The organism is Rhodovulum steppense, from assembly GCF_004339675.1.
Classification (GTDB): domain Bacteria; phylum Pseudomonadota; class Alphaproteobacteria; order Rhodobacterales; family Rhodobacteraceae; genus Rhodovulum; species Rhodovulum steppense.
In genome coordinates this window covers 1-45,912 of record NZ_SLVM01000029.1, presented here as the reverse complement: position 1 = coordinate 45,912, position 45,912 = coordinate 1, and the positions used below count along the sequence as shown (strand labels likewise).

General features: G+C 68.2%; 48 protein-coding genes, 2 pseudogenes and 1 riboswitch. Of the genes and pseudogenes, 28 read left to right on the top strand and 22 right to left on the bottom strand.

Annotation, left to right across the window (positions count from 1 at the left end):
• From EV216_RS15660 to EV216_RS15645, 4 genes and pseudogenes are all read right to left on the bottom strand, one after another.
• Window positions 1-216, bottom strand: a pseudogene (locus EV216_RS15660) (helix-turn-helix domain-containing protein); the annotation flags it as partial.
• On the bottom strand, window positions 213-587 hold the full coding sequence (locus EV216_RS15655) for a hypothetical protein (protein ID WP_132696470.1): 375 nt from the start codon (window positions 585-587) through the stop codon (window positions 213-215). The pseudogene EV216_RS15660 and the gene EV216_RS15655, both read right to left, overlap by 4 nt.
• Entirely contained in the window at window positions 584-898 is a 315-nt protein-coding gene (locus EV216_RS15650) for a hypothetical protein (RefSeq protein WP_132696469.1), read from the bottom strand. Before EV216_RS15650 ends, EV216_RS15655 begins: the two co-directional genes overlap by 4 nt.
• Window positions 898-1,317, bottom strand: a complete 420-nt coding sequence (locus tag EV216_RS15645; protein WP_132696468.1) for a TniB family NTP-binding protein — start codon at window positions 1,315-1,317, stop codon at window positions 898-900. Before EV216_RS15645 ends, EV216_RS15650 begins: the two co-directional genes overlap by 1 nt.
• Window positions 1,318-1,778: 461 nt before the next feature.
• On the opposite strand from EV216_RS15645, the gene EV216_RS15640 reads away from it, so the two are divergent.
• On the top strand, window positions 1,779-2,291 hold the full coding sequence (locus tag EV216_RS15640; RefSeq protein WP_132696467.1) for a helix-turn-helix domain-containing protein: 513 nt from the start codon (window positions 1,779-1,781) through the stop codon (window positions 2,289-2,291).
• A 304-nt stretch (window positions 2,292-2,595) separates the two neighbouring features.
• On the opposite strand, the gene EV216_RS15635 is transcribed toward EV216_RS15640, so the two are convergent.
• Complete coding sequence (locus EV216_RS15635; RefSeq protein ID WP_132696472.1) at window positions 2,596-3,987, bottom strand: MORN repeat-containing protein; 1,392 nt, start codon at window positions 3,985-3,987, stop codon at window positions 2,596-2,598.
• A gap of 177 nt (window positions 3,988-4,164) precedes the next feature.
• Between EV216_RS15635 and EV216_RS15630 the strand changes: the two genes are divergently transcribed.
• On the top strand, window positions 4,165-5,823 hold the full coding sequence (locus tag EV216_RS15630; RefSeq protein WP_132696466.1) for an NAD+ synthase: 1,659 nt from the start codon (window positions 4,165-4,167) through the stop codon (window positions 5,821-5,823).
• On the opposite strand, the gene EV216_RS15625 is transcribed toward EV216_RS15630, so the two are convergent.
• The 4 genes from EV216_RS15625 to EV216_RS15610 form a co-directional block, all read right to left on the bottom strand.
• Window positions 5,787-6,278, bottom strand: coding sequence for a DUF2934 domain-containing protein (locus tag EV216_RS15625; protein WP_132696465.1), 492 nt, complete (start codon window positions 6,276-6,278; stop codon window positions 5,787-5,789). The genes EV216_RS15630 and EV216_RS15625 overlap by 37 nt on opposite strands.
• Window positions 6,279-6,382: 104 nt before the next feature.
• Window positions 6,383-7,360, bottom strand: a complete 978-nt coding sequence (locus tag EV216_RS15620) for a 1-phosphofructokinase family hexose kinase (protein WP_132696464.1) — start codon at window positions 7,358-7,360, stop codon at window positions 6,383-6,385.
• A gap of 79 nt (window positions 7,361-7,439) precedes the next feature.
• Window positions 7,440-8,366, bottom strand: a complete 927-nt coding sequence (locus EV216_RS15615) for an MBL fold metallo-hydrolase (RefSeq protein WP_132696463.1) — start codon at window positions 8,364-8,366, stop codon at window positions 7,440-7,442.
• Window positions 8,367-8,485: 119 nt separating this feature from the next.
• The gene (locus EV216_RS15610; RefSeq protein WP_132696462.1) at window positions 8,486-8,896 is read right to left on the bottom strand and encodes a metallopeptidase family protein; all 411 of its coding nucleotides are present in this window, start codon (window positions 8,894-8,896) and stop codon (window positions 8,486-8,488) included.
• An 80-nt stretch (window positions 8,897-8,976) separates the two neighbouring features.
• Here EV216_RS15610 and gltX point away from each other — a divergent pair, with 80 nt between their 5' ends.
• Window positions 8,977-10,296, top strand: a complete 1,320-nt coding sequence (gene gltX / locus EV216_RS15605) for a glutamate--tRNA ligase (protein ID WP_132696461.1) — start codon at window positions 8,977-8,979, stop codon at window positions 10,294-10,296.
• 118 nt (window positions 10,297-10,414) lie between these two features.
• Here the strand turns inward: gltX and EV216_RS15600 are convergent, their stop codons facing one another.
• The 3 genes from EV216_RS15600 to fabA are packed head-to-tail and all read right to left on the bottom strand — an operon-like array spanning window position 10,415 to window position 12,971.
• Window positions 10,415-11,203 (bottom strand): enoyl-ACP reductase FabI, encoded by a 789-nt coding sequence (locus tag EV216_RS15600; protein ID WP_132696460.1) that lies wholly within the window; start codon window positions 11,201-11,203, stop codon window positions 10,415-10,417.
• A gap of 6 nt (window positions 11,204-11,209) precedes the next feature.
• Window positions 11,210-12,439 (bottom strand): beta-ketoacyl-ACP synthase I, encoded by a 1,230-nt coding sequence (fabB, locus tag EV216_RS15595; protein ID WP_132696459.1) that lies wholly within the window; start codon window positions 12,437-12,439, stop codon window positions 11,210-11,212.
• 22 nt (window positions 12,440-12,461) lie between these two features.
• Window positions 12,462-12,971 carry a bifunctional 3-hydroxydecanoyl-ACP dehydratase/trans-2-decenoyl-ACP isomerase gene (gene fabA, locus EV216_RS15590; RefSeq protein WP_132696458.1) on the bottom strand — a complete coding sequence of 170 codons (510 nt, stop codon included), beginning with the start codon at window positions 12,969-12,971 and terminating at the stop codon, window positions 12,462-12,464.
• Between the two features lie 155 nt (window positions 12,972-13,126).
• Between fabA and irrA the strand changes: the two genes are divergently transcribed.
• Window positions 13,127-13,567, top strand: coding sequence for an iron response transcriptional regulator IrrA (irrA, locus tag EV216_RS15585; RefSeq protein WP_132696457.1), 441 nt, complete (start codon window positions 13,127-13,129; stop codon window positions 13,565-13,567).
• Window positions 13,568-13,570: 3 nt separating this feature from the next.
• Here the strand turns inward: irrA and EV216_RS15580 are convergent, their stop codons facing one another.
• The gene (locus EV216_RS15580) at window positions 13,571-14,167 is read right to left on the bottom strand and encodes a DUF2238 domain-containing protein (protein ID WP_132696456.1); all 597 of its coding nucleotides are present in this window, start codon (window positions 14,165-14,167) and stop codon (window positions 13,571-13,573) included.
• Window positions 14,168-14,315: 148 nt separating this feature from the next.
• Between EV216_RS15580 and miaB the strand changes: the two genes are divergently transcribed.
• From miaB to trpB, 17 genes are all read left to right on the top strand, one after another.
• Complete coding sequence (miaB, locus tag EV216_RS15575; RefSeq protein ID WP_132696455.1) at window positions 14,316-15,644, top strand: tRNA (N6-isopentenyl adenosine(37)-C2)-methylthiotransferase MiaB; 1,329 nt, start codon at window positions 14,316-14,318, stop codon at window positions 15,642-15,644.
• 222 nt (window positions 15,645-15,866) lie between these two features.
• Window positions 15,867-16,295 (top strand): NUDIX hydrolase, encoded by a 429-nt coding sequence (locus EV216_RS15570; protein ID WP_341539366.1) that lies wholly within the window; start codon window positions 15,867-15,869, stop codon window positions 16,293-16,295.
• Window positions 16,296-16,464: 169 nt separating this feature from the next.
• Complete coding sequence (locus EV216_RS15565) at window positions 16,465-17,490, top strand: PhoH family protein (protein ID WP_132696453.1); 1,026 nt, start codon at window positions 16,465-16,467, stop codon at window positions 17,488-17,490.
• A 493-nt stretch (window positions 17,491-17,983) separates the two neighbouring features.
• The gene (locus EV216_RS15560; RefSeq protein WP_132696452.1) at window positions 17,984-18,421 is read left to right on the top strand and encodes a GFA family protein; all 438 of its coding nucleotides are present in this window, start codon (window positions 17,984-17,986) and stop codon (window positions 18,419-18,421) included.
• Window positions 18,422-18,588: 167 nt separating this feature from the next.
• Window positions 18,589-19,089: an rRNA maturation RNase YbeY gene (gene ybeY, locus EV216_RS15555; RefSeq protein WP_132696451.1), complete on the top strand. Its 501-nt coding sequence runs from the start codon at window positions 18,589-18,591 to the stop codon at window positions 19,087-19,089.
• A 37-nt stretch (window positions 19,090-19,126) separates the two neighbouring features.
• On the top strand, window positions 19,127-20,008 hold the full coding sequence (locus EV216_RS15550) for a hemolysin family protein (RefSeq protein WP_132696450.1): 882 nt from the start codon (window positions 19,127-19,129) through the stop codon (window positions 20,006-20,008).
• Between the two features lie 4 nt (window positions 20,009-20,012).
• Window positions 20,013-21,527 (top strand): apolipoprotein N-acyltransferase, encoded by a 1,515-nt coding sequence (lnt, locus tag EV216_RS15545; RefSeq protein WP_132696449.1) that lies wholly within the window; start codon window positions 20,013-20,015, stop codon window positions 21,525-21,527.
• A gap of 39 nt (window positions 21,528-21,566) precedes the next feature.
• A riboswitch (SAM-SAH riboswitch) is annotated at window positions 21,567-21,616 on the top strand.
• A 7-nt stretch (window positions 21,617-21,623) separates the two neighbouring features.
• Window positions 21,624-22,790 (top strand): methionine adenosyltransferase, encoded by a 1,167-nt coding sequence (metK, locus tag EV216_RS15540; protein ID WP_132696448.1) that lies wholly within the window; start codon window positions 21,624-21,626, stop codon window positions 22,788-22,790.
• Window positions 22,791-22,928: 138 nt separating this feature from the next.
• Complete coding sequence (gene trmB / locus EV216_RS15535; protein WP_132696447.1) at window positions 22,929-23,651, top strand: tRNA (guanine(46)-N(7))-methyltransferase TrmB; 723 nt, start codon at window positions 22,929-22,931, stop codon at window positions 23,649-23,651.
• Between the two features lie 148 nt (window positions 23,652-23,799).
• On the top strand, window positions 23,800-25,152 hold the full coding sequence (gene aroA / locus EV216_RS15530; RefSeq protein WP_132696446.1) for a 3-phosphoshikimate 1-carboxyvinyltransferase: 1,353 nt from the start codon (window positions 23,800-23,802) through the stop codon (window positions 25,150-25,152).
• Window positions 25,149-25,760: a (d)CMP kinase gene (locus EV216_RS15525; protein WP_132696445.1), complete on the top strand. Its 612-nt coding sequence runs from the start codon at window positions 25,149-25,151 to the stop codon at window positions 25,758-25,760. The genes aroA and EV216_RS15525 overlap by 4 nt, the downstream gene beginning before the upstream one ends.
• A gap of 220 nt (window positions 25,761-25,980) precedes the next feature.
• A complete protein-coding gene (rpsA, locus tag EV216_RS15520; protein WP_132696444.1) occupies window positions 25,981-27,663 on the top strand; it encodes a 30S ribosomal protein S1 in 1,683 nt (560 codons plus the stop codon).
• 288 nt (window positions 27,664-27,951) lie between these two features.
• Window positions 27,952-28,233: an integration host factor subunit beta gene (gene ihfB, locus EV216_RS15515; RefSeq protein ID WP_132696443.1), complete on the top strand. Its 282-nt coding sequence runs from the start codon at window positions 27,952-27,954 to the stop codon at window positions 28,231-28,233.
• Window positions 28,234-28,246: 13 nt separating this feature from the next.
• Window positions 28,247-28,612 carry a LapA family protein gene (locus EV216_RS15510; protein ID WP_132696442.1) on the top strand — a complete coding sequence of 122 codons (366 nt, stop codon included), beginning with the start codon at window positions 28,247-28,249 and terminating at the stop codon, window positions 28,610-28,612.
• Between the two features lie 8 nt (window positions 28,613-28,620).
• Window positions 28,621-29,277: a phosphoribosylanthranilate isomerase gene (locus EV216_RS15505; protein WP_132696441.1), complete on the top strand. Its 657-nt coding sequence runs from the start codon at window positions 28,621-28,623 to the stop codon at window positions 29,275-29,277.
• Window positions 29,274-29,612 (top strand): hypothetical protein, encoded by a 339-nt coding sequence (locus EV216_RS15500; RefSeq protein WP_132696440.1) that lies wholly within the window; start codon window positions 29,274-29,276, stop codon window positions 29,610-29,612. The genes EV216_RS15505 and EV216_RS15500 overlap by 4 nt, the downstream gene beginning before the upstream one ends.
• 91 nt (window positions 29,613-29,703) lie before the next feature.
• On the top strand, window positions 29,704-30,933 hold the full coding sequence (gene trpB / locus EV216_RS15495; protein WP_132696439.1) for a tryptophan synthase subunit beta: 1,230 nt from the start codon (window positions 29,704-29,706) through the stop codon (window positions 30,931-30,933).
• A 10-nt stretch (window positions 30,934-30,943) separates the two neighbouring features.
• Here trpB and EV216_RS15490 read toward each other — a convergent pair whose 3' ends face one another.
• Together EV216_RS15490 and pth are read right to left on the bottom strand one after the other, a co-directional pair.
• Window positions 30,944-31,321, bottom strand: coding sequence for a DUF2237 family protein (locus EV216_RS15490; RefSeq protein ID WP_132696438.1), 378 nt, complete (start codon window positions 31,319-31,321; stop codon window positions 30,944-30,946).
• Window positions 31,322-31,331: 10 nt separating this feature from the next.
• Window positions 31,332-32,012: an aminoacyl-tRNA hydrolase gene (gene pth, locus EV216_RS15485; protein WP_132696437.1), complete on the bottom strand. Its 681-nt coding sequence runs from the start codon at window positions 32,010-32,012 to the stop codon at window positions 31,332-31,334.
• Between the two features lie 85 nt (window positions 32,013-32,097).
• On the opposite strand from pth, the gene hmuQ reads away from it, so the two are divergent.
• On the top strand, window positions 32,098-32,409 hold the full coding sequence (gene hmuQ, locus EV216_RS15480; RefSeq protein WP_132696436.1) for a heme-degrading protein HmuQ: 312 nt from the start codon (window positions 32,098-32,100) through the stop codon (window positions 32,407-32,409).
• A gap of 226 nt (window positions 32,410-32,635) precedes the next feature.
• On the top strand, window positions 32,636-33,079 hold the full coding sequence (locus tag EV216_RS15475) for a hypothetical protein (RefSeq protein WP_132696435.1): 444 nt from the start codon (window positions 32,636-32,638) through the stop codon (window positions 33,077-33,079).
• Between the two features lie 69 nt (window positions 33,080-33,148).
• Here EV216_RS15475 and EV216_RS15470 read toward each other — a convergent pair whose 3' ends face one another.
• Both EV216_RS15470 and EV216_RS15465 read right to left on the bottom strand, forming a co-directional pair.
• Window positions 33,149-33,772, bottom strand: a complete 624-nt coding sequence (locus EV216_RS15470) for a 50S ribosomal protein L25/general stress protein Ctc (RefSeq protein ID WP_132696434.1) — start codon at window positions 33,770-33,772, stop codon at window positions 33,149-33,151.
• A 103-nt stretch (window positions 33,773-33,875) separates the two neighbouring features.
• Window positions 33,876-35,039: an alpha-hydroxy acid oxidase gene (locus tag EV216_RS15465; RefSeq protein ID WP_132696433.1), complete on the bottom strand. Its 1,164-nt coding sequence runs from the start codon at window positions 35,037-35,039 to the stop codon at window positions 33,876-33,878.
• 104 nt (window positions 35,040-35,143) lie between these two features.
• On the opposite strand from EV216_RS15465, the gene EV216_RS15460 reads away from it, so the two are divergent.
• Window positions 35,144-35,917, top strand: coding sequence for a ZIP family metal transporter (locus EV216_RS15460; protein ID WP_165899289.1), 774 nt, complete (start codon window positions 35,144-35,146; stop codon window positions 35,915-35,917).
• Window positions 35,918-36,094: 177 nt separating this feature from the next.
• A complete protein-coding gene (locus EV216_RS15455) occupies window positions 36,095-36,883 on the top strand; it encodes a glycosyl hydrolase (RefSeq protein WP_243642099.1) in 789 nt (262 codons plus the stop codon).
• Window positions 36,884-36,914: 31 nt separating this feature from the next.
• Here EV216_RS15455 and EV216_RS15450 read toward each other — a convergent pair whose 3' ends face one another.
• A complete protein-coding gene (locus EV216_RS15450; protein ID WP_132696431.1) occupies window positions 36,915-38,036 on the bottom strand; it encodes a THUMP domain-containing class I SAM-dependent RNA methyltransferase in 1,122 nt (373 codons plus the stop codon).
• Window positions 38,037-38,193: 157 nt separating this feature from the next.
• Between EV216_RS15450 and EV216_RS15445 the strand changes: the two genes are divergently transcribed.
• Window positions 38,194-38,775: a beta-class carbonic anhydrase gene (locus EV216_RS15445; RefSeq protein ID WP_132696430.1), complete on the top strand. Its 582-nt coding sequence runs from the start codon at window positions 38,194-38,196 to the stop codon at window positions 38,773-38,775.
• A gap of 2 nt (window positions 38,776-38,777) precedes the next feature.
• Here EV216_RS15445 and EV216_RS15440 read toward each other — a convergent pair whose 3' ends face one another.
• On the bottom strand, window positions 38,778-39,797 hold the full coding sequence (locus tag EV216_RS15440; protein ID WP_132696429.1) for a threonine aldolase family protein: 1,020 nt from the start codon (window positions 39,795-39,797) through the stop codon (window positions 38,778-38,780).
• Window positions 39,798-39,980: 183 nt separating this feature from the next.
• Between EV216_RS15440 and EV216_RS15435 the strand changes: the two genes are divergently transcribed.
• Entirely contained in the window at window positions 39,981-42,161 is a 2,181-nt protein-coding gene (locus tag EV216_RS15435; RefSeq protein ID WP_132696428.1) for a DEAD/DEAH box helicase, read from the top strand.
• A gap of 166 nt (window positions 42,162-42,327) precedes the next feature.
• Window positions 42,328-43,203: a CHAD domain-containing protein gene (locus EV216_RS15430; RefSeq protein WP_165899288.1), complete on the top strand. Its 876-nt coding sequence runs from the start codon at window positions 42,328-42,330 to the stop codon at window positions 43,201-43,203.
• A gap of 25 nt (window positions 43,204-43,228) precedes the next feature.
• On the opposite strand, the gene EV216_RS15425 is transcribed toward EV216_RS15430, so the two are convergent.
• The 3 genes and pseudogenes from EV216_RS15425 to EV216_RS18500 form a co-directional block, all read right to left on the bottom strand.
• On the bottom strand, window positions 43,229-44,206 hold the full coding sequence (locus EV216_RS15425; RefSeq protein ID WP_132696426.1) for a UDP-2,3-diacylglucosamine diphosphatase: 978 nt from the start codon (window positions 44,204-44,206) through the stop codon (window positions 43,229-43,231).
• Entirely contained in the window at window positions 44,203-45,315 is a 1,113-nt protein-coding gene (locus tag EV216_RS15420) for a glycosyltransferase family 4 protein (protein ID WP_207894017.1), read from the bottom strand. The genes EV216_RS15425 and EV216_RS15420 overlap by 4 nt, the downstream gene beginning before the upstream one ends.
• Before the next feature lie 316 nt (window positions 45,316-45,631).
• Window positions 45,632-45,912, bottom strand: a pseudogene (locus EV216_RS18500) (methyl-accepting chemotaxis protein); the annotation flags it as partial.

The following is a 45,912-nucleotide window of genomic DNA, read 5'->3' as shown; positions in this document are numbered from 1 at the left end:
GGCCAGCGGCACGCGGCGGGGAAGTTCGGCCGCGCCCAGCGCGCGGGCGAGGTCCACCCCGACGAGTTGCACCACGCGCGCGCGCTCGGTCGGGTTCGCGGCCATGTAGAGCTCGGCCCCGCCAAAGGTCAGCAGGAAGTGCACCGCCAGCGCCGTGCCGAGGATATCGACATAGGGGGCGATAAGGGCGGGCGCCCTTGGATAACTGTCCGTCACGTCTGTCCCTCCCTCGCGCGCGGGGTGGATGGGGGGCGGACCGGCCGGGACTTCGGGGCGACCGGCCCGCCCATGCCCGCCGTTGGCGCGGCGGGCAGGATGGGCTGGCTGCCCCCTGGTGAAAGGCAACCGGCCCGGGACCGCGGGAAGATCGCCAGATCGGCGGCCAATGCGCGGGGCCAGTCCCAGAACGCGCTGCAATAGTGGTCCAGGTCCCGTTTCGGTACGGTGAAGGTGATGCGAGTGTCCTTTGGGTCGATCATGGCCTCCGCCTTCCGTTCTGCCTCCCTTTCCTCAACCGTCTTCCCGGGAACATCGATCGCCCGGCGCTCGTGCGCGTTCTTGACGCGGTAGTCCTCTTCATGGGTCATTGCGGGCGCTCCCCTTCCTGTCCTTTCGGGTCCACGATCTTCGCGGCTTCGACCATCGGCCGGAGCCCCAGCGCCGCCACATGGGCGCGTTCGGCATCGATCCGGAGCCCATGAACAAGCTGGGCAAGCTCCTGTCCCACGGCCTCGCCCGAGGCATCACCGCTCAGCAGCGCATGAATACGGTCTGCATAGTTCCATGCAATCGTGGGGAATTCAGCCAAGGCACGGCTCATCCCCCGCGCGTCCTCGATCTGCGAAGCCATGAGGGGAACGCACACCAGAACGTTGCGATCTTCGGTCTTGGCGGCCATCACTTCGCCCTCCTGTTCGTGAATTCGAGGTATTCGAGCGCGGCGAGGATGTCTTCGACGGTCGGGACCTTGGCCTTGCCCAGGTCGCGCGCGGTCGCGAAGATGTCCTCCACGTCGCCCAGCCCGCCATTCCGCCGCGCGATGTCGGCCAGCTTGCGGATTGTGGCATCGTCATGCAGCCCGCGTGCCCGGCAGTACTGCGCCACGTCCGCTTCGGTGGCGTGGCTGATGGTCACCCGCGGATGGGTGCGCCGTTTGAGCTGGGGCAGGTCGTTGATCGCCTTGTCGAGGCGCAGATCGCCCATCAGCGCCAGGGCGAAGAAGCCCTCTTCGGCCAGTTGGCGCGCCCATTCCAGGGCGTCTAGGTCATCGCGGCCGTTCGAGTTCCGCTTGATCAGGTATTGCGCCTCGGCGATCACCAGGAAGCCATCAGGCCCGATCCTGTCGGCGATCTCGGCCCGCGCGCCCGCCAGATCGCGACCGTTCGGGGGTTCGAGGCCCAGCAGATTGCAGAGGCCGCAACCGCTTCAGCATCTTGCGGACGCCCATCGGGGTTTTGGGACGGCCGGGAAGCCCTGTTATGTCGGTAACGGAAAGGCTCATCGACGTGTCCCGGCGGCTTCGTTCACACGATCCACAAAGGCCCGCGCTTTCGGACCCTTCCAGTTCCCAAAGAAGGCGTCTCGCACGTTCTGAATGCGCGTCCCGTTATCTGAGCACCAAGCATTCAAGGTCGTGCCTTGAGCCACGAACGCGGCGCGAACACGCCTGTAACGGGCTTTTTCGGCATCCTCTGGTATGTTAGAACCTGACATAGGAACTTAGTCCAAACGAAATCGTCTCCCAAAGGGGGCGTTATGCACCCTTTGGGAAGTTGTCAGTGGCTGACACCGACGAGCCCGATATTCTTGTGGGACGCTTGGCGCATCTGGCCTTCACGCGCGGGTTGAGTATTAGGGAAATGGCCGAGCGGTGCGGCATCCCGAAGAGCTCTATGGAAGGCTACATGCGGGTGAAAGGCGCGAAGCGGCCCGGTGTTGATGCGCTCATCGCAATCGCCAATGGGATGGATGTTTCCATCGACTGGCTCGTTGGGAGGTCGGCCGACAGCTTTTCGCCCACGCTGAGCCAGCGCGACTATGCCCTTCAGTGCTTCCGTGTCGTCGAAAGTCTGCTTGCATGGTTGTGGGCACAGCAGTCGAAGAGCGAGAGCCCAATCCTGGCCGGTGAGCGCATCGCTGGTCTTTCGCGTTCTGAGATAGCCGCGAACGCCATGGCGGCCTTCATGGAGGGCATGAGGGAGTTCGCGCCAAACGAGCGCGATGCACCACATCGGAGCGACTTCCAAAAGCTCATCGAGCAGTCTCTCGCCAAATCGGAAACCGGAAACTGACTAGTTTCCGAGTGGGGAGAGACGCCTCTGATTTTATTGGGTTTTTCCTGACCGCCAGCCGCGGCAACGGAACGTTCGGCCCCTGAAAAGCCCCGAAACTGTCAAAACCCCTGCAACTGGCCTACCGCTAACCCCTTGATTTTCAATGGCGTGAAAATCCTAGGGTGTCAAAATCTCCTGTCGCCGCTCACCGGCGGGGGGCGCTGCCCCCCGCACCCCCCGGGGTATTTCGACCAAGAAGAAGGGCAGGGCGGGTGCCCCGTGCAGCCCGTGCCGGCCAGTCCGTGGCGGCCAGTCCAGGTGGTCAGTCCGTGGCGGCGGCGCCGGGGCCGGTGGTCAGCACGCCGTTGCGCCAGGTGCCCGAGCGGGTCTCGCCATCGGCATAGCGCATCACGCCCTCGCCCTCGTATTTGCCCATCGAGAAGGTGCCTTCATAGACATCGCCATTGGCATAGGTGGCGACACCCTGGCCGTGGAACTTGCCGTCCTTCCAGCCGCCGGAATAGCTGAACCCGTCGGGCATGGTGATCGTGCCCTGGCCGTCGCGCTGGCCGCGCAGGAAGCCGCCGGAATAGACCGAGCCATCGGCATAGCTGGCCGTGCCCTCGCCATGGCGCAGCCCGTTCTGCCATTGCCCCTCATAGGCATAGCCGCCTTCGTGGGTCATCCTGCCCTCGCCGTGATAGGCGGCGTCCCTGAACGCGCCTTCGTAGACCAGACCGTTGGGGAAGGTGGCGCGGCCCTGGCCCTCGATCACGCCGGCCTTCCAGTCGCCCTCATAGGTGGCGCCGTCGGCATAGGTGACCTTGCCGCTGCCCTCGGGCAGATCCTCGCGGAAGGCGCCCTCGTAGACCGAGCCGTCGGGATAGGTCAGCCGGCCCTGGCCCTCGATCCGGCCCGCGACCCAGTCGCCCTCGTAGAGATAGCCGTCCGCGCCGCGGAACAGGCCCTTGCCGTGGCGCTTGTCGGCGCGGTACTCGCCCTCGTAGACGTCGCCATTGGCATAGGTGACCTTGCCGGTCCCATGCCGTTCGCCATTGACGAAGAGCCCCTCGTAGATGTCGCCATTGGGCTGGGTCAGCATGCCCAGCCCGTTCATCTCGCCATCTTTCCAGGCGCCGGAATAGACCAGCCCCTCGGGCGTGGTCAGCGTGCCCTTGCCCTCGCGCTGGTTGCCCTTCATCTCGCCTTCGTAGACCCGGCCGCCGGGATAGGTGATGCGGCCCTTGCCCTCCTTGGCGCCATTGACCCAGGTGCCGTCATAGACATAGCCGTTCGGGCTTTCCATCCGGCCCACGCCATGGTGGACGGCATTGCGGAACTCGCCCTCGTAGCGCACGGAATTGGCATAGACGGCGACCCCGGTGCCGGTGATCTTGCCGTCCTCCCACTCGCCCTCGTAGGTGCCGCCATCGGCAAAGGTGATCCGGCCCAGCCCATGCGGCTTGCCGTCGAGGAACTGCCCCTCGTAGACCGAGCCGTTGACCAGCCGGGCGATGCCCTCGCCCTCGATCCGGCCGTCGATCCATTCGCCGGTATATTCATAGCCGTTCGGCAGCCGGTAGGTGCCGCGCCCATGCTGCTTGCCGTCGCGAAATGTGCCCTCGTAGATGCCGCCATCGTCATATTGCCGGGTGACGACATCGCCGCCCTCCTGGGCGAGAGCCGCGCCCGCGCCCAGAATGACGCCCGCCATCGCCAGACGTGCCAGTGCCTTGCCAGCCTTGCGCACCAAAGCCCCCTCTGCCCCGATCCTGTGAAAGCGCGCAAACCGTAATTGAGCGGGCCGGGGCTTACAACGGTTTTCGCCCTCTGCCCGCTTTCACTTGCGCGTCAATCTGCTAAGTCACGGGCACGCATCACGGGAATGCCCATGGCCGAGAGCTTTCGCCTGACACTGGCCCAGCTGAACCCCACCACCGGGGCGCTGGCCGAGAACGCCGCCAGGGCCCGTGCCGCCTGGGAGGAGGGGCGCCGCGCGGGCGCCGACATGGTCGCGCTGCCCGAGATGTTCCTGACCGGCTACCAGGTGCAGGACCTGGTGCTGAAACCTGCCTTCACCGCCGATGCCATGGCCCATGTGGACGCGCTGGCCCGCGATTGCGCGCAGGGCCCCGCGCTGGGGATCGGGGCGCCCTTTGCCGCGCATGGGCATCTCTACAATGCCTATTTCATCTGCCAGAACGGCGCGGTCACCGCGCGGATCTTCAAGCATCACCTGCCCAATGACGGCGTGTTCGACGAAAAGCGCGTCTATGACAGCGGCCCGATCAACGGTCCCTACACGGTCGGCCCGGTCCGCATCGGCACGCCGATCTGCGAGGATGCCTGGTTCGAGGATGTGGCCGAGGCGCTGGCCGAGACGGGGGCCGAAATCCTGCTGGTGCCCAATGGCTCGCCCTATCACCGGGGCAAGGCCGATCTGCGGCTGTCGCACATGGTCGCCCGCGTGGTCGAGACCGGGCTGCCGCTGGCCTATCTGAACCTTGTCGGCGGGCAGGACGACCAGGTGTTCGACGGCGGCTCCTTCGTGCTGAACCCGGGCGGGGAACTGGCCATGCAGGCCCCCGTCTTCGACGAGGCCCTGATCCATGTCGATTTCACCCGCACCGCGCAGGGCTGGCGGGCCGAAACCGGGGCGCGCGCGGTCCATCCCGACGACTGGGAACAGGATTACCGCGTGATGGTCGAGGCGCTGCGCGATTACCTGCGCAAGAGCGGTTTCGCGCGCGTGCTGCTGGGCCTGTCGGGCGGCATCGATTCCGCGCTGGTCGCCGCGATTGCCGCCGATGCCATCGGCCCGGCGAATGTGCGCTGCGTGATGCTGCCCTCGGAATATACCTCGCCCGAGTCGCTGGAGGATGCCGCCGCCGTCGCCCGCGCGCTGGGCTGCCCGCTGGACGAGGTGCCGATCGACGGCCCGCGCGCCGCCGTCACGCAAGCGCTGGCGCCACTTTTTGCGGGCACCAAGCCCGACATCACCGAGGAAAATATCCAGTCCCGCCTGCGCGGGCTGATCCTGATGGCGCTGTCGAACAAGTTCGGCGGGATGCTGCTGACCACCGGCAACAAGTCCGAGGTGGCGGTGGGCTATGCCACGATCTATGGCGACATGGCGGGCGGCTACAACCCGATCAAGGATCTCTACAAGACCCGCGTCTTCGAAACCTGCCGCTGGCGCAACGCCAATCACCGCGACTGGATGCACGGACCGGCGGGCGAGGTGATCCCGCCCCGCGTGATCGACAAGCCGCCAAGCGCCGAGTTGCGCGCGGACCAGAAGGACGAGGACAGCCTGCCGCCCTATCCGGTGCTCGATGCGATCCTCGAGGGGCTGATCGACCGCGATTGCGCCATTGCCGATCTGGTGGCCGAAGGCTTCGACCGCGACATCGTGCAAAAGGTCGAGCGGCTGATCCGTCTCAGCGAATACAAGCGGTTCCAGTCGGCGCCGGGCGCCCGCCTGACGCCGCGCGCGTTCTGGCTGGACCGTCGCTATCCCATCGTCAACCGCTGGCGCGACCCGTCCTGACGCGGGTCAGCGACCCGGCCGTGCGGGCAACCGCGGGCCCGCCATTGCCGATAGGCCCGCGCCTCGATCGCCCTTGCGTCCTGCCGACCGTCCCGGCGCATCCGCCGGACCATGGCGTTCAGCAGGTCGGGCGCAACCTCGCCCGCCGCCGCGACCTGGTGCGACAGGCTTTCGCTGTCAATCGCGATCCCGCGCGTCTCGGCCCAGTCGGTTACCCGCAGGACCTCTGCCGCGGCCTGTGTCAGCCTGATGCGCGCGGGCGTCAGCGGGGCCGCGGGGGCGTCATCCTCCGGGCCGGGCTCCGCGTCGAACGCCCCGGTCAGCCATGCCGCCAGCGCGTCGCGCACGCGCCGCGACAAGGGCGCGTCGCCCGACAGCAGGTCGGCCAGCGGCACGGGATCGCCCGCGGCCGCCAGCCAGACTTCGATCGGGTCGTCGAATTCAGAACCGGCCATGACTGCCGCTCCCCACAGGTGAGAAGGCTTCCCTTAACTCGCCTTCCGGCATAGGCAAAGGTCAATGGGCGCCGCCAATCAGGGTTAAAAGGGCAAATCCCCGCTCATCCTTGGGCAGGGGCCCGCCTGTCCGCGGCAAGCCCGGTCACAGCGCAGCGGCCGAACAATGCCTCGGTATCCTCGCGTGTGCACAGCCCCGTCGCATCGGTCATCACCGCCGCACTTGCCGCCGCCACGCCCCAGCGCAGCGCGGTCGCCAGATCCTCGCCCCGGCTCAGCGACAGGGCAAAGGCGCCCAGGAAACTGTCGCCCGCCCCCACCTTGGAGCGGACCGGCACCGGCGGCGTCACCGCATGCAGCCGCACCCCCTCGGCGGCCAGCACCGACCCGTCCGCGCCACGCCCGACCACCACCACCGAGGCGACGCCGCGCGCCACCAGCCCGGCCGCGAATTCCGCGCTCTCGGCGCGGCTGTCCAGCGCCAGCCCCGACAAGGCGCGCGCCTCGCCCTGATCCATCCGCAGCAGGAAGGGCGGCACCTCCGCCCCCTCGGCCAGCCGCGCCAGCGCCGGCCCCGACGTGTCCACGATCAGCCGTGCGCCCCGCGCCGCCAGCTTCGCCCCGATGCATCCCGCGATGTCGTCCGGCAACCCGTCCGGCACGCTGCCCGACAGCACCACATGCCCGCCCTCGGGCACCGCCGTCGTGATCGCCGCCAGCACCGCCTTCAGCCCCGCCGCGTTCCATTCCGGCCCCGGCAGCACGAAGCGGAACTGCCGCCCCGTCGCCTCCTCCATCACCGCAAGGCTCAGCCGCGTCTCGCCCGGCGCCTGCAACGGGATCAGGCGGATCCCCTCGCCCTCCAGCAGGCAGCGCAGCTTGTCGCCATTATGCCCGCCCAGCGCCACCAGCGCCCGGCTTTCGCCGCCCAGCAGCCGGATCGCGCGGGCAACGTTGATCCCGCCCCCGCCCGGATCGGTCACCGGCGGCGCGCAGCGCAGCTTTTCGCCCGGCACGACATGATCGACCGCGGTCGACAGATCCACGGTCGGGTTCAGCGTGACGGTCAGGATTTCCGGCATCGGGCGCGGCCCCCCGTTGGCAAGTCCGGGGCGAGAGTGCCACCCCCGCCCGCCGCCGCCAAGCCCGTTTCCGCGCCGGTCAGCCCAGCATCATCTGGTAACTTGCGGGCACATAGCGGAACCCCTCGCCGCGCGCCTCGACGAAACCGAAGCCGGGGAAGGGCATGTGATAGCCGATGAACGGCACGCCATCCGCCGCCATCATCCCCAGCATCCGCCGCCGCGTCGCCGCCGCCGCTTTCTTGTCGCGGTCGAACCGCACCTCCCAGTCGGGATAGCCCAGCGACCAGACATAGTGATTGGCGAAATCCGCCGCGATCACCATCTGCCGCCCGTCGCTTTCCAGCATGTAGGCCATGTGCCCCGGCGTATGCCCGAACGCCGCCATCGCCGTCACACCCGAGGCGACCGCCCCGCCATCGTCCAGGAACGTCATCTTCTCGGCCAGCGGCCGCACCCTGGCCTCGAAAGTCTCGTCGCCCGACATCTCCCAGGCGTCGAACTCGACCTGGCCGGTATAATAGGCCGCATTGCCGAAGGTCTCGCCCGCCTCGCCCGACAGCCCGCCGATATGATCGCCATGCATGTGGGTGATCACCACCTTGTCGATCTGATCCGCGGAATAGCCCGCCGCCGCCAGAACGCCGGTGATCCCCTCGGGATTCAGCCCGGTATCGAACAGCACCAGTTCGGACCCGGTATTGACCACCGTGGGGGTAAAGAAGAACTGCGCCTTGTCGGTCGGGATCCGGTTGGCGGCCGAGACCTCGGCGAACTCCTCGGGGCTGGCATTCATGCCGAAGATCGTCTGCGGATCCTCGACCGTCCGCGTCCCCGCCAGCAACGTCGTGACCTCGAACCCGCCCAGCGTGAAGCGGTGGAATTGCGGCATGGCCGCACCCAGCATCGGCGCTGCGGCGCGCGCGGTTCCGGCGGTCGCGGCCGCCAGCGGCAGGGCTGCGCCGGCCATCAGCGCCTGACGGCGGCTCAATCTCGTCTCGGTCATGGCATCCTCTCCCTGGATTTTCCCGCCCACAGGATAGCCGGACCGCCGCCATTTGCCACGTCAACACCCCGCGAGAGGCGCATCCCCGCCCGCCCGGGCCTCGCACAGGGCCTGTGCGCTCACTCCCACCAGCGGTCGATCGCGGCGATATCGTCGTCGGACCAGCCGAAATGATGCGCGAATTCATGCACCAGCACATGGCCGACCAGCGCGGGCAGGTCCACATCCTCGCGCTCCACCCATTCGTCCAGGATCGGCCGACGGAACAGCCAGATCGTGTCCGGCCGGTCGGGCTGGTCCATCACCGATTTCTCGGTCAGCGGGATCCCGTCATAGAGGCCCGTCAACTCGAACGGATCCTCGATCTCCATTTCGGCCAGGATATCCTCGGGGGCGAAATCCTCGACCCGGATCGCCACCGCCAGCGCGGGGCCGCGAAACGGCTCGGGCAGGGCCTCGCGCGCCTCATGCGCCAGCGCGGCGATCTCGTCCAGGCTCGGCGGGGTGGTCAGCACGCGCAACTCGGTCATGGGCGGTCCTCTCTCGCTGGCCCTCATATGGACAAAAGCCCGCTTCTGTGAAAGAGCGACGGCGTCCCAGGAGAATGCCCATGACCACCGTCACCCGCTTTGCCCCTTCGCCCACCGGTTTCCTGCATGTGGGCAACCTGCGCACGGCGCTGTTCAACTTCCTCATCGCGCGCAAGACCGGCGGGCAGTTCATCCTGCGCCTCGACGATACCGATGCCGAACGCTCGACCCAGGAATTTGCCGACGGGATCATGCAGGATCTCGACTGGCTGGGGCTGCGCTGGGACCGGCTGGAACGCCAATCCGCCCGGCTCGACCGCTATCATGCGGCGGCCGATCGGTTGCGCGCGGCGGGCCGGTTCTACGAATGTTTCGAGACGCCGACCGAACTGGATCTCAAGCGCAAGAAGCTGCTGAACATGGGCAAGCCGCCCGTCTATGACCGCGCGGCACTTTCGCTCACGGACGAGGACAAGGCCCGGCTGCGCGCCGAACGCCCCGGCCACTGGCGCTTTCTGCTGAACCAGACGCGGATCGAGTGGACCGACGGCATCCTCGGCGAGATTTCCATCGACGCGGCCAGCGTGTCCGACCCGGTGCTGATCCGCGGCGACGGGCAGGTTCTGTATACACTGGCCTCGGTGGTGGACGATATCGAGATGGGCGTCACCCATATCGTGCGCGGCTCGGACCATGTGACCAATACCGCGACCCAGATCCAGATCATCCAGGCGCTGGGCGGCACCGCGCCCGACTTTGCCCATCATTCGCTCCTGACCGGCGCGCAGGGCGAGGCGCTGTCGAAACGCCTCGGCACCCTGTCGCTGCGCGACCTGCGCGCGCAGGGGGTGGAACCCATGGCGCTCTTGTCGCTGATGGCCCGGCTCGGCTCCTCGCAGCCCGTGGAACTGGCGGGCAGCATCGAGGAACTGGCCGCGGGCTTCGATCTCGGCCAGTTCGGCGCCGCGCCGACCAGCTTCAACCCGGCCGACCTCTTTCCGCTGACCGCGCGCCACCTGCACGCTCTGCCGCTTGCGGCGGTGCAGGGCGAGCTTGCCGCGCTGGGCGTGCCGGAGGCGCTGGCCGAAGGCTTCTGGTCGGTGATCCGCGAGAACATCGAGACCCGCGCCGGGATCGCCGAATGGTGGACCCTCTGCCGCGACGGCGCCGCGCCGCAGGTGGACGACGAGGACCGCGATTTCGTGGCCGAGGCGCTGGCGCTGCTGGGGCAGCCGCCCTATGACGCGACGACCTGGGCCAACTGGACCGCCGCGGTCAAGGACAAGACCGGCCGCAAGGGCAGGGGCCTCTTCCTGCCGCTGCGCAAGGCCGTGACCGGGCGCAGCAGCGGCCCCGAAATGGCCGACCTGATGCCGCTTCTGCAGAAGAAACCGGGCTGAGGCGGTCGGCCAGCCATCGCGACCCCGCCCCGGTCCCGAGCGAAAAAAGTCATATGGAATTCATATGGAAATCATATGGAATTCCGATTTCGGAATCCGGCCGTTTCCGGGTTCCGCTTCAGATATTCTCGAAGCGCGGCATGCCGAGGACGTGATAGCCGCCATCCACGGTGATGATCTCGCCCGTGGTGCAGGCCCCGAAATCCGAGGCCAGGTAAACCGCTGTTCCGCCTATACATTCCAGCGTCGCATTGGCCCCGAGCGGCGCATTCATCTCGGTATGCCGATAGGTCTTGCGCCCCCCCGCGATCGCCGCCCCCGCCAGCGTCTTCATCGGCCCCGGGCTGATCGCATTCACCCGAATCCCCTCCGCCCCCAAATCCGAAGCCAGATACCGAACCGCCGATTCCAAAGCCGCCTTCGCCACCCCCATCACGTTGTAGAACGGCGTCACCCGGTTCGAGCCCTGGTAGGTCAGCGTCAGGATCGTGCCGCCATCGGGCATCAATGGCTGCGCGCGCCGCGCAACGTCGATCAGCGAATAGCATGAAATCGCAAGAGAATTCTTGAAGTTCTCGCGCGTGGTATTGATGAAGCGCCCGGTGAGTTCGGTCTTGTCGGAATAGGCGATGGCGTGGACGACGAAATCCAGCCTGCCCCATTCGTCCTTCAGCCGCTGAAAGGCGTGCTCCAGCGAGGCATCGTCGGTCACGTCGACATCGACCATGAAGGACGAGCCCACGCTTTCCGCCAGCGGCTGCAACCGCTTGCCGAACGCCTCGCCCTGATGGGTAAAGGCCAGTTCCGCGCCCTCCTCGGCCATCGCCTTGGCGATACCCCAGGCGATCGAACGGTCATTCGCGACGCCCATCACGAGGCCGCGTTTTCCCTTCAGTAGGTCAGGCATTGGCCGTCATCCACGATATCTGGACATGACAAGGGTGGCGTTCGTCCCGCCAAAGCCGAAGCTGTTGGACAAAACGCTGTCGATCTCCACCGCTTCGCGCAACTCGGTCACGATCTCGCCTTCGCGGATTTCCGGGTCCAACTCGGTGATATTGGCCGAGGCCGCGATGAAACCCTTGTCCAGCATGATCAGCGAATAGATCGCCTCATGCACGCCGGTTGCCCCCAGCGAATGGCCGGTCAGCGACTTGGTCGAGGCGATGGGGGGCATCGCATCCTCGCCGAAGACGGCGCGCACCGCCTTCACTTCGGTCACGTCGCCCGCCACCGTCGAGGTGCCATGCGCGTTGATGTAATCGACCTTGCGGCCCTCGGGCAGCGTGGACAGCGCCAGCCGCATCGACCGCGCGCCGCCTTCGCCGGACGGCGCCACCATGTCATAGCCGTCCGAGGTGGCGCCGTAACCCGTGACCTCGGCATAGATCTTCGCGCCGCGGGCCAGGGCGTGCTCCAACTCTTCCAGCACGACGACCCCGCCGCCGCCCGCGATCACGAAGCCGTCGCGCGTGGCGTCGAACGGGCGCGAGGCGGTTTCGGGCGTGTCGTTGTATTTCGACGACATCGCGTTCATCGCGTCGAACAGGCAGGACAGCGTCCAGTCCACCTCTTCGCCGCCACCGGCAAAGACGATGTCCTGCTTGCCCATCTGGATCAGTTCGGTGCCGTTGCCGATGCAATGGGCGGATGTCGAACAGGCCGAGGTGATCGAGTAGTTCACGCCCTTGATCCTGAAGGGTGTCGCGAGGCAAGCCGAGTTGGTGGACGACATGCAGCGCGTCACCATGAACGGGCCCATCCGCTTGGGGCTGCCCTTTTCCTTGACGATCTGGTGCGCGGTGAAGAAGTTCGAGGTGGACGGCCCGCCCGAACCCATGATCAGCCCCGTCCGCTCGTTCGAGACATCGCCATCCTCCAGCCCGGAATCGGCAATGGCCTGTTCCATGGCGAGGAAATTGTAGGCGGCGCCCGCCCCCATGAAGCGCAGGTGCCGCTTGTCGATCGCGGCCTCCAGGTCGATCTGCGGGATGCCCGCGACCTGGCTGCGGAATCCGTTCTCGGCATAGACCGGCTCGAACCGTATGCCGGACCGGCCGGCGCGCAGGCTGGCCTCGACCTCTGCGGCATTGTTCCCGATGGGCGAGACGATGCCCAGCCCCGTGATGACGACGCGGCGCATGGCGCTCTCCTTCTTTCGCGACTCAGCTTTCCGAAAGGGCGACCTTCATGTCCTTGACATGATAGATCGTTTCGCCATCGGCTTCGACCCGGCCATCGGCCACACCCATGGTCAGGCGGCGGGTCTGCACGGCCTTGGTGAAATCCACGAAATAGGTCAGCATCTTGCGGTCGGGCCGGACCATCCCGGTCAGTTTCACCTCGCCCACCCCCAGCGCATAGCCCCGCCCCGGCCAGCCGCGCCAGCCCAGGTTGAAGCCGGTCAGCTGCCACAGCCCGTCAAGGCCCAGGCAGCCCGGCATGATCGGGTTGCCGGGGAAGTGGCAGGAAAAGAACCACAGGTCGGGGTGGATGTCGAACTCGGCGACCACATGGCCCTTGCCATGGGCGCCGCCATCGGCGCTGATCCCGGTGATCCGGTCCATCATCAGCATCGGCGGTTCGGGCAGTTGCGCGTTGCCGGGGCCGAACAGTTCCCCCCGCGCGCATTTCAGCAGATCGTCCCGGTCGAAGCTTGTGGGATAGTCGGTCATGCGGGCGCAGCCCCCTGCGTAAGGCGAATTTCGCGGTTCGCCCCCTGTAGCACCGGCCCTTGGCGAGTGGCAATAGTGCGCATATGCCGCGCCAAAGCGCCGCTGCAGTTCGGAATCATTTGAATTCTCGACTGGGCGGGACCATATACTTCGGTATGGCACAGTTGAATGATAATCCCACCCATCCGGATGCGATCGAGCGCAGCAGCCGCTGGTTGTCCAAGGCCGGTCTGCGTCCCACGCGCCAGCGTGTCAGTCTCGCCGCCCTGCTGATCGGCGACGGGAAGGATCGGCATGTGACGGCCGAAACCCTTTACGCGGCCTCTTGCGGAACCGGCGAAAGGGTGTCGCTGGCGACCGTCTACAACACGCTTCGGGCCTTCTGCGATGCGGGCCTGATGCAGGAAGTCATGGTCGACGGCACTAAAAGCTATTTCGACACGCGCGTCGACGACCATCCCCATTTCTTCTGGGAAGACGAGGGCCGCCTGACCGATGCCCCGCATGGCTCGATCGAGATCTCGCGCCTGCCCGAGGCTCCGGCGGGGTCCGAGATTTCCAAGGTGGACGTGGTGATCCGGCTGCGTCGGCTCTGACGCCTACCGGAAGCGACGGACCAGCGCGATCGTCACAACAGCGACGATCGCGCCCGCGGCGTTGAAGACCAGGTCCAGCCCGGTATTGTAATAGCCGCCCACATTGGTGTCGGGGATGCCCAGCACAGCGATGAACTCGATGATTTCGTTCAGCGCCCCCAGCCCCATCGCACCGAAGGCCGGGTAGGTCAGCGCGGTCCAGCTGCCCTCGGTGGCGGGGTAGTGGCGCACCATCAGGTGCCACAGCATCCACGCCGTCACGCCGAAGCCATAGGCATGCACCGCCTGGTCGTATTTCAGGATGGCAAGCTCGCCCTCGCCGCCGACATGCCAGATCATCCAGTTGTAAAGGACGCTGCCGCCCACCGGCACCCCGCCGCCCGCCATATGGGCCAGCCCCCAGAGGCTGAGCGCCCAGAGCAACGCGGCCGGGAATTCCGCCTTGCGCAGGCCCAGCGCGGCCAGCGCAATCATGCCCATCATGGTCAGCACATACCAGATGAACTCGTAATTCCCGCGCGAGAAGAACCAGATCGTGAAGCCCGCGACATAGGTGATGGTGAACCAGAACACTGCCCATTCCCGGGATTTGATCTGCATGCGCGTCCTCCGCCCGTGTCCTTGCCGCCCCTGGCGACATGCCGTCAAGGTCGGCCAACGGCGCCGCCGATGCAAGCGTTGCGGGTGGGGGCGGGTTTCGTGTAGGACACCGGCTCAGGCCTTCGGGCCAGATCGTCGGGAACGCGCCATGACCACGCCCAGAAAGCTGTTTATCAAGACCTATGGCTGTCAGATGAACGTCTATGACAGCGAGCGGATGGCCGAGGCGCTGGGCGCCGCGGGCTATGTCGTCACCGACACGGCCGAAACGGCGGACATGATCCTGCTGAACACCTGCCATATCCGCGAAAAGGCCGCCGAGAAGGTCTATTCCGAACTCGGTCGGCTGAAGGGGCTGAAGGCCGCGAACCCCGACCTTAAGATCGGCGTTGCGGGCTGTGTCGCCCAGGCCGAGGGCGAGGAGATCCTGCGCCGCCAGCCGCTGGTCGATCTGGTGGTGGGGCCGCAAAGCTATCACCGCCTGCCCGAGCTTGAGGCGCGCGCGCGGGCGGGGGGCAGGGCGCTCGACACCGATTTCCCCGAGGAAGACAAGTTCGACCGGCTGGGCGGGCGGCCCAAGGCGGCGCGCGGGCCGACCGCGTTCCTGACCGTGCAGGAGGGCTGCGACAAGTTCTGCGCCTTCTGCGTCGTGCCCTATACCCGCGGCGCCGAGGTGTCGCGCCCCGTTGCGCGGGTGCTGGACGAGGCGCGCGATCTTGTGGCGCGCGGCGTGCGCGAGATCACGCTGCTGGGCCAGAACGTCAACGCCTATCACGGCGACGGCGCGGATGGGGCTTGGGGCCTTGCGCGGCTGATCCGGGAACTGGCGCGGATCGAGGGGCTGGAGCGTATCCGCTATACAACCTCGCACCCGAACGACATGGAGGACGACCTGATCGCCGCCCATGGCGATTGTCCCGAACTGATGCCCTATCTGCATCTGCCGGTTCAGTCGGGGTCTGACCGCATCCTCAAGGCGATGAACCGCAAGCACACGGCCGACCAATACCTTGCGCTGATCGCGCGCATCCGCGCCGCCCGGCCCGATATCCTCATCTCGGGCGATTTCATCGTCGGTTTCCCCGGCGAGACCGAAGCCGATTTCGAGGCGACCATGGCGCTGGTGCGCGAGGTCGGCTATGGCCAGTGCTATTCCTTCAAGTATTCCCCCCGCCCCGGCACGCCCGCCGCCGAGCGCGAGGGGCAGGTGCCCGAGGACGTGAAATCCGACCGGCTGGCCCGGTTGCAGGCGCTGCTGGACGCCCAGCAGCAGGCGGCGCAACAGGCCATGGTGGGGCGCGTTGTCGGCGTGCTGTTCGAAAAGCCGGGCCGCATGCCGGGGCAGGTCGTGGGCAAGTCCGACCATCTGCAGGCCGTGCATGTCGAGGCGGGCGAGGACTGGCTGGGCCGGATCGCGCCGGTCGAGATTCTTGCGGCCGCGCCGAACTCGCTGGCCGGGCGGTTGACCATCGGCTGAGCGTTTCCTGCGCGCGGACGGCACTTGAGGCCGGAAAAGCCCGGCCGCCGGGCGATTCATGTTGTCAGGATCAACCGAATGTTATCGACTCCTGTGAAAATGTCGCAGGGGCACTTACATGACGTCCCTGCGCAACCAGACCGAACGGGCAGCCCATGCCCGCCGAGCAGGCCGGATATGACAGACGAGGCCACAACCGCGACAGGCGCTCAGATCGCCGCCTTGCCCCTTCGCTGGGATTCGAAGGGCAGGCTGCGCGTTCTCATGGTGACCTCGCGCGGGACCGGGCGCTGGGTCATGCCCAAGGGCTGGCGCATGGATGTCAGCAAGCCCTGGCGCACGGCCGAGATCGAGGCGCTGGAAGAGGCCGGCGCCATCGGCCATGTCGGCACCGAGCCGATCGGACGGTATCGCTATGACAAGATCCTGGACAATGGCAGCGCGCTGCCCTGCCGGGTCGAGGTCTTTCCCATGCTGGTCGAGCAGCTCAAGCGCGACTGGAAGGAACGCAGCCAGCGCAGGCGGCGCTGGTTCAAGGTCAGCGCCGCCGCACGCCGCGTGGACGAACCGGATCTGGCCGCGCTTCTGCTGGGTCTGGCCGACAAGCCGCTGAAACGGCCCGAGATCAAGGCGCTGAAAAGGGCCTCCTGATCCCGGCTTTCGGCGCCGGACGATCCCGCCCGCCGTCGTTTTCCGGGCGAGCGACCCGCCCTTTAATGCAAATTTTACATCAATCGGGCCGAATGACGCAGCTATCGCTTGCGGTTTGGACGGGCGGTTGGCACCATATTTTCGCGGCCTTCAGCCAACGGAGACGTCATTGGGAATAAGCGCCCTGACCCCCCCGACGGATACGGACGACGCGCATCAGACGCTCGTCGAGTTTCCCGACAACCGCCTTCTGATCGACCTGTGCGGCGAGTTCGACCGCAACCTTGCCCAGATCGAGCACAAGCTCGGCGTCCATATCCTGCGCCGCGGCAACCGCCTGGCCGTGGTCGGCGAGGGCGGCTCGCGCGGGCAGGCCGCCCAGGTGCTGCGCCAGCTTTACGCGCGGCTTGAAACGGGCAAGGCGGTCGAGGCGGGCGATATCGACGGGGCGATCCGGCTGGGCGATTCCGCCGACGGGACGGCCGTGCAGCCGGGCGACCAGCTCGAGATGTTCCAGCGCGGCCGGGTCGAGATCCACACCCGCCGCAAGCTGATCGAACCCCGCACCGAGGCGCAGAAGGCCTATGTCCGCGCGCTTTACGAGAACGAGCTGTGCTTCGGCATCGGGCCCGCGGGCACCGGCAAGACCTATCTGGCCGTCGCGGTCGCGGTGAACATGTTCATCGGCGGCCATGTCGACCGAATCATCCTCAGCCGCCCCGCCGTCGAGGCGGGCGAGCGGCTGGGCTTCCTGCCCGGCGACATGAAGGAAAAGGTCGATCCCTACATGCAACCGCTTTACGATGCGCTGAACGATTTCCTGCCGGGCAAGCAGACCGCCAAGCTGATCGAGGAAAAGCGCATCGAGATCGCGCCGCTCGCCTTCATGCGCGGGCGCACGCTGGCCAATGCCTTCGTGGTGCTGGACGAGGCGCAGAACGCGACCACGATGCAGATGAAGATGTTCCTGACCCGTCTGGGCGAAGGCTCGCGCATGGTCATCACCGGCGACCGCAGCCAGGTCGACCTGCCGCGCGGGGTGGCCAGCGGTCTGGCCGATGCGGAAAGGCTGCTCTCGGGGATCGACAGGATCTCGTTCAGCTATTTCACCTCCAAGGACGTGGTCCGTCACCCGCTGGTCGCGCGGATCATCGAGGCCTATGACGCGGATCAGGAACGGGGCGAAGGGCGGTAACCGGCTGCTGAGAAGGGAAATCCGGCATAGCCGGGGTGGGGCGATCCGGTCCCGGGTGCTGAGGGTCGCGCCCGAGCCTGGGAGGGCGATTTGGGACGCCAGTTCGGCGCGCCACGCTTGAAAGCATCACTGTCGCCAGCGCGATGCGCGACATCGCCGATGCGCCCTCCCGGGGGGGGGCGGGCGCGGCCCGGACTGACGCCCGGGCCAGACCTGTGGCTGGCGCGGTGGGGAACAGGTTTCCGACCTGGTATGTAAAGGCTGTCGGCCGCGGGACCGTTTCGGGGACGTGCCAGCCACCGCCGCCCCGGCTCCGTCCCAGGCGGCCCGGTCTCATGGGCCGAAAAACGACGGCCGCAGGGCAAGCCCGACCCCCACCGCAGACGGAAGTCTAGATCGACCGGCCCGCGATTCGGGCGCTATCCTCTTTCATCTCGGGCCTTTCCCGCCCGGGGCAGCGGGCGGCCTTGCCGTCCGAGGGAGGGAGGAAAAGATGTCTCACAAATATGTCGGCGGGTGCGAGCATGTGCGCACCTGGGCCGACCATGATCCGATCGACAACCACACCTGTCACTGTTCGGTCTGCAAGCGCGTGACCGGCCAGCCGACGACCCATGTGGTGTTCTTCAAGCACGGCGACCTGAGCGCCGCGAACGAGCACAACATGAACCGCCAGCCCTTCAACAGCGAGAATCCGGGCGGGCCGCTGGAACTGTGCACCTGCAAGACCTGCGGCGCGCCGATCATGCTGGACGACAAGCAGCACCGCATCCGGGTGATCGTGCCGAACCTGATGGGCTATCAGTCGCGCGGGCTGGAGGCGAGCTACCACGCCTTCTACGATCCCAAGACCGGCGTGCCCAAACCGAATGACGGCCGCCCCGTCTACGAAGGCTTGCGTCCGGAATTCGCCTGGCCCGCGGGTTCCTGACCGCCCGCGCCCGAGAGATGGTTCCGCGCGGCCCTTTGCCGACCATGGGTCGCCAGCCCCCGCACCGGGCGCGGAACCCGGGTCCGCAGGATGCTCCGGTCCTGCGGACCCTACTTGGGGACGTCTTTCCCCTTACGCCGGGCGGCGATCCCGGATAGATCCCGGCCATGAGTGTCGAGATCGTGTTCGAGGATGACCGCTGGGCCAAGGCGGGTCTGGCCCCCTTGGCCGAGGACGCCTGTGCCGCGGCGCTGGCCCATCTGGGCCTTGATCCCGATGCCTGCGAGATCAGCCTCCTGGCCTGCGACGATGCCCGCATCGCCGGGCTGAACGCCGAGTTTCGTGGCAAGCCAGCGCCCACCAATGTCCTGTCATGGCCGGCCGAGGATCTGGCGGCGGAGGAGGATGGCGATGCGCCTCATCCCCCCGAACGGCCCCCCGAAGGCATGCCGACCGAACTGGGCGATATTGCCATCGCCTATGAGACCTGCGCGCGGGAAGCCTGCGAGCAGGGGATTTCGTTTCACCATCATGTCACGCATCTTGTGATCCATGGATGCCTGCATCTGTTGGGTTACGACCACATCCGTCCGCAAGATGCCGCCCTGATGGAGGGGCTGGAGGTGGAAATACTTGCAAAACTCGGGGTGGCTGACCCATATGGCTGAGGGCGGGCCACGAGCCCGCGCATTTCGGTAAGGATTGATGGGCGACGAGACGGACGGGTCGTCTAGCGCTGCGCAAGGCGCGCTGGAGACGGACAATCTGGAAAGCCGGGGCATTCTGGGTCGGCTTGTGGCGGCGATCAGGCCAGCCGCCGGGGATGATTCGGACGAACAGGGAGGGAACGGCACCGCGGCGCGGCCGCAGGTGCCGTTGGGCATCGGCAATCTCAGCCGCCTGCGGGTCGAGGATGTGGCCATACCCAAGGCCGAGATCGAGGCGGTGCCGCTGGACATCTCGCGCGACGATCTGGTGCGGGTGTTCCGCGAGACGGGCATGACCCGGCTGCCGGTCTATGACGGCACGCTCGATTCGCCGGTGGGGATGATCCATCTCAAGGATTTCGCCCTGCGCTACGGCTTCAACGGCAAGGGCACGGATTTCGCGCTGAAGGACATGATCCGGCCGCTGCTATATGCCCCGCCCTCGATGCCGATCGGGGTGCTTATGCAGAAGATGCAGACCCAGCGCATGCACATGGCGCTGGTGATCGACGAATATGGCGGGGTCGACGGGCTGGTGACGATCGAGGATCTGATCGAACAGGTCGTGGGCGAGATCGAGGACGAGCACGACACCGAAGAGGCCGCGCTGTGGACGGTCGAAAAGCCGGGCGTCTATCTGGCCCAGGCGCGTGCGCCGCTGGACGAGTTCGAGGCCGAGGTCGGCCTGAGGCTGGTCGAGGGCGGGGACGAGGAAGAAGTCGACACGCTGGGCGGGCTGGTCTTCATGCTGATCGGCCGGGTGCCCACGCGCGGCGAGGTGATCCGGCATGAAAGCGGGGCAGAGTTCGAGGTGGTCGACGCCGACCCGCGCCGGATCAAGCGGCTGCGGGTGCGGCTGCCGCTGGCGGGCACCGGCTGAGGGAATGTCCGCGACCCGTCCCCGGATCGTCGAGGCGCTGCGCCGCGCGCCGGTCGCCGCCCTCGGGCTGGGGCTGGTCGCCGCGCTGGGCCAGGCGCCCTTCGGGCTTTGGCCTGTCGCGCTGGCTGCTCTGGCCGGGCTGACCTGGCTGGTGGCCCGCGCGCCGGGGCCGCGACAGGCGGCGCTGGTCGCCTGGGCCGGGGGCGTGGGGCATTTCGCGCTGGCGCTCTCGTGGATCGTCGAACCCTTCCTGATCGACCTTCGCGCCCATGGCTGGATGGCCCCCTTCGCGATGATCGGCATGGCGGGGGGGCTGGCGCTGTTCTGGGGCGCGGCGGGGGCCTTCGCGGGCTGGGCCGGGCAGGGGCCGCGCCGCAGGGCGCTGGGCTTCGCTCTGGCGCTGGCGGCGATGGAACTGGCGCGCGGATATGTCCTGACCGGCTTTCCCTGGGCGCTGCCGGGGCATGTCTGGATCGGCACGCCGCAGATGCAATTGGCCGCGCTGGTCGGCCAATACGGGCTGACGCTGTTCACCACGCTGGTTGTGGCGCTGCCGCTCCTGCTGCCCCTTGGCCCCGGCCGGGCGGCGGGGGCGGCGCTGGCGGCGCTGATGGTCACGGGGGCGGGGTTCTGGGGCGCGCTGCGGCTCGACGCGCCGATGCCGGCCGACCCCGATCCGCCGCAGATCCGGCTGGTCCAGCCCAATGCGGCGCAACACCTGAAATGGCGGCCCGACATGCAGCGCCTGTTCTGGGAGCGGCTGCTTGACCTGACCGCCGCCCCCTCGGACCCGCCGCCCGACCTGATCCTCTGGCCCGAAACCGCGGTGCCCTGGATGCTGGAACAGGCGGGTGGCGCGCTTGCGCTGATCGCCGAAGTGTCTGACGGCGTGCCGGTCATGCTGGGCATCCAGCGCAGCGAGGGGTCGGAGGTCTTCAACAGCCTTGCGGTGATCCGACCCGGCGGCGGGGTGAGCCATGTCTATGACAAGCACCACCTGGTCCCCTTCGGCGAATACATCCCCTTCGGCGAGGTGCTGGGCCGGTTCGGCATCCGCGGCCTCGCGGCGCAGGATGTCTGGGGCTATGCCGCGGGGCCGGGGCCGGTCGTGCTGGATCTGGGGCCGCGGCTTGGCGCCGCGCTGCCGCTGATCTGCTACGAGGCGGTGTTTCCCCAGGATCTGCGCGTGCCGGTCCGGCCGCGCTGGATCGCCCAGCTGACCAATGACGCGTGGTTCGGCGACTGGACCGGCCCCTATCAGCACCTGGCCCTTGCCCGCCTGCGCGCGGTCGAGCAGGGGCTGCCGCTGCTGCGCGCGGCCAATACCGGGGTCTCGGCGGTGATCGACGCGCGCGGGCGGATCACCCACAGCCTGCCGCTGAACGTCGCGGGCCAGGTGACCGCCCCGCTGCCCCCCGCGCTGCCGCCCACGCCTTATATCCGCGTCGGCGACTGGCCGGTTCTGCTGGTGCTGGTGGCCGCGCTTGCGGCCCTTGTACTGACCCCGCGCCGGAAATAGCCATTGATTCCGCCAGGGCCGCGGCGTAAGCGGGACCTCGGACCGCCACAACGGCTTCCTGGCGTGGCGGAGATTGTCCCAACGGAGCACTTCCAGATGAGCCGCCAGAACTACCTTTTCACCTCCGAATCCGTTTCGGAGGGGCATCCCGACAAGGTCTGCGACCGGATTTCCGATGCCGTTCTCGACGCCTTCCTCGCCGAGGAGGCGAACGCCCGCGTCGCCTGCGAAACCTTCGCCACGACCGGCATGGTGGTGATCGGCGGCGAGGTGGGGCTTTCGGACCGCGAGCGCCTCAGGAACTACATGGGCCGTATCGGCGAGATCGCGCGCGACTGCATCCGCGACATCGGCTACGAGCAGGAGAAGTTCCACTGGAACACCTGCCATGTGCTGAACTTCCTGCACGAACAGTCGGCCCATATCGCCCAGGGCGTCGACCGCGACGGGGCGGGGGACCAGGGCATCATGTTCGGCTACGCGACCGACGAGACGCCCGAACTGATGCCCGCGCCGATCCAGTATTCGCACGCGATCCTGCGCCGCCTGGCCGAGGTGCGGAAATCCGGCGCCGAGCCGACCCTGCGCCCCGACGCCAAGTCGCAGCTGACCGTGCGTTACGAGGGCGGCAAGCCGGTGGCGGTCGATTCGATCGTGCTGTCGACCCAGCACGAATGCGAGAGCCAGACCTCGGACGACATCCGCCAGATCGTGGAACCCTATATCCGCGAGGTGCTGCCCGAGGGCTGGATCCACGACAAGACCGAGTGGCATGTGAACCCCACGGGCACCTTCGTGATCGGCGGGCCGGACGGGGACGCGGGCCTGACCGGGCGCAAGATCATCGTCGACACCTATGGCGGCGCGGCGCCCCATGGCGGCGGCGCCTTCTCGGGCAAGGATCCGACCAAGGTGGACCGCTCGGCGGCCTATGCGGCGCGCTACCTGGCCAAGAACGTGGTCGCGGCGGGGCTGGCGAAGAAATGCTGCCTGCAACTGTCCTACGCGATCGGCGTGGCCAAGCCGCTCTCGATCTATATCGACACCTACGGCACCGGCGAGGTGCCCGACGAGGTGATCGAGCGGGCGGTGGCGCAGGTGATGGACCTGACCCCGCGCGGCATCCGCGAGCATCTGGTGCTGAACCGGCCGATCTATGCCCGCACCGCGGCCTATGGCCATTTCGGGCGCGCGCCCGAGGCCGATGGCGGGTTCAGCTGGGAGCGGGTCGATCTGGCGGCGGAACTGAAGGCCGCGGTCTGAGGGCCGCCTTTTCAGGGATTGCGCCGGGCTGACGCCCGTCGCCCGGGGGGGCGCGCGCCTTGCGGCGCGCGCCCCCTTCGCGTTCCGGCGGGGACGGCGCCCTTGACGCGCGGGGCCCCGCGGATTAGGGCGCGACGGATGAGCGAGCCGCCTTCCGAAACCGATCTGCCGCGCCGGGAATGGCGCAATTTCTATGGCCGCCGGCATGGCAAGACCCTGCGCGAGCGGCACCGGGACTATCTCGATTCCGATCTTGCCGCGCTGTCGCCCGGTCCGGTCGGCTGGGACGTCAACCCCGAGCGGCACCCGCTGGACCTGGCATCGCTCTTCGGCGGGCGCGAGGTCTGGCTGGAGATCGGCTTTGGTGGGGGCGAGCACATGGTTCACCAGGCCGGGCGGAACCCGGGGGTGGGCATCATCGGCTGCGAGCCCTTCATCAATGGCGTGGCGATGCTGCTGGGCAAGATCCGTGCAGCCGGTGTCGAGAATGTCGCCGTCCATCCGGGCGATGTGCGCGACCTGTTCGACGTGCTGCCGGGGGCCAGCATCGCGCGCGCCTTCCTGCTTTATCCCGATCCATGGCCCAAGAAGCGTCACCATCGCCGCCGCTTCGTGACGCCGGATTTCCTGGAGCCGCTGGCGCGGGTGATGCGGCCGGGCGCGGAGTTGCGGGTGGCGACCGACATTCCCGATTACGTTCGCCAGACCCTGATCGAGGTGCCGAAGGCCGGGTTCGACTGGCTGGCCGAGGGGCCGGGCGACTGGCGGCTGCCCTGGGGCGACTGGCTGTCGACCCGCTACGAGCAGAAGGCGCTGCGCGAGGGGCGGGTGCCTCATTACCTGACCTTCCGCCGCCGCTGAGGCATTGACCCGGGCGGTGCGCCGGGGGGCGGGCGTCGGAATTGGGTATTTGGACCAAGAAGAAGCAGGGACGCGTCTCGGGCTGCTGGACGGGCCGCGCCGCTTTCGCTAATCCGGCCGGGCGCGATCCGCCACGAGGAGCCCCAGCATGTCCGCCCATGGCGACCCGATCCCGATGAGTGCCCGCCGGGCCGACCCGCTGAGCGGTGTGGCCGAGGTGCCCGGCGACAAGTCGATCAGCCATCGGGCGCTGATCCTGGGCGCGCTGAGCGTGGGCGAGACCCGGATCACGGGGCTGCTGGAAGGGCAGGATGTGCTGGACACCGCGCGCGCGATGCGGGCCTTCGGGGCCGATGTGGCGCATCTGGGCCCGGGCGAATGGGTGGTGAACGGGGTCGGCGTGGGCGGGTTCGCGGAACCCGCCGACGTGATCGATTGCGGCAATTCGGGAACCGGCGTGCGGCTGATCATGGGGGCGATGGCGAGCTCGCCGATCACGGCGACCTTTACCGGCGATGCCTCGTTGCGGGCGCGGCCGATGGGGCGGGTGACCGAGCCGCTGGCGCTGTTCGGGGCGGCGGCCTATGGGCGCGCGGGCGGGCGGCTGCCGATGACGGTGGTGGGTGCGGCCGAGCCGGTGCCGGTGCGCTATGCGGTGCCGGTGCCCTCTGCACAGGTGAAATCGGCGGTGTTGCTGGCGGGGCTGAACGCGCCGGGCGAGACGGTGGTGATCGAGCGGGAGGCGACGCGGGACCATACCGAGCGGATGCTGGCGGGCTTTGGAGCGGCGGTGCATGTCGAGCAGACGGGCGAGGGCCGGGTCATCGTGCTGACGGGCCAGCCGGAATTGCGGCCCCAGACGATTGCGGTTCCGCGCGATCCCAGTTCCGCGGCCTTTCCGGTCTGTGCGGCGCTGATCGTCGAGGGCTCGGACGTGCTGGTGCCGGGGATCGGGCTGAACCCGACGCGGGCGGGGCTGTTCACGACGCTGATCGAGATGGGGGCCGATCTGAGCTACGAGAACCCGCGCGAGGAGGGCGGCGAGCCGGTCGCCGATCTGCGCGCCCGGTTTTCGCCCGCGATGAAGGGCATCGAGGTGCCGCCCGAGCGGGCACCCAGCATGATCGACGAATACCCGATCCTGGCCGTGGTCGCGGCCTTTGCCGAAGGCGTCACGCTTATGCCGGGGATCGGGGAATTGCGGGTCAAGGAAAGCGACCGGATCGCGGCGATGGCGGCGGGGTTGCGGGCCTGCGGTGCCATGGTCGAGGAAGGGGCGGACTGGATGGCGGTGACCGGCAGGGGGCCGGGCGGGTTGCCGGGGGGCGCGACCTGCGCCACGCATCTGGACCACCGGATCGCGATGTCGTTCCTCTGCGCGGGCATGGCGGCGCAGCATCCGGTGACGGTGGACGATTGCACACCGATCGCCACGTCCTTCCCTGTCTTCGAACCGCTCATGGAAGGGCTGGGCGCCCGGTTCGCGCGGGCCGAGGCATGAAGTTCACGGTTGCCATCGACGGGCCGGCGGCGGCGGGCAAGGGCACGATCAGCCGGGCGGTCGCCGCGCATTTCGGCTTCGCGCATCTCGATACCGGGCTTCTGTATCGGGCGGTGGGCGCGCGGGTGTTGGACGGGCTTGACCCGGTGGCGGCGGCACGCAGCCTGACGGCCGGGGATCTGGATCGTCCGGATCTGCGTCGTCCGGACGTGGCCCAGGCCGCCAGCCGGGTTGCCGCGATCCCCGAGGTGCGCGCGGCGCTGGTCGCGTTCCAGCGCAGCTTCGCGGCACGCGCGGGGGGGGCGGTGCTGGACGGGCGCGATATCGGCACGGTGATCTGCCCGGACGCGGCGGTGAAGCTGTTCGTGACGGCAAGCGATCTGGTGCGGGCCGACCGGCGGTACCGGGAACTGGTCGAGGCCGGGGTGGAGACCTGCCTCGACGAGGTGCTGGCCGAGATGCGCGAGCGTGACGCCCGTGACAGCGCGCGTGCCGCAGCGCCGCTGAAGCCTGCCCCGGACGCGGTGGTGCTCGACACATCGGAGCTTACCATTGGCCAGGCGGTCACGGCGGCGCTGGCCGAGATCGAGAGACGGCGCGCGGGCTGAGGCCGTCTTGCCTTGGCTCTTGCCTCGCGGCGCGCAAGCCTCTATAGAAGCGCGCGTCGAGACGGACGAAGAGCCGCGGGATCAGGAGCAGGGTCGGGACACCACCGACCCTTTGTCGTTTCTGGTTCGCGGCGGCTTCGTAGAGACGACGGAAAACTCCTGAAAGACCGGCGGAGACAACCGCACGGCCGGAAAACACCAGAAGGACAACTTGAACCGTATGGCTACCAAAGCATCCATGGAGGATTTCGAAGCCCTCCTGAACGAAAGCTTCGAGATCGACACGCCCGCCGAGGGCAGCGTGGTTCGGGGCAAGGTCATCGCCATCGAGGCGGGCCAGGCCATCATCGATGTCGGCTACAAGATGGAAGGCCGCGTCGATCTGAAGGAATTCACCAATCCGGGCGAGGCCCCGGACATCGCCGTGGGCGATGAGGTCGAGGTCTATCTCGACCGGGTCGAGAATGCCCGTGGCGAGGCCGTCATCAGCCGAGACAAGGCCCGCCGCGAAGAGGCGTGGGACCGGCTGGAGAAAGCCTATGCCGAGGATGCCCGCGTCGACGGCGCGATCTTCGGTCGGGTCAAGGGCGGCTTCACGGTCGATCTGGGCGGTGCCGTGGCCTTCCTGCCGGGAAGTCAGGTCGATGTGCGCCCGGTGCGCGATGCAGGCCCGCTGATGGGGCTGAAGCAGCCCTTCCAGATCCTCAAGATGGACCGCCGCCGCGGCAACATCGTTGTCAGCCGCCGCGCGATCCTTGAAGAATCCCGCGCCGAGCAGCGCGCCGAGATCATCGGCAAGCTGACCGAGGGCGATGCCATCGACGGCGTGGTCAAGAACATCACCGAATACGGCGCCTTCGTCGATCTGGGCGGTGTGGACGGTCTGCTGCACGTCACCGACATGGCCTGGCGTCGGGTCAACCACCCGTCCGAGATCCTGTCGATCGGCGAGACCGTCAAGGTCCAGGTCATCAAGATCAACAAGGACACCCACCGCATCAGCCTGGGCATGAAGCAGCTTCAGGACGACCCGTGGGATTCGGTCGAGGCCAAGTTCCCGCTGGGCTCGGTCCACAAGGGCCGCGTGACCAACATCACCGATTACGGCGCCTTCGTGGAACTGGAACCGGGCGTCGAGGGTCTGGTCCACGTCTCGGAGATGTCCTGGACCAAGAAGAACGTCCATCCCGGCAAGATCGTCTCGACCAGCCAGGAAGTCGACGTCATGGTGCTGGAGATCGACACTGCCAAGCGCCGCGTGTCGCTGGGTCTCAAGCAGACCATGCGCAACCCGTGGGAAGTCTTTGCCGAGACCCATCCGGTCGGCACCGAGGTCGAGGGCGAGGTCAAGAACATCACCGAATTCGGTCTGTTCATCGGCCTCGAGCACGACATCGACGGCATGGTGCACCTCTCCGATCTCAGCTGGGACCAGCGCGGCGAAGAGGCGATCCAGGACTACCGCAAGGGCGACATGGTCAGGGCCGTCGTCACCGAAGTCGATATCGAGAAGGAGCGCATCTCGCTCTCGGTCAAGGCGCTGGATGGCGACCCGTTCGCCGAGGCCGTGGGTGGCGTCAAGCGCGGCTCGATCATCACCGTGACCGTGACCATGATCGAGGAAGGCGGGGTCGAGGTGGAATACGAGGGCATGAAGTCCTTCATCCGCCGCTCGGATCTGTCGCGTGACCGGTCGGAACAGCGCCCCGAGCGGTTCCAGGTCGGCGACAAGGTGGATGTCCGCGTCACCAATATCGACGCCAAGTCGCGCCGTCTGGGCCTGTCGATCAAGGCCCGCGAGATCGCCGAGGAGAAAGAGGCCGTCGAACAGTATGGCAGCTCGGACTCGGGTGCCTCGCTGGGTGATATCCTTGGTGCCGCGCTGAAGGGCGAGGGCAAGTAAAACGGCTCCGGCCCGGCCGGACCAGAGCGGCCCCGCAGGGATCTGCGGGGCCGCCCGCATGTCGGCGAATCATGAAATCCTGCGCGATCGCAAGATGGCCAGGTGCCGGGGCGGCGGTTCGGCGAAAGAAGGCGAAACCGATGGCCAGGGGCTCGTGCAACGCGGCGTTCCGCCGCTTCCTCCCCGGTTTTCAAAGGCTTTCTGTTTCTCCGCGGGGCAAAACATGCCTATAGTCCGCAAGCCCCGGTCGAACAGGTCAGAAGGGCACAGAACAGGGACGACAGTGCGATGATCCGATCTGAATTGATCCAGAAGATTGCCGAAGATAACCCGCATCTCTACCAGCGCGACGTCGAACGTATCGTCAATTCCATTTTCGAGGAGATCATCGCCGCCATGGCGCGCGGCGACCGGGTGGAACTTCGCGGTTTCGGCGCGTTCTCGGTCAAGAAGCGCGACGCGCGCACCGGGCGCAACCCGCGCACCGGCGAGTCGGTGGACGTGTCCGAGAAATACGTGCCTTTCTTCAAGACCGGGAAGCTGCTACGCGATCGCCTGAACGGGAAGTAATTCGGGTCTGACCATGCGCGCCATTCGCTATCTCTTTCTGCTGCTGCTTGCGATCTGCCTTGTGGTGGTCGCCATGGCGAACCGCCAGGACGTGACGCTGAACCTGCTGCCTGACGAGTTGGCCAGCTTTTCGGGGATCGCCTGGTCGATCGAACTGCCGCTTTATGTCGTCGGATTCGGCGGGATCCTGGTCGGCGTGCTGCTCGGCTTCTTCTGGGAGTGGCTGCGCGAGAGCAAGTACCGCTCGCAGGCCAGCCGTCAGCGCCGCGAGGCGGCCAAGCTCAAGCGCGAACTCGACAAGGTCAAGGCCGACAAGCACAAGACCGAAGGCCGCGACGAGATCCTCGCGCTGCTTGAGACGGACGGCAAGACCGGCTAGACGACGCCATGGCGTCCGATGTCAGGGTCAAGATCTGTGGTGTGACGCAGCCAGCGGCCGTGACGGCCGCAGTCGCTGCTGGCGCGTCCTATCTGGGCTTCGTCTTCTTCGCGAAATCGCCCCGCAATCTCGGGACAGAGGCTGCGCGCGCATTGGCCCGCGAGGTGCCGCCCGGGATCGCCAAGGTGGCGCTGACGGTCGATGCCGAGGACGCGGCGCTGGCGGCGATCCTGGATCGGGTGCCGATCGACATGCTGCAACTGCACGGCCATGAAAGCCCCGACCGCGTGGCCGAGATCCGCGCGCGATTCGGCCTGCCGGTAATGAAGGCGGTGGGCGTGGCCGATGAGGGCGATCTGCCTTGCCTCACCGAATACGCCCGGGTGGCCGACCAGCTTCTGGTGGATGCAAAGCCGCCGAGGGAGGCCGCGCTGCCCGGCGGCAACGGGTTGTCCTTCGACTGGCGGCTGATCGCGAACCGGCGCTGGCCGGTGCCCTGGATGCTGGCGGGCGGACTGACGCCCGACAATGTGGCCGAGGCGATCCGGCTGACCGGGGCGCGGCAGGTCGATGTGTCCTCGGGCGTGGAATCCGCGCCGGGGGTCAAGGATGCGACGCTGATCTCGCGGTTCATCGCGGCCGCGCGCGGGGAGGATGCGCAATGAAGGGACTTGTCGGACTGATCGCAGTGCTGGCGCTTGTTGCGCTCGCCATGGCGTTCACCAAGCCCACCGAGGCCGATTTCGAGGCCGCGCTCGAAGCGCAGCTTCTGGCGCGGATCGACGCCGCCGACCCCGAGGCGGCGACCGATCCGGTCGAGGCGATCCTGCTCGCCACCTGCAAGCTGGGCCGGGCGCAATGCGCGCAACTGCTCCGCTCGCTGATCGCGCTGGACTATGAGGACAAGGTGCTGTTCTCGCGCGCCGAGGTCCGGCTGGGTGACACCGATAGTGCCACCTGTATCGGGGCCTTCACCCGGATCTTCTGCACCGAACGGTGACGGCCCGGCCCCCGCGCGACCGGCAAGGGGCTGGCTTTACCGCGTCGGGGACACGCGATAGACAGGGCCCGACCGAGGAGGAGCGCGCGAGATGGCCGACGATCTGATCAATTCCTTCATGACCGGCCCGGACGAGAGGGGGCGGTTCGGCATCTTTGGCGGGCGGTTCGTGTCGGAAACGCTGATGCCGCTGATCCTCGAACTTCAGGCGCAATACGAACATGCCAAGACCGACCAGAGCTTCTGGGACGAGATGGAGTTCCTGTGGAAGCATTATGTCGGCCGGCCCAGCCCGCTTTATTTCGCGGAACGGCTGACCGAACGGCTGGGCGGCGCCAAGGTCTACATGAAGCGCGACGAGCTGAACCATACCGGCGCGCACAAGATCAACAACGTGCTGGGCCAGATCATCCTTGCCCGCCGCATGGGCAAGACCCGGATCATCGCCGAGACCGGCGCGGGCCAGCATGGCGTCGCCACCGCGACGGTTTGCGCCAAGTTCGGGCTGAAATGCGTGGTCTATATGGGGGCAACCGATGTCCAGCGGCAGGCGCCCAACGTCTTCCGCATGCGCCTTCTGGGCGCGGAAGTGGTTCCCGTCACCTCCGGCCGGGGCACGCTCAAGGACGCGATGAACGACGCGCTGCGCGACTGGGTGACCAATGTGCGCGACACCTTCTACTGCATCGGCACGGTGGCGGGTCCGCATCCCTATCCGGCGATGGTGCGCGACTTCCAGTCGATCATCGGCAAGGAAGCCAAGGCCCAGATGCTTGAGGCCGAGGGCCGCTTGCCCGATACGCTGGTCGCCGCCATCGGCGGGGGCTCGAACGCGATGGGACTGTTCCATCCCTTCCTCGATGACCGCTCGGTGCGAATCATCGGGGTCGAGGCGGGCGGGCATGGCGTCGACGACCGCATGGAGCATTGCGCCAGCCTGACCGGCGGGCGGCCGGGCGTGCTGCATGGCAACCGCACCTATCTGTTGCAGGACGAGGACGGCCAGATCCTCGAAGGCCATTCGATCTCGGCCGGGCTCGACTATCCCGGCATCGGGCCGGAACATGCTTGGCTGCACGAGACGGGCCGCGCCGAATATGTCGCGATCACCGATGCCGAGGCGCTGGCGGCCTTTCAACTGTGTTGCGAGACCGAAGGCATCATCCCCGCGCTGGAACCCAGCCACGCACTGGCCCATGTCGCCAGGATCGCCCCGGACCTGCCCGCCGATCACATCATCTGCATGAACATGTGCGGCCGCGGCGACAAGGACATCTTTACCGTCGCCCGCCATCTGGGCTTCGACATGGGCGGGCACTGAAGGCGCGGGCTCAGGGCAGGGCGTGGCGTTCCAGAACGTCCAGCGGCACGATCTCCAGCGCCGCCCCATGCGTGGCCGCCAGATCGACCCGCGGCGCGCAGCCCTCGTCATGGGCCTGAAGAAAACGGCCCGCGCACAGGCACCAGCGATCGCCCGGTTTCAGCCCCGGAAATCCCCATTCCGGGCGCGGGGTCGACAGGTCGTTGCCGACATATTTGGAATAGGCCAGGAATTCGGCGGTCATCACCGCGCAGACGGTGTGGCTGCCGCGGTCCTCGGGGCCGGTGTCGCAGCAGCCGTTGCGATAGAACCCGGTCAGCGGTGTCGATGAACAGGGGGCCAGCGGCCCGCCCAGAACGTTGACCGAAGCGGCCCTTTGGTTCGCCATCGTCCTTCTCCTATCTGAAGCGGTCCACCAGTTTCTGCAACGCCGAGCGGCCGTCTTCGGGCGCGGGCTCTGCGGCCCTGACCGGCGCGGGCTGTTGTTCGGCCTCGCGCCCCGCATTGCGCGGCGGGGCGGTGCGCAGCGCGACCGCGTTCAGGAACCGCGCGCCATCCCCCTCGGCCAGCGCCGCCGCGCCTTCGGAAATCCCGCGCATCAGGTCATCCAGCCAGTCCTGGTCGGCCTTGGCGAAATCGCTGAGAACATAGGCCGAAACCCGGTCCTTGTGGCCCGGATGCCCGATGCCCAGCCGGACCCTCTCGAAATCCGGCCCCAGATGGGCCTGGATCGAGCGCAGCCCGTTATGCCCCGCATGCCCGCCGCCCTGCTTGAGCCGACATTTGCCGGGCGCAAGGTCAAGCTCGTCATGGAACACGGTCAGATCGGCCGGGGTCAGCTTGTAGAACTGCACCGCCGCCTGCACCGAATCGCCCGAGCGGTTCATGTAGGTCTCGGGCTTCAGCAGCACGACCTTTTCGTTCCCCAGCCGCCCCTCGGCCATCTGGCCCAGGAACTTGGCCCGCCAGGGCGCGAACCCGTGATCGGCGGCGATCCGGTCCACGGCCATGAAGCCGATATTGTGCCGGTTGCCTGCATATTTCGCGCCCGGATTGCCGAGCCCCACGAACAGGCGCATGCGCGCTCTCCCTGCTTGAACCTTTGCCCTTGATGCCGTGAACTGGCCGCGGATTCCAGAGCGGCAAGACCGGGAGGCACGCGCAATGTATCTGACGATGAACCGCTTCAAGGTGAAACCGGGCAGCGAAGAGGCGTTCGAGACGGTCTGGAAGAGCCGTGACAGCCATCTGAAATCGGTGCCGGGCTTCGTCGCCTTCCATCTGCTGAAGGGCCCCGCAAAGGACGGCTATCGCCTTTATGCCTCGCATACCTTCTGGGACAGCGAGGCCGCGTTTTCCGCCTGGACGAAATCCGACGCGTTCCGGGCCGCGCACAAGGGGGCCAAGGGGCCGTCCGACCTTTACACCGAACCGCCCGAGCTGGAACTGTTCGAGTCGGTGCAGCATCTGGCCTGAGAACCGCCGCGTTTCTGCGCAATTTTGCGGCAAATGCCTGTGAATCGGGCGCGCGCCCTTGGGCCGCGTTGCACGCGTGCGCCGGGACAAGGAATTGGAAACCCCACCGCCCCTAGTCTCGTGGAAAAGCGAGGCGACGCGCATGTGGCATTTCCTTTTCCGGTGGTTCGGGGCTTTGCGGCGGGGCAGGGACGGGCTTTCGCCCCGCGCTCTTGCCGCGGCCCTGATGCTGGGCACGCCCGCGATGGCAGGCGACGTCCCCTTCGACCCCGAAGCGACGCTGGCCGAACTTGCGCCCCTGGCTACCCCGGCGGATGACCCCGACCTGTCCGATACCGCACGGCTCAAGGCCGGGATTCTCTGTGTCGCCTGGGCGCGGGACATGATCGCCCAGCATTGGCGCGTGCTCGACAGGCTGGACGGGCCGGGCACCTGGTCGCGGGCGCGTCAGCAATTGTGGTTGCAGGCCGGTTGGGTCGAGGAGTTCGAGGCCCGGCAGTTGCGCCCGGTGATCGACGCGGCCAGCCAGACCGACCTGCTGGCCGTCTGGTGGCCCGATGGCGTGCGCACGGAGGCGGGCAGCGAGTCCGCGCTGCGGATGCACCGGTTCTGCACCGGCCTGCCGGGCCTGCTGGGCACGATTACGCCCGACACGCCGCACGGGTTCTAGGCGCGCGGATGGCCGAAACGAAAACGGGGCCCCGCAGGGCCCCGCTCCGATCCATGACGGGGGAAGGCGTCAGCCTTCCTCGCCCTCGCCCTCCTCGGCTTCGCCATCGGCCGAGCGCAGGCCGGACGGTGCCGAGATGTTCGCGATCACGAAATCGCGGTCGGTGATCGTGGGGCGCGTGCCCTCGGGCAGGGCCACGTCCGAAATGTGGACGATATCGCCCACGTTCAGACCCGACAGGTCCACAACCAGCTTCTCGGGGATCTCGCCCGCGGTGACCATCAGTTCCACCTCGGGACGCACAACGGTCAGCACGCCGCCGCGTTTCAGGCCCGGGGATTTCTCGTGGCCCACGAATTCGACCGGGATGAAAAGGTTGATCCGCGAGGTGCGGCGCAGACGCATCAGGTCGACATGGATCGGCAGATCCTTGACCACGTCGCGCTGAACGCCGCGGCAGATCACCCGCACATCCTCATGCCCCTCGACCTTCAGGTTGAAGAGCGTGGACAGGAAGCGGCCGGCCTTCAGGCGCTTGAGCAGTTCGTTGTATTTCAGGTTGATCGGCAGGGGCTCTGCGCCGCCGCCATAGACGATGCCCGGAACGAAATGCTCACGACGAGCTTGACGAGCGGCCCCCTTGCCTGTCCCCGTCCGTTCCGTGGCGAAGAGATCCGGAATCTCACCAGCCATTGGTCATTCTCCTAGGTTCTGGGCATCCTCCAAGGGTGTATGCCCGGTTGAAGCCGTGCCCATAGCCGAGACCGCGCCGATTGGGAAGGGCAAAACCGGGCGCTCAGGCCCATCTGCCCTCGAAATCCTCGGGCACCAGCAGGATGTCGCGGTCCAGCGCCGCGACCGACCGGCGCCCGCACAGCGCCATGGTGGTGTCCAGCTCCTTGTGGATCACCTCCAGCGCGCGGGTCACGCCCGCCTCGCCCATCGCGCCCAGCCCGTAGACGAAGGCGCGGCCGATATAGGTGCCCTTGGCCCCCAGCGCCAGCGCCTTGAGCACGTCCTGCCCCGACCGGATGCCGCCATCGAAATGCACCTCGACCTGATCGCCCACGGCGCGCACGATCCCCGGCAGCGCGCGGATCGAGGACAGCGCCCCGTCCAGCTGACGCCCGCCATGGTTCGACACGACGATCGCATCGGCACCCACATCGGCGGCCCTGCGCGCGTCCTCCTCGTCGAGGATGCCCTTGAGGATCAGCTTGCCGCCCCATTGCTCCTTGAGCTTGCGCACCTTGTCCCAGTCGAGCGAGGGGTCGAACTGCTCGGCCGTCCAGTCGGTCAGCGACGAGGCATCGCTCACGCCTTTGGCATGGCCCACGATATTGCCGAAGAACCGCCGCTTGGTGCCCAGCATCTCCAGCCCCCAGCCCCATTTGGTGGCAAGGTTCGCCATCGTCCGCAGCGTCGGCTTGGGCGGGGCGGACAGCCCGTTCTTCAGGTCCTTGTGCCGCTGGCCGAGGATTTGCAGATCCAGCGTCAGCACCAGCGCGGAACAGCGCGCATCCTTTGCACGTTGCAGGATGCGCGCCACGAAATCCTCGTCGCGCATGACGTAAAGCTGGAACCAGAAGGGTTTTGTCGTGTGCGCCGCCACATCCTCGATGGAACAGATCGACATGGTGGACAGCGTGAAGGGCACGCCGAATTTCTCGGCCGCACGCGCCGCCTTGATCTCGCCATCGGCCGATTGCATCCCCGTCAGCCCGACCGGGGCCAGCGCCACGGGCATCGCGACCTCCTGCCCGATCATGGTCGAGGCGGTCGAGCGCCCCGCCATGTCCACCGCGACGCGCTGGCGCAGACGGATCCCGGCAAAGTCCGAAACGTTGTCGCGGAATGTCTGCTCGGTCCAGCTTCCCGACTCGCAATAATCGTAGAACATCCGCGGCGCGCGGCGGGCATAGATGCGGCGCAGGTCCTCGATGGTGGTGATGACGGGCATCGCGCGTCTCCCTGAGATTGGTCAAGGCGCTTTACCAATCGGACCGGCGGCCCGCAACGCTCTTGGCGCTTGCGGGTGCGGCGTGCTTCGGCCTAGCTGGAGCCATGAGCGATGTTCTGATCGCCTTTCTGGCCGCGCTGGCCGCAGGTCTGATGACCGGGGTGGGGGCCTTGCCGGTCCTGTTCGGCCGCACCGTCTCGCGCCGGGCCAATGACACGATGCTGGGCTTTGCCGCGGGCGTCATGCTGTCGGCCTCGTTCTTCTCGCTGATCCTGCCGGGGATCGAGGCGGCCGAGACGCTTTATGGCAGCGTCCCCATCGCGGCGCTGATCGCGGGGGGCGGCATCGCGCTGGGTGCGCTGGCGGTGGCGGCCCTGAACGAATTGGTGCCGCATGAACATTTCTTCGCCGGCCGCGAGGGCGCCGATGCCGCGGCGCTGGCCCGGATCTGGCTGTTCGTCTTCGCCATCACGATCCACAACATCCCCGAAGGCATGGCGGTGGGCGTGGCCTTCGGCGCGGGCGATCTGGCCAAAGGAATGCCGCTGGCAATCGGCATCGGGTTGCAGAACGCGCCCGAGGGGCTGGCGGTCGCGCTGGCGCTGCGCGCCCATGGCTACCGGCGCGGAACGGCCTTCCTGATCGCGCTGGCCACGGGCCTCGTGGAACCGCTGGGCGGTGCTGTCGGCGCCGCGGCGGTCGCGCTCTCGGCCCATCTGCTGCCCTGGGGGCTGGCCTTCGCGGCGGGGGCGATGATCTATATCATCAGCCATGAGATCATTCCCGAAACCCATCGCCATGGCCGCCAGAACCGGGCGACCCTTGGGCTGACGATCGGGCTGATCCTGATGATGGTGCTGGACGTGACGCTGGGCTGATCCCTGCATCCCGGGGGCGTGCCCGAGGCGTGCCAGACCCGTTTCACGATTATTCACGATTCTGGCCAAATTCCTACCTAAAGACCCGCCTAGCCTCGATCTCGGTGTGCGAGGTATATAATGGTCAGGAAACTCATCCCCATTCTGGTGGGGTTATTCATGCTGTCGACTCCGGTCATGGCTCAGAAGGCGGGCGTTGGCGCCTGGGAAAACCCGAGCTACACGATGATCCGCTGGATCGAGGATGCGCCGGGGCTTGGCTGGTATTACAACTGGCGAACGGACCAGATCTGGTCGCGCCAGAAGCAGCGGCGCGATGTCGATTTCGTGCCGATGATCCACGGGGCCAAGGACGTGAACAAGCCGATCCAGTCGGATCGGCGGGTCACGACGCTCTTGGGCTTCAACGAGCCTGACGGCTATGGCGGCGATCACCAGGCGGGAATGACGGTGGCCGAGGCCATCGCGCTCTGGCCCAAACTTCAGGCGCGCGGGCTGCGACTCGGCAGCCCGGCGACGACGCGCGACCAGACGCTGGGGCCGAATTCCTGGCAGCGCCGCTTCATGTCCGAGATCGAGCGGCGCGGCATGCGGGTCGATTTCATGGCGGTGCACTATTACACGACCGATGGCGATGTCGAGGCGTTCCGCCGCTGGCTGATCCAGGTGCATCGCGAATATCGCCGACCGATCTGGGTGACCGAATTCGCCTATATCGACTGGAACCGCCCGCGCGCCGCCAGTTACGAGCGCAACGCCGCCTTTGCCCAGGACGCGATGCGGATGATGGAGGGGCTGCCCTTCGTCGAACGCTATGCCTGGTTCGCGGCCAATCCCTATCCCTGGGGCGGCAGCGCGCCGAAGATCAACCTGGTCGACGACCGGCTCAGACCCACCCCGGTCGGCCGGGCCTATGAAAGCGCGATGGCCGCCTTCGCCAGCATCGAGGTCGCCAGCGCCGACTGAACGCACTGACCGCGTCCCGCCAAGGGCGCGGTCATCCCAGCGGATCGGTCCGGTAAAGCCGGATCTTCAGCCCGCCATGGGGAATGGGCGGCCCGTCCGGGCCGAAGGGCAGGCCGGTCGCGCGGGCAAGCTGCGGCTCGCTGGTCACGATCCCGACCCGCCAGCCCGCAAACCGCGTCCTCAGCACCTCGCCCAGCGTTCCGTAAAGCGGATAAAGCGCGCGGGCATTGCCGATCCGCCCGCCATAGGGCGGGTTCACCATCACCAGCCCGGGCGGGCCATCGGGCGGGTTCAGCGCGGCGATGGGCTGGCAGGTGAAGCTGGTCAGCGCGCCGACGCCCGCCCGGTCCGCATTGGCCCGGCTGGCCGCGATGGCGCCCTGATCGCGGTCGAAGCCATGAAAGCGCAGCCCGGGCAGGGCAGGGGCGGGCACCGCCCGCATCGCGCCCCACGCGGCCGGATCGAAGCCCGCGAACGCCTCGAAGGCAAAGCCGCGGCTGCGGCCCGGCGCCAGCCCCGCCGCGATCTCGGCCGCCTCGATCACGAAGGTGCCCGAGCCGCACATCGGATCGACCACCGGCTCGCCGCCATTGTATCCGCATTGGCGCAGGAACAGTGCGGCCAGCGTCTCGCGCAGCGGCGCCTTGCCCACCTCCTGCTTGTGGCCGCGCCGGTGCAGCGGCTCGCCCGAACTGTCCAGGCTGATCGTGCAAAGGTCATCCTCGATCCGCACCAGCACGCGGATCGCGGTGTCACCCTCGGCCGCAACCGGCGCGCCCAGCGTCTCGGCGATGGCCCGCTCGACCCGCTGCGCCGCCGCCCCCGCATGATAGATCCGCGAGGCGCGGCAGGTGGCTTCCACCCGCACCGGTTGATCGGGGCGCAGCATCTCTGCCCAGGGCACCCGCCGCGCGCGCTTGTCGAGCTGGGCCAGGTGCAGCGCGCGGAAGGCGGCGATGCGTACCAGCACCCGCCCCGCGCCGCGCAGCCACAGATTGGCCCGCCAGATCTCGGGCCAGCCGCCGCGCAGTGCCACCCCGCCCGGGCCGGGGACGACATCGCGAAAGCCCAGCGCGCGCGCCTCCTCGGCCAGCACATGCTCAAGCCCCGGCGGGGCAACCAGAAAGATGTCCAGATCGGCTTGGTGTTCCATGTCGCCTGCTTACCCTGCCTTCGCGACCGCCGCGACCGCGATTTCCGTGCCCCCCCGCGCCCCGCAGCGCCCCGCAAGGGGTCGGCAAGGCCCGGAACCCTTGCCCGTGGCGGCCGCTCTCGTGCTAACCTTCGTTACCGCGAACAGGGAGGATCGGATGTCCAGCACGAAAACCGAGGTCGAACAGGCCAACGCGGCCTATGCCGCCAGCTTTGACAAGGGCGATCTGGCGCTGCCGCCAGCGCGCGGCTTTCTCATACTGACCTGCATGGATGCGCGGCTCGATCCCGCGAAATATGCCGGTCTGTCCGAGGGCGACGCCCATGTCGTGCGCAATGCGGGCGGGCGGGCCACCGACGACGCGATCCGGTCGCTGGTGATCAGTCACAAGCTTCTGGGCACGCGGGAATGGTTCGTGATCCATCACACCGATTGCGGCATGCTGTTCTTCGACGATGCCACGATGGGCGATCTTCTGGCGGGGTCGCTGGAGACGGCGGAACTGAGCGAAAGCGGCTTTCGCAATGCCTCCGAACCCGGCGGCTCGCCCGAGGGGCGCTATGTCAAATGGCACACGATCCGCGACCAGGAGGCGGCGGTGATCGAGGACGTGATGCGCATCCGGGCGCATCCGCTGGTGAACCCCGCGATCCCGATCTACGGCTATGTCTATGACGTGCGCACCGGGCAACTGAACGAGGTGGTCCGCGCGACCGAGGCGGGGCGGCCGACCGGCTGAGGTCAGCCGAGCGCGCCGATCGCCGCGACCAGCGCGTCGGCATCGGCGGGGCCGACATCCAGATGCGTGACCATCCGCAGGCGCCTTGGGCCGACGACCGTGACGGTCACGTCCCCTTGGCGCAGTTGCCGGGCGGCTTCCCGGGCATCGGGCGCGTGCTCGGCCAGATCGACGATGACGATATTGGTCTCGACCGGCAGCACCCGCGCGATGGCGGGCAGCCCGGCCAGGCGCGCGCCGATGGTGCGGGCCAGCGCGTGATCCTCGGCCAGACGGGCGACGTGATGGTCCAGCGCGTAAAGGCACATCGCCGTCAGCACCCCGGTCTGGCGCATGGCCCCGCCCCAGCGCCGTTTCAGAAGCCAGGCCTCGGCCACGAAGTCGCGCGAGCCCGCAAGCACCGCGCCGACCGGGCAGCCCAGCCCCTTGGTGAAGGCGATCCAGGCGCTGTCGAAGCCGCGCGCATACGCGGCCGCGGGAATGCCCGTCGCGACCTGGGCGTTCAGCAGACGCGCCCCGTCCAGATGCGTCGCGAGCCCGGCGTCGCGGGCCGCCTGCGCCACGGCGGTCAACTGACCCAGAGGCCAGATCGCGCCGCCCGCAAGGTTCGCGGTCTGCTCGGCGACCAGCAGGCGCGAGCGGGGCGCATGGGCCGAGCGCGGACGGATGGCGGCCTGCACCTGTTCGGGCGTCAGCATGCCCCGTTCGCCGTCAATCGGATGCATCATCACCCCCGACAGCGCCGCGGGTCCGCCGCTTTCGGCAAAGATGATGTGGCTTTCGCGGGTGCAGATCACCTCGTCGCCGGGGCGGGTGTGGACGGCGATGGCGATCTCGTTGCACATCGTGCCCGAGGGCAGGAACAGCGCCGCCTCCATCCCCAGCATCCCGGCCACCCGTGCGCAGAGCTCCAGCGTCGGCGGATCCGCGTCGTGGCGTTCGTCGCCAAGGGGTGCGTCAAGCGCGGCCTCGCGCATCGCCCGTGTCGGGCGGGTCTGGGTGTCGGAATAGAAATCGTGCATCGTCCTGCCTTTCGCCTGCCGCGATGCGCAGACGATAGCGCCGCCCCCCGATCCGTCGATGGCCGCACGGCGGGGCGTTGCGGGGTGCGGGGGCGGATAAGTCTGGACATGTGCGCCCGAAGACCCTAGCCATATTGCCTTGCCGCGCCATGCTGGCGCCCTGGCCGCACGGATGTTTCCCAGATGATCCCGACCCTTTCCGAAGCCCTCGCCGAGCGCGGGTTCGACACGCTGACCGAAGTGCAACAGGCCGTGACGGCCGCCGAACTGGCCGAAGCCGATCTGCTGGTCTCGGCCCAGACCGGGTCGGGCAAGACCGTGGGATTCGGCCTCGCCATCGCGCCGACGCTGATGGGGGACGAGTCGCGGCTGGATCTGCCGGGTGCGCCGCTTGCGCTGATCGTGGCGCCGACGCGGGAACTGGCCTTGCAGGTGCAGCGGGAACTGGCCTGGCTCTATGCCAGGGCGGGCGCGCGGGTGGTGTCCTGCATCGGCGGCATGGATGCGCGCGAGGAGCGCCGCGCGCTGGAGCGGGGTGCCCATATCGTCGTGGGCACGCCGGGGCGGCTGCGCGACCACATCACCCGGGGCAGTCTGGATCTGTCCGCCATTCGGGCCGTCGTGCTGGACGAGGCCGACGAGATGCTGGATCTGGGCTTTCGCGAGGATCTGGAATTCATGCTGGGCGAGGCCCCGGCCGAGCGGCGCACGCTGATGTTCTCGGCCACCGTTTCGCCCGCGATCGCGGATCTGGCCAAGGCCTACCAGCGCGACGCGGTCCGCGTGACCACCCTGTCGCGCGGGACGCAACACACGGATATCGCCTATCAGGTCGTGCAGGTCGCCGCCGCCGATTCCGATCACGCGATCATCAACCTGTTGCGCTTTCACGATGCGCCCACGGCCATCGTCTTTGCCAATACCCGCGCCGCGGTCGCGCGGCTGGCCGCGCGGCTGGCCAATCGCGGCCTGCCGGTGGTCAGCCTGTCGGGCGAGCTTAGCCAGGACGAACGCAGCCATGCGCTTCAGGCGCTGCGTGACGGCCGGGCGCGGGTCTGCGTGGCGACCGATGTCGCGGCGCGCGGCATCGACCTGCCCAATCTGGACCTGGTGATCCATGCGGACCTGCCCACCAATACCGAGGCGCTGTTGCACCGCTCGGGCCGGACGGGGCGGGCCGGGCGCAAGGGAATCTCGGCGCTGATCGTGCCGGACCGGGTCACCGCCAAGGCCACGCGGCTGCTGAAATGGGCGAAGATCGAGGCCGAATGGACCGCAGCACCCAGCCGCGAGGAGATCCTGGCGCTCGACGAGACCCGCCTGCTGGCCGATCCGGTCTGGGAGGACGCCCCGTCCGAGGCCGAAGCCGCCTTTGCCGCGAGACTGCTGGCCGAGCATGGCCCCGAGCAGATCGCGGCCGCCTGCCTGAGGCTTTACCGCGCGGGCCTTTCCGCCCCCGAAGAACTGAACGCGGCCCCGGCCCGCACCGAACGGGCGGAACGGGCGCCCTTTGGCCCCTCGGCCTGGTTCGAGCTGTCGATCGGGCAGAACCGCCGCGCCGAGGCGCGCTGGATCCTGCCGCTTCTGTGCCGGGCGGGGGATCTCGACAAGACGCAGATCGGCCGGATTCGCATCCTGCCCGAGACGACCCTTGTGGAGATCGCCGAACCCGCCGCGCCGGGCCTGATCGACCGGCTCGGCCCCGCCGGAATCCTGGAAGAAGACATCACCGCAAGGCAGGTCGAGGGCACGGTCGAGGACATGCGCCCGCCCCGCCCGGCCCCGGGCCAGGGCCGCCCGGCGCGCAAGGAGGCCAGCGCCCCGCGCCCGCCGCGGAAGGCGCCCGCGCCGGTGCCTGCCGCGTCCCGCCCGGCCCCGGTCGCCGCGGAGGCCCCGAACCCTGTTGCCGCGGCACCCCAACCCGCCGCACCGGCACGGGCGCCGGACGATGCAAAGCCCCGCAAACCCCGCCATGCCGCGCCGAAGCGCGACGGGTCCAGGGCCGAGCCGCGCGGGACGAACGGGCCGGGGCCGAAGGGCGCGCCGGCCGGCGACAGGACCGGGTCCCGCAGTCAGCAGGGCCCGAAGCGGATGGACCGGCCCGGCCCGAAGGCCGCCAAGGCGAAGGACGACGCCGCCCCGCGCAAGCCCCGCAACCCGGCGCAGAAATGGGATGCGGCAAGGCCGAAATCCGACACGCGCGGACCCGAGCGGGCGGAGCGGAAGGACGAGACCGGCAGCGCCAGGACCCGGCCCGGTGCCAGCGACACCTCCAAGCGGATGGATCGGCCCGCGACGGGGGCGCGGCGCACATGGAAGGGCAAACCCAAGGGCGGCGACACGCCCCCCCGCCGCACGCGGTGACGCGGGCTGACCGGCGCTGCGCTTGGCGCAGGCCGGTATCGGTGGGGCGACCGGAAGCTGGCCCCGTCTTGGTTCTGCGCGCGCGTTAACTAAATGTCATATGATCCGGATACCGCTGCGGATTGTGTATGCGCGTGGAAGACGGGACGGTGATATGGCCTATCGCATGAAACGATCGGACGAGACCTGCGAAGAGGCGCTGCGGCGCATCGCGGTCGAGGAGATCGACGCAGCACTTGCCGAGATCGACGACACCGCGATGGACCTGCACGAAAAGGTCCACCAGGTGCGCAAGCGGGCCAAGCGGCTGCGCGGGCTGATCCGGCTGGTGCGCGCCAGCTTTCCCGACTACGCCGCCGAGAATGCCGCGATCCGCGACGCGGCGCGGCGGCTGTCGGGGCTGCGCGATTTCGAAGGCATGGTCGAGACGGTGGACAAGCTGGCGGAGGCGACCGGCCCCGAGGGGCTGGCGCCGCTTCGCGATCACCTGATCGCGGTGCGCGACGGCGCGGTGGCGGGCAGCGACGTGGTCGCCGATCTGGCCGCTTTTCGCGCCGATCTGGTGGCGCTGCGCGCGCGCGCCGAGGGCTGGAGCCTGACCGAAACAGGGTTCAAGGCGATGCGGCCGGGGCTGGAGAAGGTGTTCGCCCGGGCACGCCGCGACCGGCGCCTGGCCGCCGAGACGCCCGAGACCGCCGTGATCCACGACTGGCGCAAGGCCGTGAAATACCATTGGTATCACACCCGGCTGCTGCAACCGCTGGACCCGTCGCCGATGGACCGGCGCGCGGAACAGGTGCGCAGGCTGTCCGAGTTCCTGGGCGATCATCACGATCTGGCGGTGCTGGACGCCTGGCTTGCAGGGCTTGCCGATCCGCCCGGGGGCGAGGCGGTCCGCACCGCGCTGCGCACGCGGATCGCCGCGCGTCAGGGCGTGCTCGAAACCGAGGCGCAGGCGCTTGCGACGCGGCTTTTCGCAAGCCCGGCGCGCGATCTGTCGCGACGGTGGAAGCGTTTGTGGAAGGCCTGGCGCGCGGCCTGACCGGGCACGGGTCCGGCCCCCCTGCTCAGGTCGGCGGCACGGGGATGTCCCGGGATCGAGGCAGGGCGGGAGACGCAACCGCGACCGGCTCGGCCAGCCCGTCGGACACCGGCGCCCAGAGCCGATGGATCAGCCGCACCAGCCGGGCCGCATCGGCGCTGCAAAACCCGGGACGCTCGGGCGGCAGGCAGCGGGCCGTGGCATCGCCCGGTGCGGCGCGCATCGCGGGCCAGGCAACCATCTCCATCGCCCCGTCCAGCGTCTCGATCACGGCGGTATGGGTCTCGCCCGCGCGCCGCGCGCCGGTCCAGGAACCGCAATTGGCGAACAGCAGCCCCTCGCGCCGGACCAGCGTCGGGACATGGCTGTGCCCGCAGATGATCCCGTCCATCCCGTCCTCGGCTGCCCGGCGCAACGCGGTATCGGTATACCGGCCCAGCAGCGTCAGCGCATTGGTCGCCACGGCCTTGCCCAGCGACCAGCGCCTGCGCTTCCCCTTGACCAGCGTTGTCTCGGCACGCGGCCGCACCAGCGCCTTCTCGCCCAGCCAGGACCAGGCGCGATCGGCCAGTTTCGAGGTGCCGCGGATCAGCGCGCCGTCGAACTGGTCGCCATGCATCACCAGATAGCGCCGCCCGTCGCCCGCGCGATGGATGATCCGTTCATCCACCCTTATGCCATAGCGGCGCAGCATCAGCGGGCGGAACAGGACCGCCAGGATGTCGCGCAGCTTCTCGTCATGGTTCCCGGTCAGCAGCGTCACCCGCACACGCCGCCGCCGTCGGTCCAGCAGCAGATCGACAAGCGTGCTGTAATCCTGCGTCCAGTGCCAGCGGCTTTCCAGTTTCCAGCCATCCAGCACATCGCCCACCAGGTAGAGATGGTCGAATTCATGCGCCTGCAAAAAGGCGTTCAGCGCGCGGATATCGCTGCCCTTGTAGCCCAGATGCAGGTCCGAGACGAAGACGCTGCGCACCCGGCGGGGGGCGGCGGCGGGGCTCATCTGGCCATGTCCGCGCAGTTGGCGGCAAAGACGCGCGCCGCCTCGTCCCAGCTGTAATGGGCGCGGACATGGTCGTGCCGGTCGGCCTGGCTGCCCGGCGCGGCCAGCGCGCGCCGGACCGCCACGCCCAGATCCTCGTCCACCGCGCCCAGCCGCGGGTCGCCGCCCAGGATGTCGCGCGGACCCAAGGCGGGATGGGCCGCCACCGGCAACCCGCAGGCCAGCGCCTCGATGATGACGATCCCGAACGTGTCGGTGCGCGAGGGGAAGACGAAGGCATCCGCTGCGCGGTAGGCATCGGCCAGCGGCTGGCCGGTCAGGGTGCCGCGAAACGTGACCTCGGGATGGCTCTGGCGCAGTGCGGGCAGAAGCGGGCCGTCCCCCACCACGACCTTCCGGGCCGGGCCGGGCAGGGCAAGGAACGCCTCGATATTCTTCTCGGGCGCGACCCGCCCGACATAAAGCAGCACCGGCGGATCGGCCGTCTCGGGCCGCGCGGGTCCGGGATGGAACAGGTCCAGATCCACCCCGCGCGACAGCCGCACGAAGCGGTTCCCGAACCCCCAGCCGTGCAGCTTTTCCTCAAGCGCGGCGGTCGCGACATACACATGATGCGCGGGGGCGTGGAAACGGCGCAGGGCGGCAACGGTCATCGTCCCGGCCGCGCCGCGCAGGGCGGCGGGGGCGCGCAGCGCGACATAGGCCGGGAAATCGGTGTGAAACGACGTCGAGAACGGGACGCGATTGGCACGGCACCAGTGCCGCGCCATCCAGCCCAGCGGTCCCTCGACCGGGATGTGGATGGCGTCCGGCGCGAAATCCTCGATCATGCCCGCCAGGCGCCGGTAATAGGGCAGCGCCAGCGGTATCTCGGGATAGGAGGGCAGCGCCACGCCCGGGAAGGCCGCCGGGCCGATCACCTGCACCTCGTCGCCGGCCGCGCGCAGGTGGGAACCCAGGTTCTCGTAGGTTCGCACGACGCCGTTGACCTGGGGCTGCCAGGCATCGCTGATGATCAGGATTCGCAAAGGCCCGGCTGCGGCAGGCCGGAACGGAAGCGGGCCAGTCGCCCGGCTGTGGGGCAGGCTGTGGGCGATGTCGATCGTCACGGGCAGGGCCTCGGTCCCTTGCTGTCCCGGACGCCCCCCGGGCGCCCTCTGTCGCGCCATCAGGTAACCCGGCCCCATGACAGCCATGTGTCACCCTGGCGGCTGCCGTGGCGACTGCGACATTCCTGCGACATTCTTGCAACGTTCCGCGGCAGGGTCCGGTCCCGGTCGGTGCCGGGGTCTGCCGGGGCCCCGTGCCGGTCTGCACCCGATGCCGCGGGCCGCGGGCCGCGGGGGCGCCCGGATCGGCGTGCCGGTGCGCGGTCACACCCGGGCCGAAATCCGGGCGCTGCGCTCCGGCCCGGCGGGCCGGGCGTCACTCCGCGGCATGTATCCGCCGGGCAGGGGCCGGCGCGTTGCCCGCGCCCTGTCCCGCGGTCCGGCCCCGCGGATGGGCGCCGCGCTCGGGCTTCGGCCCGGTCGTGCTGCCGACGCCGCGTCGGACCTGGAAGCTCGAGACCAGCCGCTCCAGCGCCGCCGCCTCCTGGTCCAGCGCCATCCCGGCCGCGGTGGCCTCCTCGACCATGGCGGCGTTCTGCTGGGTCACCTGGTCGAGCTGGGTCACGCCGACATTGATCTCGCCCAGCCCCACGGATT

Excerpts from the sequence above, each read along its gene's own strand:
- EV216_RS15655 (WP_132696470.1), bottom strand. The coding sequence starts at position 587 with ATGACCCATGAAGAGGACTACCGCGTCAAGAACGCGCACGAGCGCCGG.
- EV216_RS15650 (WP_132696469.1), bottom strand. The coding sequence starts at position 898 with ATGGCCGCCAAGACCGAAGATCGCAACGTTCTGGTGTGCGTTCCCCTC.
- EV216_RS15635 (WP_132696472.1), bottom strand. The coding sequence starts at position 3,987 with ATGGCGGGCGTCATTCTGGGCGCGGGCGCGGCTCTCGCCCAGGAGGGC.
- EV216_RS15630 (WP_132696466.1), top strand. The coding sequence starts at position 4,165 with ATGGCCGAGAGCTTTCGCCTGACACTGGCCCAGCTGAACCCCACCACC.
- EV216_RS15625 (WP_132696465.1), bottom strand. The coding sequence starts at position 6,278 with ATGGCCGGTTCTGAATTCGACGACCCGATCGAAGTCTGGCTGGCGGCC.
- EV216_RS15620 (WP_132696464.1), bottom strand. The coding sequence starts at position 7,360 with ATGCCGGAAATCCTGACCGTCACGCTGAACCCGACCGTGGATCTGTCG.
- EV216_RS15615 (WP_132696463.1), bottom strand. The coding sequence starts at position 8,366 with ATGACCGAGACGAGATTGAGCCGCCGTCAGGCGCTGATGGCCGGCGCA.
- EV216_RS15610 (WP_132696462.1), bottom strand. The coding sequence starts at position 8,896 with ATGACCGAGTTGCGCGTGCTGACCACCCCGCCGAGCCTGGACGAGATC.
- gltX (WP_132696461.1), top strand. The coding sequence starts at position 8,977 with ATGACCACCGTCACCCGCTTTGCCCCTTCGCCCACCGGTTTCCTGCAT.
- EV216_RS15600 (WP_132696460.1), bottom strand. The coding sequence starts at position 11,203 with ATGCCTGACCTACTGAAGGGAAAACGCGGCCTCGTGATGGGCGTCGCG.
- fabB (WP_132696459.1), bottom strand. The coding sequence starts at position 12,439 with ATGCGCCGCGTCGTCATCACGGGGCTGGGCATCGTCTCGCCCATCGGG.
- fabA (WP_132696458.1), bottom strand. The coding sequence starts at position 12,971 with ATGACCGACTATCCCACAAGCTTCGACCGGGACGATCTGCTGAAATGC.
- irrA (WP_132696457.1), top strand. The coding sequence starts at position 13,127 with ATGGCACAGTTGAATGATAATCCCACCCATCCGGATGCGATCGAGCGC.
- EV216_RS15580 (WP_132696456.1), bottom strand. The coding sequence starts at position 14,167 with ATGCAGATCAAATCCCGGGAATGGGCAGTGTTCTGGTTCACCATCACC.
- miaB (WP_132696455.1), top strand. The coding sequence starts at position 14,316 with ATGACCACGCCCAGAAAGCTGTTTATCAAGACCTATGGCTGTCAGATG.
- EV216_RS15560 (WP_132696452.1), top strand. The coding sequence starts at position 17,984 with ATGTCTCACAAATATGTCGGCGGGTGCGAGCATGTGCGCACCTGGGCC.
- ybeY (WP_132696451.1), top strand. The coding sequence starts at position 18,589 with ATGAGTGTCGAGATCGTGTTCGAGGATGACCGCTGGGCCAAGGCGGGT.
- EV216_RS15550 (WP_132696450.1), top strand. The coding sequence starts at position 19,127 with ATGGGCGACGAGACGGACGGGTCGTCTAGCGCTGCGCAAGGCGCGCTG.
- lnt (WP_132696449.1), top strand. The coding sequence starts at position 20,013 with ATGTCCGCGACCCGTCCCCGGATCGTCGAGGCGCTGCGCCGCGCGCCG.
- metK (WP_132696448.1), top strand. The coding sequence starts at position 21,624 with ATGAGCCGCCAGAACTACCTTTTCACCTCCGAATCCGTTTCGGAGGGG.
- trmB (WP_132696447.1), top strand. The coding sequence starts at position 22,929 with ATGAGCGAGCCGCCTTCCGAAACCGATCTGCCGCGCCGGGAATGGCGC.
- aroA (WP_132696446.1), top strand. The coding sequence starts at position 23,800 with ATGTCCGCCCATGGCGACCCGATCCCGATGAGTGCCCGCCGGGCCGAC.
- EV216_RS15525 (WP_132696445.1), top strand. The coding sequence starts at position 25,149 with ATGAAGTTCACGGTTGCCATCGACGGGCCGGCGGCGGCGGGCAAGGGC.
- rpsA (WP_132696444.1), top strand. The coding sequence starts at position 25,981 with ATGGCTACCAAAGCATCCATGGAGGATTTCGAAGCCCTCCTGAACGAA.
- ihfB (WP_132696443.1), top strand. The coding sequence starts at position 27,952 with ATGATCCGATCTGAATTGATCCAGAAGATTGCCGAAGATAACCCGCAT.
- EV216_RS15510 (WP_132696442.1), top strand. The coding sequence starts at position 28,247 with ATGCGCGCCATTCGCTATCTCTTTCTGCTGCTGCTTGCGATCTGCCTT.
- EV216_RS15505 (WP_132696441.1), top strand. The coding sequence starts at position 28,621 with ATGGCGTCCGATGTCAGGGTCAAGATCTGTGGTGTGACGCAGCCAGCG.
- EV216_RS15500 (WP_132696440.1), top strand. The coding sequence starts at position 29,274 with ATGAAGGGACTTGTCGGACTGATCGCAGTGCTGGCGCTTGTTGCGCTC.
- trpB (WP_132696439.1), top strand. The coding sequence starts at position 29,704 with ATGGCCGACGATCTGATCAATTCCTTCATGACCGGCCCGGACGAGAGG.
- EV216_RS15490 (WP_132696438.1), bottom strand. The coding sequence starts at position 31,321 with ATGGCGAACCAAAGGGCCGCTTCGGTCAACGTTCTGGGCGGGCCGCTG.
- pth (WP_132696437.1), bottom strand. The coding sequence starts at position 32,012 with ATGCGCCTGTTCGTGGGGCTCGGCAATCCGGGCGCGAAATATGCAGGC.
- hmuQ (WP_132696436.1), top strand. The coding sequence starts at position 32,098 with ATGTATCTGACGATGAACCGCTTCAAGGTGAAACCGGGCAGCGAAGAG.
- EV216_RS15475 (WP_132696435.1), top strand. The coding sequence starts at position 32,636 with ATGCTGGGCACGCCCGCGATGGCAGGCGACGTCCCCTTCGACCCCGAA.
- EV216_RS15470 (WP_132696434.1), bottom strand. The coding sequence starts at position 33,772 with ATGGCTGGTGAGATTCCGGATCTCTTCGCCACGGAACGGACGGGGACA.
- EV216_RS15465 (WP_132696433.1), bottom strand. The coding sequence starts at position 35,039 with ATGCCCGTCATCACCACCATCGAGGACCTGCGCCGCATCTATGCCCGC.
- EV216_RS15460 (WP_165899289.1), top strand. The coding sequence starts at position 35,144 with ATGAGCGATGTTCTGATCGCCTTTCTGGCCGCGCTGGCCGCAGGTCTG.
- EV216_RS15455 (WP_243642099.1), top strand. The coding sequence starts at position 36,095 with ATGGCTCAGAAGGCGGGCGTTGGCGCCTGGGAAAACCCGAGCTACACG.
- EV216_RS15450 (WP_132696431.1), bottom strand. The coding sequence starts at position 38,036 with ATGGAACACCAAGCCGATCTGGACATCTTTCTGGTTGCCCCGCCGGGG.
- EV216_RS15445 (WP_132696430.1), top strand. The coding sequence starts at position 38,194 with ATGTCCAGCACGAAAACCGAGGTCGAACAGGCCAACGCGGCCTATGCC.
- EV216_RS15440 (WP_132696429.1), bottom strand. The coding sequence starts at position 39,797 with ATGCACGATTTCTATTCCGACACCCAGACCCGCCCGACACGGGCGATG.
- EV216_RS15435 (WP_132696428.1), top strand. The coding sequence starts at position 39,981 with ATGATCCCGACCCTTTCCGAAGCCCTCGCCGAGCGCGGGTTCGACACG.
- EV216_RS15430 (WP_165899288.1), top strand. The coding sequence starts at position 42,328 with ATGAAACGATCGGACGAGACCTGCGAAGAGGCGCTGCGGCGCATCGCG.
- EV216_RS15425 (WP_132696426.1), bottom strand. The coding sequence starts at position 44,206 with ATGAGCCCCGCCGCCGCCCCCCGCCGGGTGCGCAGCGTCTTCGTCTCG.